The organism is uncultured Clostridium sp. (assembly GCF_963515715.1).
Lineage (GTDB): Bacteria > Bacillota > Clostridia > Clostridiales > Clostridiaceae > Clostridium_AW.
On the sequence record NZ_CAUPZS010000017.1, the window covers coordinates 1 to 57,671 of the forward strand.

52 protein-coding genes (1 of these 52 running past the window's edge) are annotated in these 57,671 nt (G+C 29.6%); 17 read left to right on the plus strand and 35 right to left on the minus strand.

The annotated features are described in order from the left end of the window. Positions 1–125 precede the first annotated feature (125 nt). From RYO54_RS12285 to RYO54_RS12315, 7 genes are all read right to left on the minus strand, one after another. On the minus strand, positions 126–857 hold the full coding sequence (locus tag RYO54_RS12285) for a succinylglutamate desuccinylase/aspartoacylase family protein (RefSeq protein ID WP_315119104.1): 732 nt from the start codon (positions 855–857) through the stop codon (positions 126–128). Positions 858–922: 65 nt separating this feature from the next. Beyond that, complete coding sequence (locus RYO54_RS12290; RefSeq protein WP_315119106.1) at positions 923–2,050, minus strand: succinylglutamate desuccinylase/aspartoacylase family protein; 1,128 nt, start codon at positions 2,048–2,050, stop codon at positions 923–925. A 17-nt stretch (positions 2,051–2,067) separates the two neighbouring features. Next, positions 2,068–2,211, minus strand: a complete 144-nt coding sequence (locus RYO54_RS12295; RefSeq protein WP_315119109.1) for a hypothetical protein — start codon at positions 2,209–2,211, stop codon at positions 2,068–2,070. 18 nt (positions 2,212–2,229) lie between these two features. Further along, a complete protein-coding gene (locus tag RYO54_RS12300) occupies positions 2,230–3,507 on the minus strand; it encodes a TRAP transporter large permease subunit (protein WP_315119112.1) in 1,278 nt (425 codons plus the stop codon). Positions 3,508–3,558: 51 nt separating this feature from the next. Beyond that, positions 3,559–4,200, minus strand: a complete 642-nt coding sequence (locus tag RYO54_RS12305; RefSeq protein ID WP_315119114.1) for a DUF6305 family protein — start codon at positions 4,198–4,200, stop codon at positions 3,559–3,561. Between the two features lie 32 nt (positions 4,201–4,232). After that, positions 4,233–5,981 (minus strand): gamma-glutamyltransferase, encoded by a 1,749-nt coding sequence (gene ggt / locus RYO54_RS12310; protein WP_315119117.1) that lies wholly within the window; start codon positions 5,979–5,981, stop codon positions 4,233–4,235. 365 nt (positions 5,982–6,346) lie between these two features. Further along, positions 6,347–7,726 (minus strand): radical SAM protein, encoded by a 1,380-nt coding sequence (locus RYO54_RS12315; protein WP_315119120.1) that lies wholly within the window; start codon positions 7,724–7,726, stop codon positions 6,347–6,349. A 244-nt stretch (positions 7,727–7,970) separates the two neighbouring features. Here RYO54_RS12315 and RYO54_RS12320 point away from each other — a divergent pair, with 244 nt between their 5' ends. Both RYO54_RS12320 and RYO54_RS12325 read left to right on the plus strand, forming a co-directional pair. Beyond that, positions 7,971–9,194 carry a M48 family metallopeptidase gene (locus tag RYO54_RS12320; RefSeq protein ID WP_315119123.1) on the plus strand — a complete coding sequence of 408 codons (1,224 nt, stop codon included), beginning with the start codon at positions 7,971–7,973 and terminating at the stop codon, positions 9,192–9,194. Between the two features lie 263 nt (positions 9,195–9,457). Beyond that, positions 9,458–10,450: a G5 domain-containing protein gene (locus RYO54_RS12325; protein ID WP_315119126.1), complete on the plus strand. Its 993-nt coding sequence runs from the start codon at positions 9,458–9,460 to the stop codon at positions 10,448–10,450. 43 nt (positions 10,451–10,493) lie between these two features. On the opposite strand, the gene RYO54_RS12330 is transcribed toward RYO54_RS12325, so the two are convergent. Together RYO54_RS12330 and RYO54_RS12335 are read right to left on the minus strand one after the other, a co-directional pair. Continuing rightward, the gene (locus RYO54_RS12330; RefSeq protein ID WP_315119127.1) at positions 10,494–11,309 is read right to left on the minus strand and encodes a GDSL-type esterase/lipase family protein; all 816 of its coding nucleotides are present in this window, start codon (positions 11,307–11,309) and stop codon (positions 10,494–10,496) included. Positions 11,310–11,568: 259 nt separating this feature from the next. Further along, positions 11,569–12,075: a VanZ family protein gene (locus RYO54_RS12335; RefSeq protein ID WP_315119130.1), complete on the minus strand. Its 507-nt coding sequence runs from the start codon at positions 12,073–12,075 to the stop codon at positions 11,569–11,571. 193 nt (positions 12,076–12,268) lie between these two features. Here RYO54_RS12335 and RYO54_RS12340 point away from each other — a divergent pair, with 193 nt between their 5' ends. Continuing rightward, positions 12,269–13,201 carry a hypothetical protein gene (locus RYO54_RS12340; RefSeq protein ID WP_315119133.1) on the plus strand — a complete coding sequence of 311 codons (933 nt, stop codon included), beginning with the start codon at positions 12,269–12,271 and terminating at the stop codon, positions 13,199–13,201. A gap of 372 nt (positions 13,202–13,573) precedes the next feature. On the opposite strand, the gene RYO54_RS12345 is transcribed toward RYO54_RS12340, so the two are convergent. Beyond that, the gene (locus tag RYO54_RS12345) at positions 13,574–16,093 is read right to left on the minus strand and encodes a PIG-L family deacetylase (protein WP_315119135.1); all 2,520 of its coding nucleotides are present in this window, start codon (positions 16,091–16,093) and stop codon (positions 13,574–13,576) included. Between the two features lie 322 nt (positions 16,094–16,415). On the opposite strand from RYO54_RS12345, the gene RYO54_RS12350 reads away from it, so the two are divergent. Together RYO54_RS12350 and RYO54_RS12355 are read left to right on the plus strand one after the other, a co-directional pair. After that, complete coding sequence (locus tag RYO54_RS12350) at positions 16,416–17,021, plus strand: TetR/AcrR family transcriptional regulator (protein WP_315119137.1); 606 nt, start codon at positions 16,416–16,418, stop codon at positions 17,019–17,021. 15 nt (positions 17,022–17,036) lie between these two features. Next, positions 17,037–17,864 (plus strand): alpha/beta hydrolase, encoded by an 828-nt coding sequence (locus RYO54_RS12355; RefSeq protein WP_315119140.1) that lies wholly within the window; start codon positions 17,037–17,039, stop codon positions 17,862–17,864. A gap of 165 nt (positions 17,865–18,029) precedes the next feature. On the opposite strand, the gene RYO54_RS12360 is transcribed toward RYO54_RS12355, so the two are convergent. The 6 genes from RYO54_RS12360 to RYO54_RS12385 all read right to left on the minus strand — a co-directional run bounded on the left by RYO54_RS12360 (position 18,030) and on the right by RYO54_RS12385 (position 23,363). Further along, on the minus strand, positions 18,030–18,500 hold the full coding sequence (locus RYO54_RS12360; RefSeq protein WP_315119143.1) for a DUF4358 domain-containing protein: 471 nt from the start codon (positions 18,498–18,500) through the stop codon (positions 18,030–18,032). Positions 18,501–18,618: 118 nt separating this feature from the next. Continuing rightward, positions 18,619–20,013 (minus strand): MATE family efflux transporter, encoded by a 1,395-nt coding sequence (locus tag RYO54_RS12365; protein WP_315119145.1) that lies wholly within the window; start codon positions 20,011–20,013, stop codon positions 18,619–18,621. Positions 20,014–20,265: 252 nt separating this feature from the next. After that, positions 20,266–21,231: an NrtA/SsuA/CpmA family ABC transporter substrate-binding protein gene (locus RYO54_RS12370; RefSeq protein ID WP_315119147.1), complete on the minus strand. Its 966-nt coding sequence runs from the start codon at positions 21,229–21,231 to the stop codon at positions 20,266–20,268. 24 nt (positions 21,232–21,255) lie between these two features. Next, the gene (locus tag RYO54_RS12375; protein WP_315119150.1) at positions 21,256–21,981 is read right to left on the minus strand and encodes an ABC transporter ATP-binding protein; all 726 of its coding nucleotides are present in this window, start codon (positions 21,979–21,981) and stop codon (positions 21,256–21,258) included. Then, complete coding sequence (locus tag RYO54_RS12380) at positions 21,968–22,735, minus strand: ABC transporter permease (protein WP_399549454.1); 768 nt, start codon at positions 22,733–22,735, stop codon at positions 21,968–21,970. The genes RYO54_RS12375 and RYO54_RS12380 overlap by 14 nt, the downstream gene beginning before the upstream one ends. Continuing rightward, positions 22,725–23,363: a hypothetical protein gene (locus RYO54_RS12385; RefSeq protein ID WP_315119153.1), complete on the minus strand. Its 639-nt coding sequence runs from the start codon at positions 23,361–23,363 to the stop codon at positions 22,725–22,727. Before RYO54_RS12385 ends, RYO54_RS12380 begins: the two co-directional genes overlap by 11 nt. Before the next feature lie 339 nt (positions 23,364–23,702). Between RYO54_RS12385 and RYO54_RS12390 the strand changes: the two genes are divergently transcribed. Beyond that, on the plus strand, positions 23,703–24,617 hold the full coding sequence (locus tag RYO54_RS12390) for a glucosaminidase domain-containing protein (RefSeq protein WP_315119155.1): 915 nt from the start codon (positions 23,703–23,705) through the stop codon (positions 24,615–24,617). Positions 24,618–24,829: 212 nt separating this feature from the next. On the opposite strand, the gene RYO54_RS12395 is transcribed toward RYO54_RS12390, so the two are convergent. Continuing rightward, on the minus strand, positions 24,830–25,690 hold the full coding sequence (locus RYO54_RS12395; RefSeq protein WP_315119157.1) for a DUF4351 domain-containing protein: 861 nt from the start codon (positions 25,688–25,690) through the stop codon (positions 24,830–24,832). A 509-nt stretch (positions 25,691–26,199) separates the two neighbouring features. Here RYO54_RS12395 and RYO54_RS12400 point away from each other — a divergent pair. Continuing rightward, positions 26,200–27,891, plus strand: coding sequence for a methyl-accepting chemotaxis protein (locus RYO54_RS12400; protein WP_315119159.1), 1,692 nt, complete (start codon positions 26,200–26,202; stop codon positions 27,889–27,891). A gap of 101 nt (positions 27,892–27,992) precedes the next feature. On the opposite strand, the gene RYO54_RS12405 is transcribed toward RYO54_RS12400, so the two are convergent. Further along, complete coding sequence (locus RYO54_RS12405; protein ID WP_315119162.1) at positions 27,993–29,693, minus strand: methyl-accepting chemotaxis protein; 1,701 nt, start codon at positions 29,691–29,693, stop codon at positions 27,993–27,995. A gap of 290 nt (positions 29,694–29,983) precedes the next feature. On the opposite strand from RYO54_RS12405, the gene RYO54_RS12410 reads away from it, so the two are divergent. After that, a complete protein-coding gene (locus RYO54_RS12410; protein ID WP_315119165.1) occupies positions 29,984–30,352 on the plus strand; it encodes a hypothetical protein in 369 nt (122 codons plus the stop codon). Positions 30,353–30,408: 56 nt separating this feature from the next. Next, on the plus strand, positions 30,409–31,299 hold the full coding sequence (locus RYO54_RS12415; protein WP_315119167.1) for a prolyl oligopeptidase family serine peptidase: 891 nt from the start codon (positions 30,409–30,411) through the stop codon (positions 31,297–31,299). Between the two features lie 74 nt (positions 31,300–31,373). On the opposite strand, the gene RYO54_RS12420 is transcribed toward RYO54_RS12415, so the two are convergent. Further along, positions 31,374–33,431, minus strand: a complete 2,058-nt coding sequence (locus tag RYO54_RS12420; RefSeq protein ID WP_315119169.1) for a methyl-accepting chemotaxis protein — start codon at positions 33,429–33,431, stop codon at positions 31,374–31,376. Positions 33,432–33,697: 266 nt separating this feature from the next. Here RYO54_RS12420 and RYO54_RS12425 point away from each other — a divergent pair, with 266 nt between their 5' ends. After that, a complete protein-coding gene (locus RYO54_RS12425; RefSeq protein ID WP_315119172.1) occupies positions 33,698–34,537 on the plus strand; it encodes a polysaccharide deacetylase family protein in 840 nt (279 codons plus the stop codon). A gap of 117 nt (positions 34,538–34,654) precedes the next feature. Here RYO54_RS12425 and RYO54_RS12430 read toward each other — a convergent pair whose 3' ends face one another. The 4 genes from RYO54_RS12430 to RYO54_RS12445 all read right to left on the minus strand — a co-directional run bounded on the left by RYO54_RS12430 (position 34,655) and on the right by RYO54_RS12445 (position 37,621). Beyond that, the gene (locus tag RYO54_RS12430; protein WP_315119175.1) at positions 34,655–35,620 is read right to left on the minus strand and encodes a DUF4367 domain-containing protein; all 966 of its coding nucleotides are present in this window, start codon (positions 35,618–35,620) and stop codon (positions 34,655–34,657) included. 2 nt (positions 35,621–35,622) lie between these two features. Beyond that, positions 35,623–36,183, minus strand: a complete 561-nt coding sequence (locus RYO54_RS12435; RefSeq protein ID WP_315119177.1) for a sigma-70 family RNA polymerase sigma factor — start codon at positions 36,181–36,183, stop codon at positions 35,623–35,625. A 479-nt stretch (positions 36,184–36,662) separates the two neighbouring features. Then, positions 36,663–37,067, minus strand: a complete 405-nt coding sequence (locus RYO54_RS12440) for a type VII toxin-antitoxin system MntA family adenylyltransferase antitoxin (protein ID WP_315119180.1) — start codon at positions 37,065–37,067, stop codon at positions 36,663–36,665. 314 nt (positions 37,068–37,381) lie between these two features. Next, positions 37,382–37,621, minus strand: coding sequence for a DUF3791 domain-containing protein (locus RYO54_RS12445; RefSeq protein WP_315119183.1), 240 nt, complete (start codon positions 37,619–37,621; stop codon positions 37,382–37,384). A 261-nt stretch (positions 37,622–37,882) separates the two neighbouring features. Between RYO54_RS12445 and RYO54_RS12450 the strand changes: the two genes are divergently transcribed. The 4 genes from RYO54_RS12450 to RYO54_RS12465 all read left to right on the plus strand — a co-directional run bounded on the left by RYO54_RS12450 (position 37,883) and on the right by RYO54_RS12465 (position 39,427). Beyond that, the gene (locus RYO54_RS12450) at positions 37,883–38,446 is read left to right on the plus strand and encodes a sigma-70 family RNA polymerase sigma factor (protein WP_315119185.1); all 564 of its coding nucleotides are present in this window, start codon (positions 37,883–37,885) and stop codon (positions 38,444–38,446) included. Next, positions 38,439–38,900 carry a helix-turn-helix domain-containing protein gene (locus RYO54_RS12455; RefSeq protein WP_315119188.1) on the plus strand — a complete coding sequence of 154 codons (462 nt, stop codon included), beginning with the start codon at positions 38,439–38,441 and terminating at the stop codon, positions 38,898–38,900. The genes RYO54_RS12450 and RYO54_RS12455 overlap by 8 nt, the downstream gene beginning before the upstream one ends. 63 nt (positions 38,901–38,963) lie before the next feature. Continuing rightward, positions 38,964–39,188 carry a DUF1659 domain-containing protein gene (locus tag RYO54_RS12460; RefSeq protein ID WP_315119191.1) on the plus strand — a complete coding sequence of 75 codons (225 nt, stop codon included), beginning with the start codon at positions 38,964–38,966 and terminating at the stop codon, positions 39,186–39,188. Positions 39,189–39,208: 20 nt separating this feature from the next. After that, positions 39,209–39,427, plus strand: a complete 219-nt coding sequence (locus tag RYO54_RS12465) for a DUF2922 domain-containing protein (RefSeq protein WP_315119194.1) — start codon at positions 39,209–39,211, stop codon at positions 39,425–39,427. A gap of 176 nt (positions 39,428–39,603) precedes the next feature. Here RYO54_RS12465 and RYO54_RS12470 read toward each other — a convergent pair whose 3' ends face one another. Then, positions 39,604–40,677: a M14 family metallopeptidase gene (locus tag RYO54_RS12470; protein WP_315119197.1), complete on the minus strand. Its 1,074-nt coding sequence runs from the start codon at positions 40,675–40,677 to the stop codon at positions 39,604–39,606. Between the two features lie 320 nt (positions 40,678–40,997). Here RYO54_RS12470 and RYO54_RS12475 point away from each other — a divergent pair, with 320 nt between their 5' ends. Beyond that, a complete protein-coding gene (locus RYO54_RS12475; protein WP_315119199.1) occupies positions 40,998–41,153 on the plus strand; it encodes a hypothetical protein in 156 nt (51 codons plus the stop codon). A gap of 84 nt (positions 41,154–41,237) precedes the next feature. Here RYO54_RS12475 and RYO54_RS12480 read toward each other — a convergent pair whose 3' ends face one another. Then, positions 41,238–43,274 carry a methyl-accepting chemotaxis protein gene (locus tag RYO54_RS12480; protein WP_315119202.1) on the minus strand — a complete coding sequence of 679 codons (2,037 nt, stop codon included), beginning with the start codon at positions 43,272–43,274 and terminating at the stop codon, positions 41,238–41,240. Between the two features lie 263 nt (positions 43,275–43,537). Here RYO54_RS12480 and RYO54_RS12485 point away from each other — a divergent pair, with 263 nt between their 5' ends. After that, on the plus strand, positions 43,538–44,161 hold the full coding sequence (locus tag RYO54_RS12485) for a sigma-70 family RNA polymerase sigma factor (protein ID WP_315119204.1): 624 nt from the start codon (positions 43,538–43,540) through the stop codon (positions 44,159–44,161). 108 nt (positions 44,162–44,269) lie between these two features. Next, entirely contained in the window at positions 44,270–45,037 is a 768-nt protein-coding gene (locus tag RYO54_RS12490; protein ID WP_315119206.1) for a polysaccharide deacetylase family protein, read from the plus strand. A 76-nt stretch (positions 45,038–45,113) separates the two neighbouring features. Here the strand turns inward: RYO54_RS12490 and galU are convergent, their stop codons facing one another. From galU to RYO54_RS12540, 10 genes are all read right to left on the minus strand, one after another. Continuing rightward, the gene (gene galU / locus RYO54_RS12495) at positions 45,114–46,031 is read right to left on the minus strand and encodes a UTP--glucose-1-phosphate uridylyltransferase GalU (protein WP_315119209.1); all 918 of its coding nucleotides are present in this window, start codon (positions 46,029–46,031) and stop codon (positions 45,114–45,116) included. A gap of 326 nt (positions 46,032–46,357) precedes the next feature. Further along, positions 46,358–47,509, minus strand: a complete 1,152-nt coding sequence (locus RYO54_RS12500) for a Coenzyme F420 hydrogenase/dehydrogenase, beta subunit C-terminal domain (protein ID WP_315119212.1) — start codon at positions 47,507–47,509, stop codon at positions 46,358–46,360. 755 nt (positions 47,510–48,264) lie between these two features. Next, positions 48,265–49,809 (minus strand): oligosaccharide flippase family protein, encoded by a 1,545-nt coding sequence (locus RYO54_RS12505; protein WP_315119214.1) that lies wholly within the window; start codon positions 49,807–49,809, stop codon positions 48,265–48,267. Positions 49,810–49,811: 2 nt separating this feature from the next. Further along, positions 49,812–50,960 carry a polysaccharide pyruvyl transferase family protein gene (locus RYO54_RS12510; RefSeq protein WP_315119217.1) on the minus strand — a complete coding sequence of 383 codons (1,149 nt, stop codon included), beginning with the start codon at positions 50,958–50,960 and terminating at the stop codon, positions 49,812–49,814. A gap of 389 nt (positions 50,961–51,349) precedes the next feature. Beyond that, the gene (locus tag RYO54_RS12515) at positions 51,350–52,441 is read right to left on the minus strand and encodes an EpsG family protein (protein WP_315119219.1); all 1,092 of its coding nucleotides are present in this window, start codon (positions 52,439–52,441) and stop codon (positions 51,350–51,352) included. A 60-nt stretch (positions 52,442–52,501) separates the two neighbouring features. Further along, complete coding sequence (locus RYO54_RS12520) at positions 52,502–53,506, minus strand: glycosyltransferase family 2 protein (RefSeq protein ID WP_315119221.1); 1,005 nt, start codon at positions 53,504–53,506, stop codon at positions 52,502–52,504. 19 nt (positions 53,507–53,525) lie between these two features. Beyond that, positions 53,526–54,743, minus strand: a complete 1,218-nt coding sequence (locus RYO54_RS12525; RefSeq protein WP_315119224.1) for a Coenzyme F420 hydrogenase/dehydrogenase, beta subunit C-terminal domain — start codon at positions 54,741–54,743, stop codon at positions 53,526–53,528. A 22-nt stretch (positions 54,744–54,765) separates the two neighbouring features. Further along, on the minus strand, positions 54,766–55,848 hold the full coding sequence (locus RYO54_RS12530) for a polysaccharide pyruvyl transferase family protein (protein ID WP_315119227.1): 1,083 nt from the start codon (positions 55,846–55,848) through the stop codon (positions 54,766–54,768). Between the two features lie 41 nt (positions 55,849–55,889). Beyond that, the gene (locus RYO54_RS12535; RefSeq protein WP_315119230.1) at positions 55,890–56,981 is read right to left on the minus strand and encodes a glycosyltransferase; all 1,092 of its coding nucleotides are present in this window, start codon (positions 56,979–56,981) and stop codon (positions 55,890–55,892) included. Positions 56,982–57,509: 528 nt separating this feature from the next. Continuing rightward, positions 57,510–57,671 carry the end of a sugar transferase gene (locus RYO54_RS12540; protein ID WP_315119232.1) on the minus strand. It continues 519 nt past the right edge of the window, so 162 of the gene's 681 nt are visible here — the last part of the coding sequence; the start codon falls outside the window, past its right edge; the stop codon is at positions 57,510–57,512.

Here is a 57,671-nt window from a genome sequence, read left to right on the forward strand (position 1 = left end):
CCCCTAGTACCATTAACATGAATAATATGTCTAAACTTTTTCCTTAGCTTTTTATTTTCATTGAATTCATATAATAAATATAAAATATACACAATGCTCAGTATGATAATTAAATAATCCATAACTTAATCACTCATTTCATAGGTTTTTAATATGAATTTTATAATATTTTTATGAAGTTCCACTCTTTCTTCCAAATTATTTTTCATATTGCTCTCAATAGTAATTACTGGTATCTCTAATCTGTCAGACACTTCCTTGTTTATGGAACCCTCTGGAGAACTGCTATAATATGTTATCCTATTATTACTGTTTAAACTATTTCCTACATGGTTGGTAATTTCGCTCACCATTTCAAATACCTTATCCATAGAATTTAATATTATGCCATTTACATGTAACCTACTATCCTCCTCAAAATCCCTTTCCCATTCATGCAAATCTATAACCATATGAGGCTTTTCTCTTTCAATTAATTTAAATATTTCATATGCCAATTTTTCAGGGTCCGTCCCCTGTTTCTTCCCTGGAAATACCCTATTTAAATCCATCATATAGTAAGGATTTCTCACTACAAGATTGCAAGCTTCTATGTTAGCTTTTGGAATTATTATTAACTGTCCCCTCTTTAAATTTATATTCCTCATTTCTTCCGCCCCTTTAACACCCCCAACTTCATTTCCATGAATCCCTCCTATAATAATTATTTTTTTACCCTTATGCTCTCCATTTACATAATATATAGGAGTTTGCAGTTCCCCTCCCTTCATTAAATATTTACTGCCCCTAGAGTTAATATTAATAATAATTAATGTTACTATAAAAAAGCATAATGCATAATAGCCTTTTTTCTTCATAAAAATCCCATCCTAACCAGCTCAACCCCGGCATAATTATAATTTACACCGGGGTTAATATATATTTATTTTAAGGGATTTAGAAAGCTTCCTATACCTTTATCAATTAATTCATTATAACTTGGTACATTTTCAATAACTATCGGTCTATCTACTTTTTCCTTTGAAAAAGCTTTAGATATTTCATTTATTCCCTCTAAATGCCTACCTACTCTTTCTTCTATTGGATGACCATTTTCATCATAAGGAACGAATAATCTTCCTAGCTTTGCTGCTTTTACATAGGACTTATCCTTTCCTGTCAACACAAGGTTTTCGTCAGTTTTTCCTCTAAGTCTTCCTTGGGCTGCATTTGCAGTTTCCATTAAAATTGCTATAGTATCAGTATAATCACCCAGCTCCCTATGAGTTAATCCGTGAAGATTAGTTGGAGATGGTTCTAATCCCATTTCTATTCCCTTTAACTGAAGATTAATTACAGCTTGGGATGCAATTGCCATTCCTCTTTCATGAGAAACGGTAGCATTGATTACAGGATATTCTGGTGAAGCCTCATGTAAATCTATGCTTACGTCAATTTTTTCTTTTTTAATCATCTCTGTAATACCATAGGCTATTTTTTCTGTTAGCGTTCCATCTGGTCTTCCTGGATATGCCCTATTTAAGTTTCTTGTTTCACTACCTGATAATTGTTGACCTGATGAAGCATGAATATATACGTCTGGATCTGGCCACTGATCGATTGGGTTGGTTGCTCTAGAACCATATCTAAACCATCTTTCACCATCAGGTGTATCTATGACAAATTTTTGTGGCGATCCCTCTTGGGGGTCATTATGAGTAAATGCACTATTGTTAGCCCTTGGTATCACATATAGGGTTCCTGCATCTAATCTTGCATTTTCAATCAATGTTACAGCAGACATAAACCCCGATGGTTCATTGGGGTGAGTTCCCCCTAATACCAGCATACTTCCACCTGGCTTTTCTCCCTTTAAAACGTATACTTTAGTGTCCCCATTAGTTCCCTTTAAACCTGGGTAATAGTCGCTTAGCATTCTTATCTCTGACACACCAGGGCCATCTACAATAGTTTCTTCCTTATTCATTGCTAAATATGATTTTCCTGCAACGAAACCACATAATAAGGAAAGGCATAAAAATATCGCTGCTGTAATTTTACTTCCCTTCATTTAATTCACTCCATTCCTTATTTAATCATTAATACTCTAAGTAACAAAGGTATTATGACCAAAGCTGCATTAGCTTGCTCTTTAATATCCTCTTCATCAAATAAATTCCATATTGTAAAAATCAATACTAAAGCAACCAGTATTCTATATAATAAAGTCATAAAGCTTCCACCTCTCTTTTAAAAAATAACAGCCCCTATTTGTTCTGCAAAGATAATAAACATCAATCCATATATTAAAATTACAGCTGCCGGTACTGCACATTTTTTAAGTACATTAATATATTTTTCTTCACCTACAACTTGAGCTGCGAATATTCCTGCCAATGCAGTTGGTGGCACTAAATCTCCTAAGCTTGCAATAAATGATAGTGCTGAAGCTGTAACTATTTGATTCTTGTTCAATAAAGCTAACAGGAATGGTACTCCAAGTACTGAAGCCGCGCCAAAGGACGATACTGCACCAAAGGCTGGTATTGCAAAGGCTATACCTAGGTACAATAATACGGATGGTAAACTTAAACAGCTGGTTACAATAAATCCTCTAACACCAGTTAAGGTCATTACCTGTATAAACATTCCCACACCCATTAAAATCCCTAAAACAGGTAATGAAGTATTTACTGCATCTTTAAATGTAGTAAGTACATTAACTTTATCTCCAGTAAATAATCCAATTAAACTTCCTAATGTAAATATAAGAGGCATACCTAAATCTGGAATAATTCCTGGCATAACTTTTGTTCCTATCATTAAAAACAATACCATTAAAATTGGAAGATATATCACTATTCCATTTGCCTTACCTTCCTTAGTTGCCGCTGTAGTGTCAATTATGCTATTATAGTCGAAATTTTTTGTATATTTCAGACCTAGGTATAATACAGTAAAAATCGCTGTTGGAATTGTAAGTAATAATAATGGTATAGTAAAACCAACATAAGGAATATCTATTCCTCCACCTATAATCATAGCGGGCACGTTTACCGGTGGTGCAATCATCCCTAATAATCCACCGATGGCAATTATTGCACCAGTTTCTATTTTAGGTATTCCCATAGTCATAAGTACTGGAGCTATTAAACTACCTGCACTTAAAACAGCTGCAGTTGAAGAACCAGTAATCATTCCTGGGAACATAACTATTAACATCAATAATATTAATAATATTGCTGGTCTTTTATGAAATTTTTTTACTATAAGAGAACTTAAAGCATTTAAAGCTCCAGATTCCTGTATTACTTTCATAAACATCATGGCTGTGGCGATTACTAAAATTGTATCTATGTATCCAAAAGTCCCCTCAACTAAATGCCTTATAGGTATTCCTTGACCGCCTATAATGGTACCTGTAATAGATGCCAGCAGCATAGCTATACTTACAGGAAGTTTTAGTAAAAAGCACCCTATCATAAATACTAAAATCATAGCCGCAAAAATTATAAATTCAATTTGCAAGTCAATCCCTCCTATTAATCAGATGAGGGAGATTGCTCTCCCAGCTCTAAACTACTTAAATGCCTTTTTAAGTGGTTCCATTACATCTGCTATGCTCTTTACAGATTCCATCGGTATATTTTTTTCTGAAGCAACATTTGTAAATAAGCCATCCTTATTTCCTGACTCTACTATTATAATGTAATCAGCATTTTCAATTGCAGGTTTTATAAATTTATCTGATAATTCACCTCTTCTATTCTCTCCGCCTACATGAGCTGCAATTACCTTCATACCTTTTTCTTTTGCAGCTTTAATTAATTCTTCAGTTCTAGCTAATTCATCTTCAGCTTTTATTCCAGCAGCACCTAAACCTTTAGAGCTTCCTCCTACAGCCAATACTAAAGTCTTTTCATCCTTTAATTCACTACCTTTAATTACTTTGTTCATTGTATATTCTAGTTGAGCATTATCCATTAAAGCCTTAACCATTTCTAAGTCAGCACTTTGTCCAACAGAGGTCAATACCGCAGGTTGCTCAGCAACAGCTTCTGATAATCCCTTTACTTCTGTCTTAGCACTTTCTTCAACCTTTTTGCTTGCATCACTAGTTGTGTCCTTAGCTTCACCACCTGATCCACAAGCCACTAAAGATATACACAATAATACTGAAACCGTAACGCTTAATAATCCTTTAATTTTTCTTTTAATCATCTAATTATCCTCCTATAAATATATAAATTTTATCAATATGCAACAGCTTGACCATCTCTTCTTGGGTCTCCCCCACCATGTAGCTCCCCTGAAGCTTCCATGATTATACCTTGAACTCCACCAAAATATGGATCTAAATCGCCTTTAACTTCAACTTTATGACCTTTCTTTTCAAGCTCTTCTATAGCCTTAGGATCAACTCTCTCTTCTACTGCCATATTTCCATTCATATCGTACATTCTTGGAGCATTTATTGCATCTTGAATGTTCATGCCATGGTCTATTACATTGCTTATAACCTGTGAAACAGTAGTTATTATTCTAGTAGCTCCTGGTGATCCTACAACCATAAATGGTTTTCCGTCTTTTAAAACAAGGGTTGGTGTCATACTGCTCAAAGGTCTCTTTCCTGGTTCAATAGAATTAGATGTTCCTGGCTTTACATTAAAATCATCCATTTCATCATTTAATATAATTCCTGTTCCAGGCACTGTAACACCTGATCCAAAGAAATAGTTTATAGTCTTTGTCACAGCGACCATGTTACCTTCCTTGTCCATAACTGAAAAGTGAGTTGTACTTCCACTTTCATATTTATTTGGATCTCCATGCATAACATTTTCCGCTGACTTTTCTTTGTCTATTTTCTTAGTTAGTTCCTTAGCATAATCCTTTGAAGCCAGACCTGCTAATGGGACCTTTACAAAATCAGTATCTGCCATATATTTTCCTCTATCAGCAAACATAAGTTTTGAAACCTCAGACCATAAATGTAAAGACTCAGCAGTATTTGCTCCTAAAGCCTTCATATCATAATTCTCCATCATGTTAAGCATTTGAATTATGTGAGTTCCCCCTGAACTTGATGGTGGTGCTGAAACTATTTCATATCCTCTATAGGTTCCCTTTACTGGTTTTCTCATTTTCACTTCATAATTAGCTAAATCTTCAAGAGTGATAATTCCATTTTGTTTTTGAACTTCATCAACTATAGCTTTAGCAATTTCTCCTTTATAGAAAGCATCTTTACCATCCTTTGCAATGGCTTTTAATGTTTTTGCTAAATCTGGATTTTTTATAATATCTCCCTCTTCATATGGTAGTCCATCTTTCAAATAAATCTTTTTAGTAGCTTCAAATTTATTTATAGTTTCGAAGTTATCGGTAATTATTCCAGCGAAATTAGGTGTAACCTTAAAGCCTTTTTCAGCTAAATCTATAGCAGGCTGCATTACATCTTCTCTCTTCATAGTTCCATACTTTTCTAATGCTGTTAACAATCCTGCTACATCTCCTGGAATTGCAATAGCCTTTCCCCCTATAACACTTTCATTATTTTCTGGTCTACCTTTATCATTTAACTTATACATATCAGGAGTTGCTTTTCCTGGAGCAGTTTCTCTAAAATCAATAAAAACTTCTTCCCCAGTCTCTGCAAATCTTACTAGCATAAAACCTCCTCCACCAATTCCAGAGGCATTTGGCTCTACCACTCCTAATGCAAAGGCAGTAGCTATAGCTGCATCAATAGCATTACCACCTTTTTTCATTATCTCTACTCCTACTTCAGAAGCTTCAGGTTTTGCTGAGGCTACAGCTCCATTTTTCCCTCTGGCATCCCTATTCATATTCACCTGTGGTTTTTCTTCATTTTTCTCTTCAACCTGTGGTTTACTATTGTCCACTTTTGTTGTGTTAGCATTTCCACAGGCTGCTAACCCCATAGTTAAAACCATTGCCGATACAAGGGATGTAAGTTTTAATATACTATTTTTATTCATACTTTGACCCCCTTAATGAATTTATAATGTTTCCATAATTTAATCATACTATCCTAATGTAAACATTTCCATTTCTTCTCTTATTTCTCTCCAAGAATATTTAGAATATATTTTGTATTATAAATATTTAAAATATTATTATTGACGTTCATTTATAATTCATTAAAAAGCACTAGTTTTCTCAGAAATTAAAGAAAAATTAGCTCACATTGCCTAAGATATGAAATAAAAATAGAGTATTTTAAATATACTCTATACTCCACTTCTCATTATTAATTTGTTTTATTATACATATTTTTTAACACAATAAAAAAGATGGATAAAACTTCTCTTTCTATCCATCTCCTTTATGTTACTAATCCACATTAGCCTTTCGACATTTTATAGTTGCCAGTTGAACCAAACTCTTCTTTCCAAGCTTTTTCTGCATAAGGTTTAAATTCTTCAGCTAGCTTATCTAAATTTTTCTTAAACTCTTCGTCATGTATCATCATCTCTGCCCCTTTATCCGTAGGCTTAGCACCAGTCTTTTCTACTACCTTTCTTATGGTTTCTGGATTATCAATCATCATACAAGGTAATAATAAATTATCGTTGTATGGTTGTATTTTTCTTAGTTCCTTAAAGAAAGGACCTTTAAACACATCTAACAAAGGCTTTCCTTTTACATTATCTGTTGCAAAGTGTGCAAATATACATGGTTCTACGTCTCCGTGAGAATTTATATGGCAATAATACTTTCCTGCGATACATCCTCCAACATAAGGAGCATCATTGAAGAAATCTATAGCAAAATAAGGTTTAGTTGTTCTAATTTTCCTTACCCTTTCTCCTAACATCAATCTTTGCTCTGGAGTTAACATAAGATCGAAGTCTGGTTTATCTCCAACGGGCATAAATATAAAATACCAACTCATTTTTGCGCCCTTTTCTATTAGCATATCGATAAACTCATCTGAAGTTACTGTATCTACATTATGTCTACCCGTGGCTGAAGAAACCCCAAATAAGACTCCTCTTTCTCTTAAAAGATCCATGCCGTGCATTACTTTTTTAAATATGCCTTTACCTCTTCTTTCATCCGTTTCTTCTTCAAATCCTTCCAATGAAAACATAGGTACAACATTTCCTAAATCCTTTATTTTATCTGCTAATTTTTCGTCAAATAAAGTCCCATTAGTAAAAGGAGTAAATATTACATCATTGTATTTTTCATATATATCTAGCATATATTCATTGAAAAATGGTTCTCCTCCAAGTATAACAAAGTAATATATTCCAATGTCCCTAGCTTCCTTAACTATTCTATCTACTTCTTCATAAGGTAAATCGTCCTCTTTACTATAACTTGCTGCATAGCATCCAGTACATCTAAGGTTACATCTCATTGAAGGGCTTAATAATATAACAAAAGGAGTTTTTATGTCCTCCTTATCTAGCAATTTAGACCTTTTAGGCATTCCATACCAAACAGCATTAGCAAAAAAATTGGTAAATAGTTTTTGTAAACAATTCTTATCTGTAGTTTTTAATATGTTTTGTATATATTCGTTCACCGAAGGCATTTCTTTATAATACTTTTCTACATTATGAACTCGCTCTAAATTTTCCTCATCTCTTACGGCCCTTTTAATAATGTCAAATACCTTATCAACATTTTTCTCCGGGTCTTTACTGAGCAATTCTGCGCCTTTTTTAACTAGCACATCCTTTACTCCCTTTTCCATGGATTGCATAACTCTCATTTATGATTCCCCCCGACATAAAAATGATTTTTAATTATTTTTCAACAATAAATGACTAATCGTCTAGTATTATTATATTCCTGATATTTTTAAAATCAACATACTAAATGTACAATTAACAAACTATTCATAATATATACATATGCAAGTTTTACTTTATAAATCACATGTGATATATTTAAAATAATTTACTTTACATATATATAATGGAAACTATGACATTTTCATTTTTAGGAGGGACAGTATGATAGATTTTTTTGAATTTCTATTTAGCTTATCATTAGTACAAGCAGTATTTATGAATATAGGAATAATATTTATAAATACTTTATTATCATTTTTTATAAAATCAGCCACAAAGAAAAAATATAAAAAAACTAATTCAGTGGAAGAAACTTTGTATTTTCAACAAATGTTAGGTAAATACCTTCAGTTTATTTTTATTCTTGTATCAGCTTTTCTTTCAACTTTATCTATAATGCCTCATTTAGAATGGATGGGCAATTTGAAACTATTAGGAGCATTGATCTTCGTATATTTTAATCTCTTTATAATATCAATTTTAAATTCACTTATAATACATGATTTAAATAAATCCTTGAGAAAAACTAATGCAACAAAATGGGAAGAGATTAAACTCCTTTTGAGAGTTTTAATATTTTCCGTAATACCTATGATAATACTGTTAGTTATAATAGATACCCAACCCCTTAAGAACTTAGGCAGCGTTAAAATGCAAAAATATATAAAAATATTAACTCCAATGGTAGTCTACCTTTTATTATCCTTTATAATGCCTCTTTTTAGTAAATACATGTTAAAAGCAAAACCTTTTGAAGAAGGGGATCTAAAAGACGACCTTACAGCCTTTGTAGAAAAATCAGGTGTGAAAAAATTTAAATTATATTTATGGGCTACAAAGGATAACAAACATGCCAATGCTTTAGTTTCTGGACTTTTAACCAAAGAAATATTCATGTCAGACTATCTTTTAGAAAATTTTTCATCAGAAGAAGCAAAAGGTATTTTAGCTCATGAAATAGGACACATAAAAAAGCATCATTTATGGATAAGGACAGCTCTTATTCTAGGTTTGTTCATTTTAGCCCCTGTATTAGGAGATTTACTGAACTTTATTGAAGATAATTTTTTTGAAATACCATTCTGGCTTGGCCTACTCATAATAGCAGTAGTCATGATTGGATATTTCGTATTCTTAAAATACTTCATAAGTAGAACTCAAGAAAAAGAAGCGGACGCCTTCGCTTTAGAAATGGAAGTTGAACCAATAGTATATATAAGCGCCCTTTACAAGCTTGCAAAACTCAATAATTCAGTAATGAAGTTTAATAAATTGGATGAAAAGCTCCAAACTCATCCCTCTATAGCTAGAAGGATAAAATATATATCAGAAAAAAACGGTTTAGATATGGATGAAGTTATGAATGAAATTAAAAGCAGAGTATAAGAATTTTATCTTATGCTCTGTCCCATGAATAGAGTTATAAATAACATATACTAAAATATATACTTAGACATATACTTAAGCAATACTAAAAATGGGCAATTGGTTATTTTAGCTTCATAGATCATTCCATTAAAATAAATATTTTACTATTAATGGAAACCTATTCCTACTTTTTGTTGACAAGAAGCAGATTTAACGCTATTATTTCCATATACGCCTATTGAAAGGGGATGAAGGTTATAATTAACTCTAAAAAACCTTTGATGGAAAACAAAATAAAAATATATGTGCCTGAACTTATTATGGTGGCAATAAGCTTTATTTTGGTCATCTTTCTATATTCAACAGGGAAAAACGTTACAGTAGTTATAGATGGTGAAGAAAGAAATTTTACCACTTATGAAAGCACTTTTGATAAAGCTTTAAAAAATGTAAATATAGAAATATATGAGAAAGATAAAATCGATAAGGATTTAAGTTCAAAAATAGCTAAAAAAGATAGGATAGATATAAAAAGGGCAGTAAACCTTAAAGTTATTGTAGATAACAAAGAGCTAAATATAAAGTCTGCTGAAAATAATATAGGCTCAATGTTAAATGCAGAGAATATAACTTTAAAACCTGAGGATAAAGTATTACCTGGAATAGAATCAGAGTTGTCTGAAGGTATGAATGTGGAAGTAGTAAGAGTTGAAACTAAAGTAGTTACATCAACAGCTCCTATTAATTTCAAAACCACTATTAAAAAAGATAATGATTTATTAAAATCTAAAACTAAAGTTTTACAAGCAGGGAAAAACGGAGAAAAAGAAATCACTACAAGTGTAGTTTATGAAAATGGTAAAGAAGTATCAAGAAAGATTGTTAAAGAGGTTGTTACTAAAAAGCCTACGGATAAAATTGTGGTACAAGGTACCTTATCACCAATGTATGCTTCTAGGGGAAGTAGCTCACAGGCCAACTCAACTTCCTTTACAGTAAAGGCTACTGCCTATTGGGCAGTTCATGGTGTAGGAACTACCTATACTGCATCTGGTAAAAAAGCAGTAAGAAACCCAGATGGTTATAGTACCATTGCCGTAGACCCAAGGGTTATTCCTTTAGGGACAAAGCTCTATGTTGAAGGTTATGGCCATGCTATAGCAGCAGATACCGGTACTGCAATAAAAGGAAATTTTATAGATGTTTTCTTTGATACCTACAACGAAGCTTGTAACTGGGGATTAAAATATGTAAATGTGCATATAGTTCAATAATAATAAACATCTGGATTTTCATATTCCAGATGTTTATCTTTTTTTACTCCACATTATCTACTAGGTAATTTAGTAGCAATGTATAAAAATTAGCTTTAAAATGTATCCCATCTGGTTCATAAAGATTTTTATTTTTATCATTTGGTATTGATGCTATATTTAAAAAATTTACATTCTCCTCTTTTGCCATGTCTATAAGTTTACTATTATATTCATTTATCTTCTCATTACTAATGCCAGATTCCTTACCCTCAGCCTTTGATAAAACCGGTAATATAGATTGTACATATATATTGGAGTTTGGAAACTTTGCTTCTAAACTATGAATCAATTCTCTATATTCATCTATAAACCACTTGGTAGATATAGCTGCCATATCATTAAGTCCATATAAAAGGTAGATATTTATTGGATCTTTTACTTCAATTTTATTTATTTCCTTCTTTATATCATTAATATGAATTCCTTTCTTTGCATAAACGTTCTCCTCTTGTAAAAAATCATAATATGGTAACGCTTCTGTAACAGAGTCTCCCATGAACACATCTTTCTTAAAAAATTCCTTATAGTTACTAGATTTTTTTAGGTTAGTCGTGTCAGTTTCGGCTAGTGTTATAGTATTATTATTTTTATCCGAATCACTAACTGCTTTATTAGTTATACTATCTTCACTATCTTTTGCTTCATCTAATTTTATTTCATTATGCTTGTCCTTATTATCACTTTCCTTATTATTACTTTCCTTTGAATTATTGCTTTCAGTCTTCTCATAACTGGCGTAAGCTATAGATGTTCCCTTGCCATTATTCTTATTAGAAGTTCTCATTCCCACCTCTACTCCAATTATAAATACTGCCAATAATACAATTGTTCTTTTAATTATTTTGTTTCTTTTTTTAATTTTTTCTATTTTTCTATTCAGCTTAGCTCATCTCCATTGCCTAAATCTAGCCTTTGTCTTTAGTTATATTATAATACTTTATAATGTTAAATTAATTACATGATAATTACAGATACTTTACAAAACTATTACAATTCTACAGCAAAACTCCCTTCAAAATAGATTTTAAAGACATTTAATTTTTTCTATCTTGAAAGGAGTCCACATTAATTCATAATTAACTTAATTTTTTTCTATAAAAAGAAACATAAGATAAAAAGGTTCCAAAAATACTTCCTGTAAAGTCAAGCAAAACATCTGCTACTGCTGAAGTCCTACCTGGAACAAAGCTTTGATAAAACTCATCTAATACTGCAGTAAATAAACAGAAAAATATTATGTAAATAAAAGCTCTTTTTCCCTTAACTTTAAACTGATAAAAGGCATTACTTATTAATATAGCTAGTACGCAATATTCAAAAGCGTGAGCCCCTCTTCTAACTAAGTAATTTTGAAATGCTTGCCTTCCCTTAGGTTTATTAGAGGCCAAATAAACTTTACTATCAATTTCTGATTTATGGTTTTTGTCTTTTTTTATAGTTTTTTTAACATTTCTATAAACATCCTTCATTATGTTTAATGTTTTATTACTTCGATAATTTGATTTTATGCCATTATTAGAGGAGTTATAAAATATAAATCCTATCCATAATACGCACAATACCACTGCTAAAAACTTCTTCACATTAATCACCTTTTATAATTCAATATATTAAATTATGACATATCTAATTTTTCCTATCAACAATAAATGTAATTTTTAAGAATATGTTCATATTTTAGAAATTGATTATAACAAATATTTCCTATTAGTTTTTATGGCAAGTTAATTTTTTAAGAATACTATATAGTGAGGAAATACTTTGGAGGGATTTTAGATGAGCTTATCTATTGATACACCTATTTATATAAATAAAAATTTAATAGTAGATCTACATTCCATATTGATAAATGGATTTATAGAAAGTAGAGCAGTAAGATTCATAGAGGACAGAGCTGATTTATTAAAACTACAAAAAGGATGCAAAAATAGCGAAGGTCTTGGAAAGAAAAAATCTAATAATGATAAAGATAAGAATGTATCAAAAGATTCATCTATAAACTATTCTGAAGATTTTGCAGCAATTTTTGATAATAGAAATGCCACTAAAAATGAAATAAGTATAAAACAAATATTTACCACATTTCAAATATTTTTTGACTTAAGAGATATCATGTTAGAAAAAAACATACTAAAATCCATAGGAAATAATAACATAATGGACTATAACATTTATCCTGGGGAATTTATAGAATTTGAAGGATGTATCTCTCCCACTTCTCCCTTATCTCAAATAAATACTATGATAGATATTTTTGAGGCTTATGATTGCAAGGATTTAGATGAATTATTAAGAAACGAGGATGTAGACGAACCTTTAAATAATTATTCTGTTATGTTAAAACAAATGAAAAACTTATCTGCATGTTTAAATAGAAATAATACAGTAAATATGCTAATGGATTGTAATTCTTTCACCTCTGTATTGAATGTAAATGCAAATAATTTTTCAGATAAAAATGCCTATATGTATGATACCGCCCATTGTCCCTGTAAAGTTTTATGTAAAGTTATTAGAGTTATAGATAAAAATGATCATATAGATTTATTGTGTAAAACTTGCATGAGTGATTACTATGTTGAACTTTTTAATCAAATGAAGCCATCTTTAGATTTATTAGCTAAAAATAATATTATATTGCCTAGAGAATTTACTACTAAAATACAAGGCCCTGCCATTCAGGTTATGCCGCTTGCTATGTATGTATAGTAGTAAACACCTATTTATTGTAATACCAAATTGTTTTCACATTTATAAGTTTCTACAAATATAAATATGTATCCAAAATGGGAACTGAGATACATAATGACGTCACTTCACAAAAAGGCGTTCCTCCCATTATATACCTCAGTTCCTTCATGTTTTACAGATCTATTTTCACAGTTGTAAATTTCTACAGAGATAGTTTGTTACACCAAATAGAGAGCTAAGCACGCAGTGAAGCCGCTCCAAAAAAAGTCGCTTTTTCACTATATACTTAGCTCTTTTATTTCTTTATATTCACATTTTGTTTATGCTTTTACTATTATTATAGAGTTTATATCTAATAAAAGCACAAGGGTATTTAAGCACAGTACGATTTTACTTATGAAGAAGATTTATTAAAATTCTATATGCACCAGGCACTAAATTAGGAATTTGACGATACCAAGCAAGGGATGAGTAAGTGTAAGTTCCCTTTCCATATTCAGTAGTAATCAATGTACCAGTGAACTCACTTTCTCCAGGGTCACCAGTTGAAATAAGCTCTACATATTTACTATCCCATTTAGATAGATTATAAGCAGCTCTATCTTGAATCCAATTCTCCCAATCTTTTTCCGTTATTTTATTAGGAGAGTTGAAGAATTTATGCTCTGGCTTTAATATTGTAACCTTTGAGTTTTCATCTGTTACACGCCAATCCATCACTGGAGTACCTATGGTGAGCGGATAAGGTGCTAGCTCAGGCTTCCAATTGTCCTCAGCTTTATTATATTGGACTACTACATTTCCACCATTTTTAACATATTCTAAAAGTCTATTGTTGCTCCTTACAAGGTCAGGTCGTGCAAGATATGCTCTAATTCCTACCATAATAGTGTCAAACTTAGATAGGTTCCCTGATTCTAAATCTTCTTTAGTTAGATTTGTTACATTTAAGCCAACACGGCGAAGAAACTCGTCAGTCTCATCAAAACCACTAGCTATATATCCTATCTTTAAATCTTTATCAAATTTAACATCAAAGGCTTGAACCTTTACTTGGGACGGTTGAACAAAATAGGTACGACCTATATGTGAATACTCTATAATTTGGATTGATTCCTCACTTACTACGGATCCTCTTAATGCCTTAGCTTTAATTTCATGTGTTCCATTTTCTACTTTAGCAGGTGGTTTTACAGTAAAATCTGCAGATTGAATTTCACCTTTTTTACCAAATTCTACTATTGCTGATTTAGGTTCCACTGACCAGCCCTTAGGTACATCAAGGTATACTGTAGCTTTATTTGAGGAAGAAGTATAATTAGTTAAAGTTACGGTAACAGGAATAGGCTTTTCTGGTTCTAGAGTATTTAGTATAGCTGCTGATGGATTAGGAGATACTGAAAACTCTGGTAGTACTGCAAAAAGCTCTTTAGGACTAGCATTTGAAACAGCTTTTGAACCGAAGCTTTCATATTCTACAGTAGCTTTCATAATATTTTCTTCATAGGGATGAAAAGTTTTTGCATTATTAGGCACAGTTACATCAAATTCAAATATGGCTGTTTCACCACTTTTTAAAGTATTTTTTATAGGAGACTTTCCATTAACCTTCCATCCAGTTGGTAAATCTAGCTTTGCATCTAACTTTTTAATATCCAAATTTCCACCGTTGTACACCTTTACAGTAGTCTTTATAGTCTGCCCTCTAGTTACTTCAGAAGTTTCTGGAATGACTCTTATCACTACAGAATTACTAGCACTGCTAGCATTATAAAGTTGGTCAACTTTTTTGTTTAATCTATGCAAAAGATCCACTTTCAATTCTTTATTTAAAGAGGACTCATTAACTTTTTTTATTGTAGATTCTACATCCCCTATCATCTTGTGTACATTCTTATTAACCTCCTCAAAATTAGGGAAGGATCTTTCTATATCTTCAGCATCCTTTTGAAGTTTTAAAAGAGATTCTACCACTTCTTTAGAGTTCTTATCCTTTTTTATTTCTTCTGCCAAATCTTTAAATGTAAAAGATATGCCATCAAAAAGCTTATCCTGTCCCTTACTTTCAGGCTTCAATAATGTGTAATATCGATAAGAAGTACCTTCTTCATAATCTCTTCCCATGCCTTGACATTTATGCATATATCGCGATTCCTCTCCCAATTGAACATAGGATGAAGCGTAGATTTTATCATATGTGCCAACAGGTACAGCTGTAGTGTGTTTATCTTTGCTTCCAGGTTCATATAATTTTTTTACCTTCCAAGGCATTAAACCTTCTTTTAGATGTTCTGGATATTTAGTAGGATCTTGTGCTAACTCATAAGCCTTCTTAGTCAAAATATTTATAGCTTGGTGATGTCCATGGGTACTTTTTTCATTTTGAAATGCAGGAAATATTACATCTGGACGTTGTGTTCTTATGCTCCTTACAAGACGCTCTAAAACCACATCTTCCCCCCATTTTTTTAAAGTTTCTTCCCAAGTTTTAGAGAAACCAAAATCCTTTAAGGGCTCATAAATATCTTTACGAAGGATTTCTAAATCTACATCCAATATTTTAGCCGCCTCTTCATACTCTCTAGTTCTTAAAACGCTTAGGGCATCCTCTAGTTCTGATCCAATTTCATTTTGCCCTCCCTGCCCTCGAGTTACGCTTACTATAGAGGTATCAACCCCTAAACCAAGAGAAGTATAAGCTAAAAGAGCACTGTGTTCATCATCAGGATGAGCACAAACATTCATAACACTAGTTACTGTAGTTAGAGGTTTTATGGCCTTATGAAGTTCTACAACCCCACGCTCTGCTCTAACCTGTTCCGCTTCAACTTTGTTAGGAACAACAATTGATCCCATAATAAAAATTAGCGTAATTATAGAAGCTAAAAGTTTGGTAAAAGATTTTGACATAACATACCCTCCTTTTTTAAATATAATAAATACAATTAGTTAATACGATTAACTAATTCTTTATTACTACTTTATATTATTCCATATATCCCAAATGATTCCTCAATATAAACAGAATTTTCAAAAAACTTTTTTTTAACAATATCTTCGATTTTATATTGTACAAATCTTGAAATTGTTCCCACAGTCACCTGCTTGCTATTTATTACAAAAATGAAAATAGGAGAAAACAACACTGATAAAATTATCTAAATGGCCTTCTCAAAAACGGTCAACGGACTTACAATTATATTAACCAGAACGGTTAATGCGAGGTGATTTTATGAATGAGAAGTTTTTTAATCTTCCTATCGATAAGCAAAATATCATTATAAATGCAGGCTATAAGGTCTTTGCCAGCTATCCATATAAAAAAGCTCCCATGTCTATGATTTCATATGAAGCTAATATTTCTAAAGGATTACTATTTCATTATTTTGAGAACAAAAAAGGGTTATATTTATTTTTATTTAATAAAGCGGTTGCCTACTCCACAGAAGAAGCAAAGAAAACAGGCGTCAATGAGGAAACAGACTTTTTTGAATTTATAAGCAAAACAATAATACTAAGAGCAAAGATGGTACAAAGATATCCATATATGTATCACTTTGTGACAAGAGCATATTACGAGCAAATTGATATAATTAAAGATGCCATTTCTACTATTAAAGGTTCTTTGCACCAGCTGAAGAAAGAAGAAACTTTAAGTCGGATAGATGTGAGCAAGTTTAGAAATCCCAGTGACTTAGATCAACTTTTTGATATTGCAATTTATTTATCAGAAGGATATGTATATCGTAATCAAGATAATATCGCAAACTCTCTTGATGATATGGTTCAAGGAGCTAACAAAATGTTTGAAATTTTGAAAAGAAACTTTTATATATAGTGAAAGGAGAGCATTATGATAGAAAAATCAATCCATTCTTCCCGTGGTGAAATTTATTACTGGATTAGGAAGCATAGTGATCCGAATGCTCGTAATATTATTTTTTCCCCTGGTTTAACAGCCGACCATAGAATGTTTGAAAAACAAGTCGAGTATTTTCAAGCAGATTATACAGTCATATCATGGGATATTCCACTTCACGGTAAATCTCGCCCTTATAACAGTTTTACATATGAAAATGCTGCCTATGAACTTAAAAGTATTTTAGACAATGAGTTCTTAAAATCTGCGATCCTTATTGGACAGTCGATGGGCGGATATGTATGTCAAGAATTTGCCATACAATATCCTGAAATGGTAGATGCGTTCATTGGTATTGGCACTACGCCTTTTGGTTTGTCCTATTATTCAAAATCAGATAGATGGTGGCTGAGACAGGTTGAGCCTATGGCAAAATGGTATCCTTACAATTTTTTAGTAAAAACCATAGCAAAGTCTGCTACTCGAACTAAATATGCTTACTCAAATATGATGCTTATGCTTTCATCCTATTCAAAGGAGGAGCTTTGTAGACTTATCGGCATTGCATATGGTGATATATTTTACCGAAAGGAAGTAGTCCATTTTAATTTTCCAGTATTACTGTTAGTTGGGGAGTTTGATAAAACTGGAAAAGTCATTCACTACAACAAGAAATGGCAGGAACGCGAGAAATATCTCTTAAAATTTATCAGCAATGCGGCACATAATGCAAACGTTGATAATTTTGAAGAAGTAAACAAAGTAATTGCAAATTTTTTAACTGGCTGTAATTTTCATATAAGTGAGCTGCCCAATGGATAATAAAAAAACGTTGTTTCAGTTGCTGGATAACTGTGCGCCTAAACAAAATTTAAAGGTATCAATAAAAAAGAAATTAAAAGTGCAAATAAATAATATAACACACATCATATTATTAAACATACTAATACGATGTGTGTTAATTTTATATTGAGAAATATCTAGTAATTATTTGAAATATCCATCGAAAATACTTTCTATCTTTTCATTATTATCTGAAATAATAAATAGTATGTATTTACCTTCATTCTTTAATGTATAGTTTTTTGCATTTTCATATTGATTTGGTAAATATGTTTCAAAGGTTTTCTGTACGCTCTCTGCACGCTTCTTTATACCTTCATTTACTTTATCAATGTCCTTTTCATCTTTTACTTTAATTATTGCTAATTCATCTGCTTTTACATTCATTAATGGAATTTCAACAACAGACTCTTCTATAATATCAGGGTTAATGAAGTATTTTTCTTCTATTTCTTCCGCCTTTAATTCTAACATAGCCGAAAATTCTACCTCATCTTTGATTTTGCCTGCTATTTCTGCAACGGACACATTTACTTCTTTAGTGGCTTTACCACATCCAAATAGTGAAAATACGCTCACAATAACAAGTAAAAATATAAGTATTTTTTTATTCACGCTATCTCCTCCTCTTGTAATTAAATATTTAGCTTGTCTCAATATTTAATACGCAAAGAAAATATAAATAGATATATATTTTTTAAAATTAATTTTTAGCAATTTTATCCAACAAAATTTAAACTGCTGCAATTTTTTTAGAATCATCTAAAGCAGCTTCCTCTAGCATTTCCTTTTTTAAGCTCTTATTTAACCAAATAGCCATTATAAGAGTTTCTATAAATGCCAGTCCATCCGCTGCAGTTTGACAGAATATTACTCCCTCTAATCCCATAAACTTCGGCAAAATATACATCAATGGGATATAAAATATTCCCTGTCTAGATATAGATAATATAAAAGCTCCCATTGCTTTACCTAAAGCTTGGAATAATACTGCGTAGGTGTTTATATATCCAAAAAGCGGGAATAACAAACTTGCTGCTCTAAAGGCCTTTACCCCTATATTTATAACCTCTCTATCCCTTGTAAATATAAGCATACATCCCTCTGCAAAAATTATAAATAAAACAGATACAAATATAGCAGAGAAAGTACTCCATTTAATAGATATTTTTATGGCTTCTTTTAATCTAGTAAAATTTTTAGCTCCATAATTATATCCTGCAACGGGTTGGAATCCTTGTCCGATTCCAAATACTATATAAAATCCTATAGACATAACTCTAAATACTATACCCATGGCAGCCACTGCTGCATCTCCGTAAGGTTTTGCTCCTAAATTCATAAAACCTAGAGCAAAGCTTGCCAATACTTGAGTTACAAAAATAGGAATACCTATCTTAAGTATTTCAAAAAACATATTAAAGGTTGGCTTTAAAAACTTAATTCCTAATTTTATATAGCTTTTCTTAGAATAATAATATCTTAAAAGAAAAATGAAGGATACTAACTGTGATATAACCGTAGCAACTGCGGCACCTTTTATACCCATACCAAATTTAAACATAAATATAGGATCTAGTATTATATTAATAACCCCTCCTATACAAGTAGCTATCATACTATATTTTGAATTTCCTTCTGCTCTAATAGTATTGCTCATTATGGCTGTTCCAATAGTAAATACTGATCCCAATACTATTGTATATCCATATTCTCTGGCATAAGGCATTATGGTTTCTGTTGCTCCATACATCAATAAAAATTCATCTAAAAATATTATAGCGATTACAGTAAAAATCAAACTAAATATACACCCAATTATTATAGTAGATGTTAGTGTTTTATCAGCTTCCTCTTTTTTCTTTTCTCCCAACAATCTTGATAGATAAGAAGCACCTCCTGCACCAAACATAACCCCTATAGCTCCAATAAACATAAATAGTGGATATACTATAGATACGGCAGCAATAGCACTAGTATTGTTTAACATACCAACAAACATAGTATCAACTATGTTGTAAATAGCATTAATTAACATAGCTATTATTGCAGGTACTGATAATTTTAAAAGCACCTTTGACATACTCTCTTTCTCCATCATTTCTGCTGTAGATATTGTGTTTTTCATATTCTTTTTTGCCTAATGAAAGCCTAGAAAAGCTTAGACATGCCTCCCTTCATAATTTAAATCTTAATTTTTTAATTTTATCATTATAGCGCTAGGCTTTGATTTTAGTTTTATAAGTTCTCATAAGAACCACTTGATAATATACCACGTTCTTTTGTTATTTACAAATGCAATCATTAGTATATCTATTTTGTATTAATATATAAAGGCAAAGAGACTCACCCTTTGCCTTTTTACATTAAATTTTATATTCTATTTTACAATTAAATCTTCAATATTAATTTCTTTTTCTTGTAATCCATTCTTTATCATAAATTCTTGTGTCTTTTTAAGTTCTTCTATGTCTTTATCGCTTATATTGCTATCAAAATCATACCAAGAATACATTTCTTTTGTTTCCTCAGGCGTTAATCCAACTTCCTTAGCTGTTATATCCATAACCTCATCAAGATTAGTATTTATGTAATCAATAGTATCTTTATGAACTTTTTTAAATCTATCAACTAACTCTAGATTTTCATTTAAAAACTTTTCACTTACAGCAGTCACTATAGTTCCTTCCACTATTCCTTCTCCGTTGGTTACAACTTTTGCCCCCGCCTTTATAGCATTTAAGGCTGCTGGTCCAGCTAAAAGTGCTGCATCTACACTCTTATTATTAAGTGCAGCTAAAGCTTCTGGTATTCCCATATTTATAAATTCTATATTTTCCTGTTTTAATCCTTCCTTTTCTAGCGCCCCAACTAAAAGCTGATGAAGCACTGTTCCTTTAGGTCCCGCTACCTTTTTACCCAAAAGATCCTTTGGCCCTTTTATATCATCATTATTTGTTAATATCATGAAAGCCTTAGGAGCCCTGCTGTATACATCGATTATTTTTAAATCTACTCCATTAGATGCAGCTAAAATAGCTGAAGTTCCTCCAAGAGCGTGTAAAAACTGTATTTCTCCAGCGGCAAGAGCTTGGGTTTGTTGTGGTCCTGAGGTTATTTCATGCCACTTTACCTCTATTTTGTCCTTTTCAAACTCTTTGTCAAAGCTTTCTTTGTTCTTTTCAATTATTGATGGTACATTTAAAGGCGCCTTTACATAAGTTATATTTATTGGTTTATTATTTTCTTCTTTAGCCTTATTTCCTGTATTAGCGCACCCAGCTAATAGGCTTCCTCCTATGACAGCTGTAAGCAGTAATGGTAATATTTTTTTACCTTTTATCATATGTATCCCTCCGATTTATTTAAATTAATATTCATCTTTTGAAAGAGTTTTTAAAATGTCTTCCTTAATATATATAAGATTATTTAAAGATAAATTTCTTGGGTAACCTTCCTTTATTCTATAATCCTTTATTACCTCTCCTTTATCTAAAATTATAATTCTATGCCCTAGTAAAATTGCCTCATCCACATTATGAGTTACAAAAACTATCCCCTTTTTAGTTTCTTCATACAAATTTATAATTTCCTTTTGAAGATTATATCTCGTAAAATAATCCAATGCTGCAAAAGGCTCGTCCATTAGCATTATATCTGGTTCATAAGCAAGGGCACGAGCTATGGAAACTCTATGAGCCATTCCTCCAGAAAGTTGACTAGGATAAGCTTCTGAAAACTTTTCTAACTTCATAAGCTTTAAAAATTTATCTTCTATCTCCCTATTCCCTTTGCTTAAATAAAAAGTTATATTTTCTCTCACTGTAAGCCAAGGCATAAGCCTACTCTCTTGAAAAACCATTCCTATTTTAGGTTTCACCACAGTTCCATCCCTATAAAATGATATATCACCAGAAGTAGACTCTTCTAATTTTACTAATAATCTTAAAAGAGTTGTTTTCCCACATCCACTTTTACCTAGTATTATAGTTATCATATTGCTTTCAATATTTAAGTTTATCCCCTGTAAAACTCTATGATTTTCCCCATTTACTACATAATCTTTGCTTAAATCTCTTATGCTATATCCCTTCATTATCATCTACCCCTATATTCCAAACACTAATCCTTTTTACTAAAAGAGAAAATAAATAATCCATGAAACTTCCTAAAATCCCTATGGATAAAATCCCTACAATCACCACATCTGATCTCGAAAGTTGTTGTCCATCTAAAATAAGATATCCTAATCCTGATGAAGCCGCTACCATTTCTGCTCCTATTATAGCCCTCCAACTATAGCCTATACCAAGCCTCATTCCAACTAATATATTAGGGAATGCAGAGGGAATTACTATTTTTAAAAATATATCTTTTTTAGAAAGATCAAAAATCTTTCCCACTTCAACTAATTTTTTATCACAACTTTCCACACCTTTTATGGTATTTAAAAATACTGGGAAAAAAGAAGCTAATATTATAATTATTATTTTAGATTTCTCTCCGATGCCGAACCATAAAATCAGCATTGGAACTAGAGCTAAGGGAGGAGTATGTCTTATAAATTCTAATGCTGGTTTAAAGTAAGCATATACTTTTTTATTTACTCCAAATAAAATTCCAAGAGGAACTGCTAAAAATAGAGTTATGAAAAACCCTATTAAAATTCTCATTAAACTATAACCTATATGTTTAAATAAAATTCCTGAAGCTAAAAGGCTCATTGCACTTTGGGCTACGGATTTTGGTGAAGGAAGTATATAAGAACTCCAATAGTTATTCACACTACCCACATACCATAGAAAAACCATGGCTATAATAAGAATATACCCTTTAATCTTATACCCCATCTCCCCTATTACATCCTCCTTCGCACAACAGCATCTCTATAAGGTCAACTTTCTCCTTTGTTTTATTTGCATTTTCTACTCCTCTTAATATTTCTTCTTCTCCGCTCACCTCTAAAACATCCAAGTTTAAATCTTTAAAGAATCCAAGTGGAATGGGAGATTCACTGCATCTATCTTCATTTTTTATATGCAAGCTTTCACATATATCATTCCAGGTCTTAAAAATAACTCTCTTCTTTCCTTCTTCTTCAAATATACGATTTCCCATGTTCTTTAAACAATCACAAGGAGTGGTTATAAAAAGCCTATTACTTTCATCATTCTTTATATGTAAATCATACAAGGCTCTAGCAGTATGAATTAATATTGGTTCTATTTTAGGTATGTAAAATTTACTATGATTTATTTTATTTTCTATGTATTCAATAGCAGCTGGACATCTCGTATCCAATATTATTTTATCTTCCTTCTCACTACATAAAGTTTTAAATTTATTTTTAACTACCTCTATTTGACTAGGAGGCTCTACCACTTCATAATCTTTTCTTTTCAGTTCTTGTAATAAATATTCAAACTTAATCCCATACATACTTTTAACAACTGGATTTATCCAAATATAATTTATCATAAATTTCACCCTTCTAATCTTCTATTTCACTTTATAAAACAAATGATTTTGCATAATTGATAATGATTATCAATAGTATTGTAAGTTAATATTACCAATTATATTACCCTAAGTCAACATATCGCTGAACTATCTTTTACTTTATTTTATGTTTTATTATTATTTTACTCTTTTTATTTTATAATTTCTCAAATTTCGCTAGCGTTTTTTGTGATTATAAATCTATAATACGATTTTTAAGAAATTATTAAGAAATTATTCCAATTCATTTAACAAAGTTTCTATAAATCTTTGATATAATTAATGAATACATAAAATTGATACGAGGTAAGTGATGCTATGAGAAAACTAAAAAGATTATTTAGAACAATATTTTTTATGATATTTATAGTGGCTATGCTTAAAGCTGTAAATAATTTTAATTTTAACAAAGATCCCCTTCCTAAGTCTGCTATGAGTATATATATCAAAGCTTCCGATGAAGTAAGTGAAAATAAACTTCAAGTAAATTGGAGATATGTAGCCGCATTAGATTCCCTTCGCATAAACAATGACTTTTCAAAGGCAAATATAGAGGATGCAAAAAAAATAGCTGATGAATTCTTAGAAATAAATACTTCAGAAAATAAATTTAAAAATTCTAATTATAAATTATTGACCTTCGACGAAGTTATAAATAAATTTTCCTACACTGATAAGGAAAAACAAAAGGTATATAAGTTTTTGGAATCCATAAATGATAAGTATTTAGTAGAAGCGGATGAGAGTAAAAAAGAATTCATAGATGAATTAACTCCTGCAGCTATATCCATATATGAAAACTATGGTATTCTTCCTTCTGTAGCAATTGGACAAGCTATTGTAGAATCTAGTTGGGGAAGTTCTACCCTTTCTGCTGAACATAATAATTTATTTGGAATAAAATCCACTAAGTCATGGAAAGGCAAAACTATAGATATGAAAACTTCTGAAAACTATGATGATACCATAGTTGCCACCTTTAGAGCATATGATTCTAAAAAAGATTCTTTAGCTGATTATGCGCAATTTCTTAAAAATAATCAGAGATATAAAGAAAATGGAGTTTTCGATGCTGTTGACTACATAAATCAAGCTAAAGCAATTGGTATAGCAGGTTATAGCACAAAAAAAGATGAAAGTGGAAAAAATATATATGCAGAGCTTGTCATACAAATTATAAAAGAATATAATTTACAACTTATAGATAGTAAGGTTCAACAAGAATCTTTTTAAGTACATATTTATTATTTAGTTTCTCAAACAGAGAGCTAAGCATGTAGTGAAGCCACTCCAATAAAAGTCGCTATTTTACTACATGCTTAGCTCTTTTATATTTTACAAATATATTTTCAGAATTAGGCTATGACAGATTAGTTTTCAACTTGTAATTTTCACAAAAAATATTTGAGTATTCAAAACGAGGATTGAAGTACATAACAATTCTCTTAAAGGTACTTTTTCAATTCATCTAAGTTATCAATATCAAATATATCCGTAGCTATAACATCAATAGTCTCTTCATCTAAAGTCTTTATCCTTTGTTTATATTCTTCAGGAATAGATTTAAATTTTTTTATAAGTTGTTTTATAAGAATTTCTGCCTTGCCTTCCTTCATGCCTTCTTTTATCCCATCTTCTCTCAACATCTTTCCTATTTCAGTCATGGACACCAACTCCTTAAATTTTATTTTTGATAATTCATCTCCAAACTTATCAAATAAAGCATATAATAAACTTAAACATTGTAATTTTTCATTACCCTCAGGCATTTTACCTGCTAATTCTATACTGTCTAAGGTTCTTTTGCTTCTACTTTCTTTTCCTCTCATCAAAGGTATAAAACTTAGTGCTACTATATCTTCAGCATTTAAAGTTTCTTCTCTTTCTATTTTATTCTTTAAATACTCTAACTTTTCATCCCCATCTAAGTTTTTCATATAAAAAGCTTCTATTTCATATTTTATAGTTCCTACATCTATATAGGTTTCAACATCTTCTATATCTGCTGAATAAATTACTATAGTTCTTATTTTTCTCTTTTCTTTATAGAAAAGTGATGCATCATAATATAAGAATCTCTTAATATCTTCTTTTTTATCCGTAGTTTGAAATTCAAAATGTAGATAGTTTCCATCTTCTGTGTAAAAAAAATAATCAGTATAGTTAGTTCTAATGTCTATGTTCTTTATTTCAGTTTCTGCTGGAGCTACTATTTTAGTGTCTATTCCAAAAAACTTCACCGCATTATCTTTAAAGAATTCCATAGCCTTTTTTAAAACTGCATCCTCTACCCTATTATAATCCATATTCATCCTCTCTTTCTACTGGTAATTAAATATTAGGCATATACCATATTATTTCCAATAAAAAAAGACTTATGCGAATATATGTTCGGAAATTTATATTGTGACAGATTAGTTTATCAAATATTAGTTCCTATGATTTATTGTGTAAAACTTAAAAATGCTATGTAATGCGGCCTATGCATTTGAGCAAAATCTAGAAATTCTTAATTTATTTTAAAAAAATATCGTTACGATGCTGTACATGTTTGACCGAAGGGAGTTTGTCAGCATTAGAGATTTTTATAAAATAAATTTTAGAAGTTCTTATTGCAGCGAATTAGCATTGCATAGCACTTTTTATTTGTTGCAACCATAAATTAGTTTCCCAATTATAAATTTCTACAAACAATAATTATCACCTAGTAAATATTTCAATTTCATATAGCATAAGTCAAAACTTTGTAGTATAATTCTGTAATAAGTAGAATATGGTGGAATTATTCTTGAAAATGTTGAAGGAGGACTATTACATGAAAGGCTCAACTAAAGGTACTATGAAAATTAAAACAAAATTATTTTTAGTATTAACTTTAGTAACAGCATTTATTTTATCAATAATTGCTACTAATTTTTATACACTCTCAAAATTAAATGGAGATGCTCCTGCTATAAATTTATCAGGAAGTGAAAGAATGAGAAGCTACAAGTTAGCTTATTTTACTGATTTATATATAAAAGAAACAGATTCTACAAAAAAATCTCAGTTAAAAGAAGATATATTAAAAGAAATAAATACCTTTGATAAAATATTAATTGGTTTAGAAAAGGGAGATAACGAGCTAAATTTAATCCCGGCAAAGGATGAGTATAGCATTGAAAAACTAAGCTCCATTAACACAAAATGGAGCAAAATGAAAGAAACATATAATTCGATTATCAATACAGAAGATATAAATTTGCAAAGAAATAATTCTCAATACATAAGTAAAAATGTTAATGATATTGTTGGAGAAATCAATGAATTAGTAAATAATCTTGATACTATTTCTGCTAAAAAAGTAACTTTCTCTAAAAGCATTAGTATTGTATTTTTCTTAATTGCAGTAGGTATTTTCCTATTTATTTTTACATTCATAATAAATACTATCATCACACCTATTGAAAATATAAAAAACAATATGAAAGATATAGCCAATGGAGAAGGAGACCTAACTAAGAGAATACTTATAAAAAGAAAAGATGAAATAGGAGAATTAGCACTATGGTTTAATTCCTTTGTGGAAAATATTCATAATATAGTTGCTAATGTAGTTATAACTACAAAAGGTACAAAGGAAACTTCAGAACAAATATCAGCCATAGCTGTTCAAAACAGTGAAGCTACTGAAACCATTTCCTTCTCTGCACAAAGTGTTTCCTCTGGAAGCAATACACAGACCAATGAGATTGAAAATTTATTTTCTAAAATAGAAGAGTTAACAACTAAAATTAAAGAAATAAATATTATAATCAAAAATGTTGTAGGTAATTCAAAACAGTCAGAGCAAGAAGCCATGAATGGAAACACTAAAATTGAAGAAACAAAAAAACAATTAGATTTAGTAAGAGAAACCATAAATGAAATGGACGAAAAAATGACGTTGTTAGATACTAACTCAAAGGAGATAAGCAAAATAATTGAATTGATAACTAACATCTCCAGCCAAACTAATTTACTTGCTCTCAATGCTTCTATAGAGGCGGCAAGAGCTGGCGAACTTGGCAAAGGCTTTGCTGTAGTAGCTGAAGAAGTAAGAAAACTTGCTGATGAAACAGAAGATGCCACAAAGCAAATAGTACCTTTTATTAAAGAAGTTCAAGGGAATGTCTATTCCATAAAAAACAATATGGGAGAACTTACAAAAGAACTAGATGAAGAATTTACTGTTTTAAATGAAACCATAAATACCCTGCATATCATACTAGAAGGAAGCGAAAACACTGTTTTAGGAGTAGATAATGCAAAAGATATAATGATGGATTTAGATAATAACCTTGAAAATATAAAAGAAATCTTTATAGGTATCATGAATATAACAAGGGAAAATTCAGCAAATATGCAAAATGTAGCTGCTGCTGTAGAAGAGCAATCTGTATCTTCAGAGGAAATATCCTCTTCCATATCCAATTTGTTTTCTATGATTTTAGATCTACATAATAAGGTATCTGGGTTTAGAGTGTAAAGAGAACTTCTTGTATAATACAAAACATTTATGATGTTGTATACTTAAAATCAATAAAATAATTGATAAATAAGGCTATCGTAGATTCGATAGCCTTATTTTTATTCCTTAATCTTAAACACATTTACTTCTTTTAATAATTCATTAGTTAATCCGCTTAAATCCGTAGCTGTCTTTGCTACCTCTCCTGATGAAAAATTCATTTCTTGTGAAGAAGCTGCTATTTGTTCTGAGGAAGCTGATATTTCCTCGGCAATGGATGAGGCTCCTTCTATATTTTCAAAAATCCTATCCTTCTCTTCGTTTATAGCTGTTGCCGACTTATTTAACACATTTATCCTAGGTACTACTTCTTCAATAGATACGATAATATTCTCAAAAGAATCCAATGAATCCTTTATTACATAAGAAGAATCTTTTAGCTCCTTATCTATATCGCTAGTAGCCTCTACAATATTTTTAGTCTCTTTTGATATTTCACTTATGAGAACACTTATATTATTTGAGGACTTTTTACTTTGGTCTGCTAACTTTCTTATCTCCTCTGCAACTACTGCAAATCCCTTGCCGGATTCCCCTGCCCTTGCAGCTTCAATTGCTGCATTTAATGAAAGTAAATTTGTTTGCTCAGATATATTATTTATAAGAATAGTTATCTCGTCTATTTTATTTATGTTATTGCCTAAGCTCTCTATTTTTTCTACAAAATTTTCAAAGGATTGTTCCACATATTCAAAAGATCCCTCTAAGTTTTTCATCTTATTGCTACTTCCATTGGCGGTAATGGCAATTTCATTTGAAACATTGTTTACTTCATTTAATCCATTAACTACTTCTTTGATGTTATTTCCAAAGCCTTCTAATATATTAGTTATGTCCACTAAACTTCCTGCTTGTTCTCCAGTGCCCTTTGCCACATCACTTATAGCAGTTGATATATTTTCAGAAGAGGAGGCCATTTCCTCCGAGATTGCGCTTAAATTCTCACAAGAACCATTTATTGAATTACTTTTCTCTTTTAAACTTTTTACAATATTTCCAAAGTTATTTATTGTACTTTGTATGTACATTTTCATTTTTTCAAATTCATTTTTGCCTTCTTCTTCAAGTTGTAAATCTAAATTTCCTAAGGACATTTCCTTTAATATACCATCTATTTCTTTTAAAAATCTATTAAAATTCTTAACGGTTATTGTAGATAATAAAGCAAAAATCATTATACAAAAGGCTATAATTACCAGAAGTATAGCTCTATTGCTAACAAATATTTCATTACTTTCTACCTTATGATTTTCTGCCAATTTAATATTGTACTCTTGAAAATCATCTAAAAATTTTTCTATTTGCATTCCCGCTTCTGTTATTTTATCCGCTTCTTCCTTTGATAAGGGATCCCCCCCTTTAGATGACATAACGGATTTCTTTGCTATATCCAAATAAGTATTATAGCTCTCTTCAAAGGTCTTTAGATATTTTAATTGTGTTTCATCAGAATTAGACTTGTACTCATCGATGCTCACCCTTATTTTTTCATCACTTTTATCTATAAGATCCATATACCTTTCATCAAAATTTAAATCCGCATTAGCACAGTTTAGTCTTATGAGCACAAAATTTTCTTTTATATTGGATATGTTAGTGATAGGAATCAACCCATCTTCATAAATAGCTGAAATATTACTATTGATTCTAGCTATGCTAGTTATGCCATATGCTCCAATAATCAAATTAGAGATTATCGCAATAATTGATAAAATTATTATGGTAGTAGATACTTTTAAATTCTTAAATAATTTTTTCAATTTACTCCCCCCTTAAAATGTTTTAACAATATACTGCAATAAATTGATTATATTACCAAAAGTATTTAAACAAATTATATCATGTTTAGCTATATTTATCATTAATTTTTCAGAATATTTTATTATTTATCTTTAATTATACTAGTTATATTTAATTTTTTCTATAATTCAGCTTTAAAACTTATTAAAATCATGATATAATATTCTAGGTTTTGTAAAAATATATAATATATATTAATTATGGAAATTAAAATTTTCAATAATTTATAATTATTTAAGGGGGAAAACTTATGAATGAACAAAAAGCACTAAGCTCTATAAAAAGTGCATGGATGTGGGCAGTCATGTCTGGCTCTTTAACGTTAATTTTATTTATATTATCTCAAGCAGGCTTTATCAACTTATACATGGATTCTCTAATCATTGTCGATATACTCATAGTATGGGGACTAGCTTTTGGAATATATAAAAAAAGTAGAGTGTGTATAATATTATTATTTATTTACTTTATATTAGATAAAATTATTATGGTGATTTCTCAAGGTACAACTCCTAATACTATATGGTTAGTTATAGCTGGAGGAATTTATATACAAGGAATAAGAGGAACATTTTATTATCATAAAAATATGAAAAACGAAGAACCTACATTAATGTAATCTTGTCTTGTTATATATACAAAAAAGAAAAATAGTTAAAAAGCAAAGGAGATTCTATGAGTAAAAAAACTTATAACATTTTTGCGATAATTTTACTGTGTTCGATGTTTTTAGCGGGTTGTTCTAGTAATGATTCCCCTAAGAATGATAACTTTTCTGGATCTTATGAGAAGGATATACAAACATTTCAATCATCTTTTGTAAAAAAAGCTCCTTCAATTGATGAATATGAAAATTCAACTCCTCCATCATATGTTTCACAAGTTGAATATGAATCTGATGGATTAAAACTAAAGGCATGGGTTTTAAATGACCCAAAGGATGGTTATAAATATCCTGCTGTGGTTTTCATGCATGGCGGCTTTTCATTTGATGAAATTGATTGGGCTGTTGCAGAGGACTATATTGATCGTGGTTATGTAGTTATGACGCCTATGGTTCGTGGCGAAAACGGCAACCCAGGTAATTTTGAATATTTTTATGGGGAAGTAAAGGATTGTATAGCTGCCGGAAAGTATTTGGCCAAGCTTCCTTATGTTGATGAGAATAATGTGTTCTTAATGGGACATAGTGCAGGAGGATCTTTAGGAGTTTTAGCATCATTAACAGATTCACCATACAAAGCCATTGCTACTAACGGTGCATCCTATGGTACTGAAATTTATTTTAAGCAAAGAAAAGAACGCATACCATTTGAATATAATAAAGACGAAATACATATACGCTCATCTCATGAATATGCAAATAGTATAAAAACACCTGTTTATTCCTTCGTAGGTAAAGATGATGTAGGAATAATGTACTTATCAGAAGAATTTGAAAAACAAACAAAAAAATTTGATGCACCATATAAACTAATAGTTATAGATGGAGATCATAACGACTCCCTATATGAAGCTATACAGTTAAGTGCAGATATATTTGATTCATATGTGGAAAAGAAATAGAGTGGCTTGCCACTCTATTTCTTTTTTGAATCTGGAAAGTTACGCTCAATAGTTTCTTTTTCCCAAAATCCATATTATATCTTAAATTTACCCGTTTCTTCATTAAGTTTTTCTGCTACTTCTTTTAAATCAAAAGAAAAACTGGATAATTCAGAAGCTCCTGCAGTCATCTCCTCTGCTGAAGCTGCGATCTCCTCTGAAGCTGCAGCATTTTTCTCAGATACTAAAGATATAGTTTTTACCTTTTCTAATACTATTTCCTTAGACTCTACAGTGTTTTTAACAGATTTATACAAATCATCTATTAAAGGAGCTATACTAACTACAGAATTTAACATATCATTTAAAGATACTTTAGTGTTTCCAGCTATACTGTTCTGATCATCCACAAGATTTTTAACACTATTAGAAGTTTCTATTACATTCTCAGTTTCATTTTTTATATTATGTACTAAACCTTGAATTTCAGCAACAGATTCCTTTGACTGCTCCGCCAAATTTCTAACTTGATCTGCTACTACAGCAAAACCTCTTCCTGCCTCACCAGCTCTAGCCGCTTCTATAGCTGCATTTAAAGCTAAAAGATTTGTTTGCTCTGATATATTATTTATAACATCAGTTATGCTACCTATTTTTAACACACTAATATTTAATCCAGCAATCTTATTGGAAACTATATCGAAAGCATCTTTTATATTTTCTATAGATTTTAATAAATTATCTATTTCTTCTTTTCCTACTCTAGCTTTATTTTCTGTTTCATTAGAATTATTTTTTATAATAACTATTTTTTCATGAATATTTTGAAGCTCTTCAGATAAATCAGACATATAATTTACAGTCTCCATCAAATCTCCTGTTTGTTCTGAAGATCCTTGTGCTATATCCTGTACTGCTAAAGCTACCTCTGAAGTAATATTAGTCATTTTATCTGCATTATCATTTAAACTTATAGATCTAATATTTACTTTATCACTTTCATTTTTTATAATACCTATAGTATGTTTTAAACTATAACACATTTCTCTAAAGCCTTTTGCTAAAACTCCTAATTCATCATCATTTTTAACATTAATTTCTACATCAAATTCGCCCTTAGATACTCTTTCTGATACCTGCACCAACTCATTAATAGGATTAATAATACTTTTAGATACAGACATCATAATTAAGGCTAATAAAATAAAACATATTATAGATATTACAGTTATAATAGTTACCATTTCTTTTATAGCATTTTGTACATTTTCCATAGAAAGCCCTACATTCAATGCCCCTATATGAATTCCAGATTTATATAAAGGAACTGAAACGTCATAAACCTCTATACTGTCTTTATATAGAAGAGTTGAAGCGTATGGTTCATTATCTACTGCTGCAGTCTTGCTACCTATATCATCCACGGTATTCCCAATTCTATCTCTTTCACTATGAGCTATAATTTTTAAATCCTTGTTTATAATTAATGCATACTCCATGCCTTCATCTTTTGCCAAGTCATCTAATAACTTTTGTACATCCATGCTATTGCTCATTTCTTCAATCTTATTGGCAAGCATGCCTATTTGTATAACCCCTCCTCCATTTTTCTTAACATATCCATATTTATAATAATCATTATCATCTACACTTTTTCTTATATCCTCCATAAATTCATCTTTCTCACCTTTTATAATAGGGAGAATCATTTCTCGATCACTATAATTAGCATTTATAACGGCAGGTATATTAGAATATACAATCTTTCCCGATGCATCTGATACATTAATTTCATCTATATCAAAGGTTGTTACTATATTTTTTAGATAGTCATTATCTACAGATGATATGTTGTTATTTATTAACTTGCCTATATTTTTAATTTTATCTTCTATAATTTTATTTAATTCAGTCAAAACTTCTTCATTTTTCCCGATATCATTAGATACCTGCTCCGCTAAATTCATACCATCCATTCTCATCTGATCCATCATTTTTCTCTTAGATACACTTATTGCTGCACTTGATAATACGGAAATTATGATTAGCATTATAACTAATGGTGTCATTAAGGTCTTAGATTTAATAGATTTCTTATTACTTTTGTTTTTTATTAGCTTTATTTTTTTCATTGTACCCTTCACCTTCCTCATATAATATTAATTTTTTCATATAATTACCCCTTTCTTTAATATTTATATTGTCGAATAAATCGCAGATGTTTTTAATAATAATTTTGTATTTTGTCATTTTATGATGTTTTTTGTTTGTATTAAAGTAAGATTGGCGGCACGCTAAGTTTTTGATTAGTGTGATTTTTATAATTGCAACTTATATATAAATTTAAATAATAAACATATGAGTGGGATAACATAATAACTGTAGTTATATATTAAATTAGAAATGAGGTGAAAAAGGCGTGAAATCTTTTAAAAAGGTTTTAATTTTTGTTCTAATTATACTAACTGTAATAATTATGACCCCATATGAATGTAAAGCTATGTATAGTGGCAGAGCATGTATTAGCAATGAAACAGAGTGCAGCGAATTTATACATAAGAATATTTTTTCAGAAGAAATACCATTGAAATACAATGACGAAGGGGTATGTGTACTTATGTACCACTCCATAGGTTATGAAAAAAATAATGGCTTGCGAATGCCAGAACAACAATTTAGAGAGCAAATGAAATATATAAAAGACAATGGATATACTACTTTAACTATGGATGAACTATACAGTTTCTTTACAGAAAATAAACCTATACCTAAAAAATCTTTAGTTATAACTTTTGACGATGGATACTTAGATAATTATAAATATGCTTATCCTATACTTAAAGAATTTGATCTTAAAGCAACAATATTTGTCATTGCAAGCAATATAGATAAAGATAATAGGTCTATGAATTCACAGCAGCTTAAGGAATTACAAGCTAATGGAATAGATATACAAAGCCATACTTTAAATCACGAAGAGTTAAATAAGCTTTCTTATGAAAAACAGCTACAAACTTTAAAAGAATCTAAAGAAATTATAGAAAAAGCCTTAGACAAGAAGGTAAATTACATAGCTTACCCCTATGGCAGATATAATGAAGATACAATAAGAGCAGTAAAAGATGCAGGATATACTATGGGATTTGCAACAGGAGGCAGAGTCTCAAGAAAAAATAACGGAATATATACTTTACGTAGGATAGGGGTAGTAGCTGGTGACGAGATGAGTGTATTCATAGGAAAATTAAAAAGCCAATAATATATTTTTCTACTTTTTACGTAAAAACCTCAGCTAAAAGGCAAGTACCCATAGCTGAGGTTTTACAATTTTATAACTTGAATATAATATTAATTTTTAACAATAAAATATAGATAATTATTTAATAGACTCTGCAATCTTTATTAGTTCATCCTTTGAAATATTTCCTCTACCTGATAGTCCATAAAGCACATTCTTATATTCCCAATCAATAGATTTATCATCAATTATCACTGCATCTACACCATTAATCTTTATTTCTTCAACTGTTCCCGCTGTTCCATCTGCGTATCCCATTTCTTCTGAAGCAAATCTTTGTTGCATATAAATAGTTTTTCCTGTTTTCTCATTAACAAACCATAAATCAGTAACTTTATCGCTTATATCTCCATTTTCTCTCTTGTAAAGTTCTGCTCTCTCAAATTTATAGCCTTCTGGCAGATAAGAAGGAAGCTTAGCTTCAAAACAAAGGTAGTCGCTCAATTCGTTAGCATCTTTTAATTCTAACATTCCTTCTTTTCTCATTTTTTTCTCTTGCTCTACAGTGATTATTTCTCCATTTGAAAGGTTAGCAATTTTTTCACCATTTGCTGCGTACATATCCTCAGCATTTTCTTTTGTAACTATTTCTATTTTATTTCCATGTTTATCAAAAATTTTGCCTTTAAATTCTTCTGGAACAGGAATATTTTCCATCTTAGAACTTTCTACTTGTACAACACTTATATGTCCTAAAGATATTGTTTTTATTATTTTATCCGCTATTTCACGTGCAAATGCTGGTTTTATTAAAGAAACACTGATTACTCCTACTGCTGCAACTGATGCTATTTTAGCTATATAAGACTTCTTATTTAACTTTTTCATATTATTATCCCCTTTATTTTCATTCATATTTTTTAGAACTCTATTGGATACAGCTTCTTTATTGCTGTCTTTACTAAAATCCTTCTCTGCTAAAGTCTTTCCCAGTTTTAAAATTTCATTGTATTCTTGGGAATTTGAGCTATTAGGATCTTCTATGCCATTAAAATAAGCATCCATGTCTATTGAAAATTTATCTTCAATGCTTTTTTTATTCACGGCTATTCCTCTCTTTCCATTTCTACTTTTAATTTTTTCATTGACCTGTAAAGTATTACTCCAACATTACTTTCACTAATATCTAATATTTGTGCTATTTCCTTATTTCTTATATTTGCCCCGAATTTAAGTGCTACAATATTTCTCTCTCTTTTATTCAAAGTATCCAAGGCCTTTGAAAGTTTAGCATTGGTTTCCGCTGTTACAACCATACTTTCTGGAGTTTTTTCTCTTGATACTAACTCCTTAATTGTGTAAAGAGAAAAGAATTGATGTTTCTTTAGACTTCTAAAATAATCATTTACTACATTTCTAGCAATAGCAAAAACCCATACTTCAAATGGCGCTTTACCCTCTGAATATGATTCAATTTTAAGCATTATTTTTTCAAAAACCTGGCTTGTTAAATCTTCTGCTGTATAATCACAATTAACTCGATAATATATATAGTTATAGACTCTTTTGTAATACTTATTAAAAATATCAGTAAGTTCTTCCTCTGCACATACTGTTTTTTTGACTTCTCTTTTATCAAGGGCATCATTCACCGCAAGCTGCTGCATATTTAAAAATTCTTCCTTTCATTAGGCATATTCAAGTGACTAATAGATTAACTCATTTGAACTATCATTTCATTTCATATGCCTTAACTTTTTTTACTTAGCTAAGTAATCTTCATATGTTAATACGCAAAACTTTCCATTCCATTACATTATAGTAAAATCAAAGACACATCCTCAATTATTTCATAACTTTGTAATAGGACATAACTGTCCCCCATAATGCTACATCCATGTCCTATACAATAGGACAAAACTGACCATAGAATAAATATAAGATAATAATTAAAACTTAATAGTATATAGTGACGTTTAGATGTTTAGATATTTAGTTTTTTAGATATTAAAAAAAATCCCTTAACAGGGATTTTCATTAAATTTACAATTATTTATAAATCATGGGCATTTCTATTTATTATGTTCACTTTGTTTATCCAATACTACTAATAAACACATTGAAATTATCTAAATGCTTTTCAATATTAACTATATATACTTCCCCTTTCTTTTATACCCTTTAAAATTATTTCTCTTTCTTCGTTTAATAAAGCATATTCTTTAAGGGTTCTCATTTCAAAATACATTCTTTTAGTTTCATCTGTACAATAAATTTTTATCCCTGTACCTACTATTTGAGCCTTAAATACAGTAGATGCTTTCTTTAAATCTATTAAATCTATATCTCTATTTAAATTGCTAGCTAACTCTTGAGCTATCATAAAAATCTCATAGTCTGAAAAGCTCTCCTCACTTAAAAAAGCTATATCAATATCACTATCTTCTCTTAAGATTCCCTTTGCTGCTGAACCAAAAACATATATTAAATAAGGATTAATTCTTTTTACCAATACTTCGTTGATATCATTGATAAAATCTTTATTCAGCACTTTCAACACCACCTGTTAAATAATATATCTAATTCTATTATATCCTAATTTATATTATATTTAAACATTGCTTCATTTTGCGTCGTAGCAAAAATTCATACTCATCTATTATCTTATCCCATGTGATATTTCCACTCTACTAATAGGACATAACTGTCCCCCATGATGTTACATCCATGTCCTATACAATAGGACAAAACTGTCCATAGAATAAATATAAGATAATAATTAAAACTTAGTAGTATATAGTTTTAGATATTAAAAAAATCCCTTAACAGGATTTTCATTAAATATATAATCTATTTATCTATAATTTATTTATCTAAAAATCTATTAATATTGTTTAATGCTCCCCTTTCTTTTAATACCTCTATTAAATCTTCTACTATATAATGTTTACTCTGAGAGTGTAATGGTTCATAGCATGGTATAATGTAATCATCCAAAATATTAGTATCCTTAATTAGTTTGTATACTTTTCTGGCTTCTATTCCTAAGCTTTCTGATAAGCTTTCAATGCAAAAAATAGTAAATTCTAACTTTCTTTCATCCATTACAGCACCTTCAAATATTTTTATTCTTGTATATATTTATACTTCTTTTCTAATTATTCTTATTACATATTATAGCATAAAATCTATCTTAATAATCGCTTTTATTAATCTAAATAAAGCATCAGAAAGCATAATTAAAAATTATTTCCTTTGAAATCAATTTATATTTAAGAAATCCAAAATGCTATGTAATGCTTTTATGTTAAAAATTGGACACCTTCCTCATCTTTTGTGTTTATACATATACGAGGTGATGAATTAATGAGGGACGTGGAAAGTTTAGTTGATAGAGCTAAAAAGGGAGATAAGTCTTCTTTAGAGGAGTTGATTAAAGCTTTAACCCCTTTAATTATGAAAGAATCATCGAAGGTATACTTAAAAGGCTATGATAGGGAAGATTTGATTCAAATTGGTAATCTATCTTTATTAAAGGCTCTGGATAAGTACGATACAAGCAAGAAAAATTTTATTGGATATGCAGCTATGGCAATTAAAAATAATTATTATTATTTGATAAGAAGGGAATGTAAGGAAAACTATGAGGCAAGCCTAAATAAAGAAATAGGAGAGGATATTTATATAGTGGATACTCTAAAGAGTACAGAAAATATAGAAGAGAATTTTATTAAAAAAGAGGAATATAAAAAGCTATATTCTGCTTTAAAAAAGCTCTCTAAAGAAGAGATCCATATAATTAACTGGATATATTTTGAGAGAAAAAAACTAACAGACTATGCCACAGAAAACAATCTTTCCTACAGTAAAGCTAGATATTTAAAGGATAAAACTATTAATAAACTTAAGGGGGATATGATGGATGGATAATTATACTCTTTTATCAAATGATTTAATACATATGGACATGAGCATAGGAGCATTTAAGCTATACAGCATTTTATCCACCTATTGTTATGGGAGAAAAGATAGTTGTTTCCCCTCTCAGAAAACCCTAGCTAATGATATGGGAAAATCCACTAGAACCATCAGAAGATATTTAAGTGAGCTAGAGGATAATGATTTAATTAGAATAAAAAGAAGAGGTTCAAATTCAAGTATTTATACCTTGGTTGAGAAGACTGAGAGATTTTACATAGATAAATATAAAGTCATCATAGACAACATAAAAACCACATCAAGTAAAAAAGAAAGCAGATCATATAAATCTAAATTAGATAAATTTAGTGACTACCCTCAAAGAAAATACAATTTTAAATTGCTAGAAGAAGCTTTATTGAAAAGAGATGGAGAAATTAAATATAATGAAGTTTCAGCAATATAAAATAAGAAAAACTTCCTCACTTTTTTAAATAGTGCATATGTAATAGTGAAGGGAGTTGATATCATGGCTGCTACAGCAGACAAGTTCAAAACCAGTTTAATTTTGGAGTACAGCATTGGTCAAAACGAAGATGGAAAGGATATAATCAGAAGACAAAAATTTTCTTCCATTAAAATTGATGCTTTAGATGATGATCTTTTCCAAATAGCTAATGCATTCTCTCCACTATTGGAACATGAAGTTATAAGTCTTAAAAAGCAAGATGACAGCGTAATACTTGATTATTAAAATTAAAGGAGGGGTTTTAATTGGCTAGGAGTTTAGTTATGACCTTTGTAAACATAGGTGGTAAAAAATCAAACATCACACTTAATAACGTTAAAGAAGATTTAACCGCTGAAGAAGTGAATAAAGCAATGGATGTAGTCATAGACAAAAATGTATTTCAAAGTAAGGATGGAGATTTAGTATCTAAGGACTCAGCTAAAATAGTTGATAGAACAACTAGGGAAATTGATTTAGCGTAATAAAAACATTTACTCTAATAAGAGCATTTTACTCTAAAGGCAAAGGGCAAATCACTCTTTGCCTTTATGCTTTTATAAACAACAAAAGAGATAACTCTAGATAAAATTTAAGTTAGAGTTATCCCCTATAATCATATTTTGAGTAAGGTCTGCCTCCACACCTAAGTGGAACTAGCTTATTTCTTTACAGAAGGTCCTGTCTTTGGAATATTTTCTGCTATACTTATATCAGCTTCATATAAAGAACCATCAGCAGTTGAAGAAATTAAGGACATCATAACTTCCACAAAGGTTCTTTTTAAATATCCTGAAGATTTTTGTCCAAGAGATTGCATATTTCCTCTCATTTCAACTAAAACACTTCCTGAACCTGCGATACCGTATGAATTTCTAGCTATACCTTCATAAGCTCCACCATCGTATAAACTTACCTCTGAAAATCCATAGTGTTCTAAATCAGTATAAATAACAGAACACATCTTTTTAGATAATTCTACAGCTTCTGGCTTAGCTTTTGGATCTGTAGGCCAAAGTATTGAAGTTTTTATCATATTACCATTTTCCTCATTAATGTAAGTTCCTTGATGATGTAAGTCTATTACCCATTCTGGCTTAATTTCTTTATATGCATTTAATACAGCTACAGCTTCTGGAACTGGATTTGTTGGGTAAGTTTTTCCTCCATCCTTTTTATAGAGAGGACTATCCTCCCAATTCTGCCAATGCCATCTGTTCATGTCATAACCAACACCTTCTACTGCATAGTTAACCTTAGGAGCTGTTGGGTCTACATTATATCTATGATGCAATTCTGTTCCATCTACATTTACCCTAGGCACAATATAAACAGTTACTTCTTTTAATATGTCCTGAACATTTTTATTTCCTGTAGATAAGAATTTTAGCACTTCTAATGCAGCTTCTGTTCCAAGGGGCTCATTTCCATGCTGTTGAGTTATTACCATAACACTCTTAGGCCCATTTCCAACTTTAGCTAGGTATATGTCTCTTCCTTGATTTGACTTACCAGCTACAGTTAACTCCATAGCTCCCTTTGATGATTTTTCAATTTGTTTTAATATTTTTGTTAACTCCTCGTAGTTATGTAGGCTGCTTAAATTTACATTTTGAGTTTCAGTTATCCAAGGTCCATTTGGCTTTAATGGTTTCTCCCCTGCATAAATAGTAGCAGAAGTAGTGAGCACCATTGTTAAGCCTAGGGCAGTAATCATTGATATTTCCTTTTTCATAATATTCCTCCTTTTTTAATTATTACACCTTTATTATAAGTCATAATCAAGTATTATTTTGTCAAATCACAGGAATAATTTCCAATTATTTTTCGATAATTTTCTTTCTATTTAATATATTATTAAAAAACATTGTATTGACATTTTGCTCTTAAAGGCAAAGGGCAAATTACTCTTTGCTTTTATATTTTTATCCCATTGTTACTACCCATTTTACGGAAATTATGTGTTTATATGCTATATGTAAAAGTATAACGTATGAAGGGATGGGATCATATTGACAATTGAAACTATGGGGGTTAAGACATTTTTAAAGAAGGTTGAAAGAGACAGGATACAAAATGGCCTTCACTACAAAAAGAGGATTTGCAAATATAAGTAATGGTTTATATGAATTAAAAAGAGTTTTCATAAGTGGCCATACCGGAATAGAAAAGTTTGAAAAAAGATTAATGAATGGATTTGAGGAAATGTAAATACTTCTTTTAAAATAACAAAAAACCACGCTAAGTTTCTACTTAACGTGGTTTTTAAGTTGAGTTTTCATATTTTCTTATTTTTTATATTTTAAATTTATTAGTTTCCTTATTAAGTTTTTCTGATACCTCTTTTAAATCTAAAGAAACAATAGACAATTCAGAAGCTCCTGCGCTCATTTCTTCCGATGAGGCTGCAATTTCCTCTGAAGCTGCAGAGGTCTTCTCTGATACCAAAGATATAGTTTTTACTTTTTCTAATACTATTTCTTTAGACTCTATAGTATTTTCAGCAGATTTATACAAATCATCTATTAAAGGTGATATGCCCACTATAGAATCTAACATATCATTTAAAGAAGTCTTAGTACTTTCCGCTATGTTAGTCTGGTCATCTACAAGATTTTTAACGCCATTAGATGTTTCCAATACATTCTCAGTCTCAATTTTTATATTATGAACTAAATCTTGAATTTCACTAATGGAATCCTGTGACCTCTCAGCTAAACTTCTAACCTGCTCCGCTACTACGGCAAATCCTCTACCAGCCTCACCAGCTCTAGCTGCTTCTATAGCTGCATTCAAAGCTAAAAGATTGGTTTGCTCTGATATACTATTAATCACATCAGTTATGCTTCCTATTTTTAATACACTTACATTTAATCCATTAATTTTATTTGAAACCATATCAAAAGCACTTTTTATATCTTCTATGGATTTTAATAAATTATCTATCTCTTCTTTTCCAATTCTAGCTTTATTTTCTGTTTCATTAGAACTATTTTTTATAATAGATACTTTTTCATTTATATTTTGAAGTTCTTCAGATAGCTTGGACATATAATTTACAGCTTCCATCAAATCCCCTGTCTGCTCTGAAGATCCTTGTGCTATATCTTGTACTGCTAAAGCCACTTCTGACGTAATATCAGTCATTTTATCTGCATTATCATTTAAATTTCTAGATTTATCATTTATTTTATCACTTTCACTTTTTATGATGCTTATAGTATTTTTTAAACTATCGCACATTGCCTTGAAACCTTTAGCTAAAGCTCCTAGCTCATCATTGTTTTTAACATCAATTTCTATATCAAATTCACCATTGGATATTTTTTCAGATACTCTCACCAAATTCTTAACAGGATTAATAATACTTTTAGATATAGCCATCATAATTAATGCCACTAAAATAAAACATATTATAGATATTACAACTATAATAACTATCATTTCTCTTATAGCATTCTGTACATTTTTCATGGAAAGTCCTACGTTCAACGCCCCTACATGAACTCCAGATTTATATAATGGTACTAAAACATCGTAAACCTCTATAGTATCTTTATATAAAAGAGTTGAAGAGTGTATTCCATTGTCTACTGCTGCAGTCCTGCTCCCTATATCATCTACAGTGCTTCCAATTCTATCCTTATCACTATGAGCTGTAACTTTTAAACTTTTATCTATAATTAGTGCATATTCCATGCCTTCATCTTTTGCCAAGTCGTCCAACAACTTTTGCAAATCCATGCTATTGCTCATTTCTTCAATTCTATTAGCAAGTATGCCAATTTGTATAACTCCTCCGCCATTTTTTCTAATATATCCATACTTATAATAATTATCTTCGACTATACTTTTTCTTACATCTTCCATAAGCTCTTCCTTCTCACCTTTTATAACAGGGAGAACTATTTTTTTCTCATCATAATTTTCATTTACAACAGCAGGTATATTTGAATATATAATTTTACCCGATGGATCTGACACATTGATTTCATCTACATTAAAAGTTTGTGCCATAATTTTTAAATAATCATTATTTACAGATGACATATTATTATTTATAAACTTACCCATATTCCTGATTTGGTTTTCTATAATTTCATTAAATTCGGTTAAAATCTCCTGATTTTTACCGATTTCACTGGATACTTGTTTCGCTAAATTAACACCATCCGTTCTCATTTGGGCTATTATTTTTCTTTCAGCTACATTTATTGCTGCTGCTGATAATATAGAATTTATAATTAGAATTATAACTAATGGTGTTATTAAAATTTTAGACTTTATAGATTTTTTACCCTTTTCACCTTTTCTTAGCTTTATTTTTTTCATCCTATCTTTCACCTTCCCTATACGAAATCAATTTTCACATAATAACTACATTCATTAATATTTATATTATCGAATATAAATGTAATAATTTCAGTAATAATTTTATATTTTTACATTTTATGTAACCTTTTGTCAATTTTCAGGTGGGGTCTGACTCCTTTGCGAGACGTAGCCGAGCTTGTTAGGAGTGTTACCCATTTTACGGGAATTATGTGTTTATATGTTATATATGAAAGTATAACGTATGAAGGGATGGGATCATATTGACAATTGAAACTATGGGGGTTAAGACATTTTTAAAGAAGGTTGAAGAGAGTGAGAATATATGTGGAAAAATTTTAATCAACACCTTTGAACCTTATATTAAAAGTAAGTATTATAAAAAATACCATTCTGGTGAGATAAAAAATATTGAGTTTGAAGATGCATTGCAAAATGTTTATACCTACCTTTGGAGGAGTATCCCAAAATTTCAAGGTGATAACTTAAAATGCTTTTATAAATTTTGTTATATAACTATAGATAATTCTTTCAGACATATGGCTACAAAAACCTCAAGAAAATATAAAGATGACATAGTCACTTTTAGTATCAATGATGAGATATATGAAGGTGTTGAATTGATAAATGTAATAGCAGATAAAACTAGCGATGATCATTACGATAAAATAATATTTCAGCAAACTATCGTAAACCATCTAGCAGACAAGCTCCCTGAAAAATTAAGAGATTACTTATTGGAATTATTAATGAATGAAGATTTTTGCATTAAGGAATTTGCAGCTAAAAATAACATATCCTATGAAACCGCTAGAAAATTAAAATATAGATTAAGAAAAAAATTAGTTTTTGTGGAGGGGGAATGGGGAATTAGGGTGGATGGATGAAAGAATTTATATATATCTCCATGGAAATTATAGCATATATTTATAATAGTCATATAATGAATTAAATAACATAAGACATCATATTATTACATTAAGGAAGTGAGACTTTTGAAAAAAAGACATAAGATTTTAATAGCTATATTAATAGTCCTATTTGTTTTACCTGTATTTTTGAATCGTTCCTATTCGAAAGATCAAGGAAAACTTTCAATTCCAGTATTGATGTATCATTCTATATCCAATGATGAAAAGGGATTGTTTTCAGTAAAAAAAGATACCTTTTATGAACATATGAAATACCTTAAGGATAATAATTATGAAACATTGACCTTAGAGGAATTATATAATCACTTAACAAATGAAATACCTTTTTCGGACAAGTCTGTGGTCATAACCTTTGACGATGGATATGCTGATAATTATGTAAATGCTTATCCTATATTAAAAGAATTTGGACTTAAAGCTACCATATTCCAAATAACAAATTATATAGACAGTGGTTCAAGTTTTTTAAACTCAGACCAATTAAAAGAGCTATCCTCAAATGGAATAGATATAGAAAGTCACACCACCGATCATTCAAAGTTAGCCAAGCTATCAAAGGATGATAGATTAAAAAAATTAAAGGAATCCAAAGATCTTCTTGAAAAATTGTTAGATAAAAAAGTTGATTATATAGCATATCCCTTTGGGAAATACAATAAAGAGGTAATAGAAGATGTGAAAGAAGCAGGATATAAAATGGTCTTTACTACAAGGATGGGATTTTCAAACATAAACAATGGATTATATGAATTAAAAAGAGTTTTTATAAGCGGATATACTGGAATAGAAAGATTTGAAAAAAGAATAAGGAATGAATTTGAGGAAATGTAAATGAGTCAATAGCTATAGATTATTAGCAAGTTCAGCTGCTACCTTAGCAAGAGCAGCTGAACTTGCTAATAGTTTCTCAAATAGTCGCTGCTGCTTCCTTGTCAGCATTGGTAGAAACTTTACTTTCTTCTGCTCTAATTATATTTATTAGATATTCCATAAAAGAGTCTCTTAAATCTTCTCTTTTTAAAGCCATTTCAACTGTTGCTTGAAGATAACCTAGTTTATCTCCAACATCATGTCTTCTTCCCTCAAATTCATAAGCATAAATAGCTTGCTCTGAAAGAAGTATTTTCAATGCATCTGTCAACTGAATTTCTCCACCCTTACCTGGCTTTGTGTTTTCTAATATGTCAAATATCTCTGGCATAAGTATGTATCTTCCTAGAATTGCTATATTTGATGGAGCTTCTTCTATGCTTGGCTTTTCTATTAAATCCTTAACCTTACAAACTCTATCCTCTATTTTTAATTCTTTAACAACTCCATATTTAGAAACTTCACTTTGAGCTACACGTTGTACACCAAGAACTGAAGTTTTATATTCACTAAAGCAATCTATAAGCTGCTTTAAACAAGGTGTACTGCTATCAACTACATCATCTCCAAGCATTACAGCAAATGGCTCATTACCTACAAAGCTCTTAGCGCAGCTTATAGCATGTCCAAGCCCTTTAGGTTCCTTTTGTCTAATAAAATAAATATTTACTAAGTTACTTATATTTTGAACGAGCTTGAGTAACTCTGTTTTATTTTTTTGTTCAAGTTCTAGTTCTAGCTCCACAGATTTATCAAAGTGATCTTCTATACTTCTTTTATTTCTACCTGTAATTATAAGTATTTCCTCAATTCCAGACTCTACTGCTTCCTCTATTATGTATTGAATAGTAGGTTTATCTATTATTGGAAGCATCTCCTTTGGCTGAGCTTTTGTTGCAGGTAGAAATCTAGTACCTAGACCTGCAGCTGGAATAACGGCTTTTCTTATTTTCATATTTACTCCTCCTATAAACTTACATAAATCCTCTTATTCATTAATACAAATAATTTATAATATTAAACAATATCACAAATTCAAATAGTGATTTAAAGTAATTACTTACTTTTAATACTTTAGCTTTATTTTCAACAATCTATTATTTAAATCTTCTTATAGTTTGCTTAGAATTTTAATAAAGTGCAGCAAAATGATATTTATAATTGAGTTAAATACTATATTTTATGGTACTATGAACTCTATAAAATTAATGTTTATTAAAATAAAAGCAAAGTAAATCACTCTACTTTAGTTTCAGTAATTTCTGAGAATTACTAATAAGTCTATTTCTTTAGCACATTGTATATAATTGATTTTAATTTTCTTTTTATTCCCGTTAAAATGCTGTCCTTACAGTATTTTCTTACTAACTCTTCAAAAGAAAGCCGCTCTAATTCTTCAAAAAAATTTTCACGTTTTAAATTATGTTCAACAGATTTTATGGCTGATGGATTATACAATACGGCCCGGTTTATATCAACTTCTTTATATAAAATTCTATCTTTTATATCTTCTAGCATGTATTGCCCAGAAGCACTATTCACAAATATAAGTGATGTACCTTTATCATCATCCATCTTTGGCAATACATTCTGTACTCCCCAAAAATCTGCAAGGGTTATATCACTTTGCCTATGTAATGTTTTAAAGCTACAATCGTAACAAGAAGGCCTTAAACAAATATTTTTTAAAAAAGCCTTCATATATAAATCTTTTTTATGACTCTCTAGATACTCCATATCATTATTAAATGATAATGATATGGAGTATCGCTTCCAGCCTTCATTCTTACATCTGAAAGCGATTCTCCGTGTTGATGATTCGGCGTTATTTTCCTGATAAGAAATATATTTTTGCCAAGCTTTTGGTGATGGTACTCCATGGCATATAATATCTATACAAAATAAATTGTCATAGTCTTTATGCAAATAAGACTTAAGTCCACCAATCTGGCAAGGCGTTCCTGTAAATAGAACATTTCTTCCTTGGTCTAGGAATTCTTTAGCTTGTTTGTATGTATTCCCTATTTTACTCTGAACATATTTAGATCCACGAAACTTTTCTAGCTCTTCTTTTGTTTCTATGTAACTGTGAAATACTGAAAATTTTCCATCAAAACCTGCTCCAAAAACAACACCGCCATTATCAATTACTACTTCTGAAACTAATGTAAATATGCCACCAGAAGAACTTTCCTGACGTACGAATTCATCTTTATTAATACAAGCATAAGCCTTTGGTTCGTTTTTAACTGTTACTTTATTTATAATTGGGCAAAATTTAACGCATAGCCTGCATTTTATACACTTTTGATGATCAACTTTCGGGTACCAAAAACCTTCACTATCACTTTCCATAGAAATGCAAATTTTTGGGCATATATTCGAGCACGCATGACATCCCATACAATCTTTTTTATTATTAATTGTTATCATAAAAAATTCACCTTCTATATTAAAATCCTAATAACTTACTAGATAATCTTTTTCCAATTATTTTCTCTTAACTAAAATACTAATACAAATAAAAACTATTACACATACAAGTTACACTAATTGATAAAGTGGTAACATATCAGTAATAATAGGTATATTCTTCAAAAGTTTGTTGCTAATTATAATCCAGATCATATGAACATAATATATACCATAGGAATAATCGCCTATAGCATTTAAACAAGCAATTTTTTATCAAAGTATGATTTTATAACTATCAGTAGATTAATCCATGCAAAAGTATAAATAAAAGATGATATTTTAATCTGACTACTTATAACTCTCAACAAAAGTCTATTTTTGCTAATACATATACCTCAATGATGATAATTAATAATATTAAAAGATAATATAAAATTGATTTCCTAAAGGTGTACTTCTTAAATGGAGGTATAAATCATTGACCATATTAAGTAAAGTGTTAGGAGTCTGCTCCGTTTTAAAATATATGTATGATTGCCTCTTGTGCTTTTTTTATACTAGTAAAATATCCTTCCTGAAAAATAAATATTGCTACAGGCAAGTTAAGTAATTGCATCATTACAAACCAGCAATTAAAATGCCAAGTAGCATTTTAATATATCTTTATATTTAATACCACTCTTACAATGCATCAATATCACATAAATAATACATATTCCCTTGAGCGCTACCAATAAGTATCTTTGTTTTTCTCAACTATAGTTTTATTATCATTAAACATAACTTTTTCTCCTAAATAACCCTAATTTCTTTAATGCTTTTATTATTGGCTTACCAACTAAATCTTTTTCATATTGGTTCATTCCTAAAAACCACATTGAAATACAAAATATTAATATATAAATAGTTCCACAAATTAAAAAGGTTAAAATATTATATAGATTTAAAAATGTATTTACAAAAATTCCAAATATGATTGGTATTAATAGAGATGGTACAAACTTTAATATCTGACCCCAAAAAAACTTCATATCAAGACCAACCTTATAGTGATAATACCAATTCATAATTAGACCATTTCCTATTAATAGAGAGATTGCTGTGCCCAATGCAGCTCCTACTCCTCCATACATTTTTGTAAGTGGAATACTTAAAAACATATTAGCAATAGCTATACAAAAATACACCCATGAACGAAATTGATGCATATTCTTAGCTCTTTGAATTTCAATCCCCAGATTTTGAATTAATGGAATTGTAACAGGAATAATGAGCAACAATGCAATTGGATAAGCTTCACTATAATTGATTCCAGCCCACATATTTATAAAAGATTGTCCAAAAAATATGAGTCCTGAACAAATCAAAGAAAGTAAAATAAACTGAATTCTTCCTACTCGTGTAAATAAAGCTGTCAATTTCTTATTATCATTATTAATTGCTACCATTCTATTGACTCTTGGTATGAAAACACCTGAAATAGCTGTTGAGAGTGACAAATAATATGTATTTAATTGAGCTGCTAGTCCATATACAGCCACAGCTATAGTCCCTCGAAATCTACCCAATATAAATTTATCTATACTCCAATTAATCTGATCAATGATCATATTTAAAAAAATATAGAATGAGAAAACTGCCATTTCTTTCATTAAAGAAAAATCAAATTGATAAAATAGAAATTTAATTTTCAACTTTGTAAAACAGAATACTACATTACTTATCTCTACTATAATAGTAAGAAGCGTTGTAATAACTACCATACCTATGGATTTATAACCCATTAATAAAACCGGCAACATAATTAATGGATTTACTATGGTTTTAATCATTTGCAGTAACTTTTGAAAAATATATTCTTCATTTGCAATAATGTGTGAGTTAAATACGCTAGCTGGAAATGATAATGCAATATTAAATACCATTATTGCCATTAAAGTTTTAGCTGTAGCAAGTTCGCTCATAGTGAGGTTTGCACCAAATATTAAATCTATATTAAAAACAAGTACTGTCCCTGCTAAAATAGCAATAAATCCAATAACTGAAAAAATAATTAGAAACATCCCGTTTAGCTTAGCAATGTTCTCTTGCTCATTTTTGACTTTATAACGAGAGTAATATCTCATATAAGCACTACCAAATCCAAAACTAAGCAAGCCTAAATAACTAACTACTGACGCTACTAAATTATATAAACCATATTCACTTTGTCCTAACAAACGGAGCATAATAGGAGTATATACTATTGATATAATATATCCAAGCCCCATTGAAACATACGATAAGGCTGCTCCTATTTTTAATTGATTAATTTTCATAATTACCTCTCATCCTTAATATCTAATGCACCTCTTAAATATTTAATAGTTTTATTTCTTTCAAATTCTAAAATAGGTGGGATATGTGAAAAATTAATATTAAAAATATCATCATTATTTTTTATATTTTCCCACCTTCTAGATTCTAGCTTAAATTTAGATAATAATGTTTCTATTCTTGAATTCATAGATGGTATTTTACCTTCTCTATTAAAAACAACAAATGGTTTCTCTAGCAAAATTGAAAATACTGTACCGTGAAATGAATCCGTAAAAAAAACAGAAGCTGAATTTATATAATCAATAAATTCACTAGGATCTGCTTTGTATGTTTCTCTATCGCTTATATCCGCTAAATTTAATATTTGCAACTTATTTTTATCTGCAATTTCTTTCATTTTGCCTTGATTCTCTTTAGATATTTTCCCAAGAAAATATGTTAATAAATATTTATTTTTAGGTTTATTTGATGCCTTCTTGGAAATAGACATCCATTTTTCTTTTGTAAGCATCAAGGTAGGATCTACTAAAACGACAGCATCCCTTCCAGTTAATTCTTTGATAATTTTAGCACCTGCGTCTTCCCTAACTGATAAGCTTGCCATCTCCGATAACCATAATTTATAATTTTCCTTATAATTAGACGGTATTTGTGATATTCCAAAGCTCGGAGCATATGCTATTCTTTTATTTTTAGGAGCAAAGGTTAAAAAATCGACAGAGCATCCATATCTAAAAGTTGGATTCCAAACCTGATCACTACCAGTAATGAAATAATCAAATCTCTCTAATAAATCATTGGGAATATTATGCTCTGATATACAATAATCCGTTTCTAATATATTATCCAACGTAAATTTTTTAAATGCTAACGTTTTTTTTATATTACATTCTTTTACTATCCCCTTATGAGCGTATTCCCAAATCTTTAGGTTTAATTTTCGGTATATTTCTGAAATCGTCATTTTATTTAATCTATGAATTTTACCAATCAATTTGCCTATTACACCATTTCCACTGGTATTAGTAGTATTCCTAATAGTTTCTACTGAAAAACCTAATGACTTTAATACCTCCTGTGCTGCATAATTTTGCAACCTATTTCCATAGTTTTGATAATCATTTATAGTTAAAATGGCAACTTTTTTCATTGGTATCCCCCTATTAATAATATTATATATTGTCCTTATCTCTAATTTTCCATTATAACTTATCTTATTGGGTTATTTTTATCATATAACCACTTGTAACTGCTTCACTATATATAGGCATATTTGTTCATTGATTTATCGATATTATTTTCTAATTTCAATATATATTAGTTCCAATCTAATAAACTTTGGTAATAGATTAAATCTTCTTATAAACTTTTATCTGTATAAATTACTATGACACCGCAACTATAAAACAAGATTATTTTTATGATTTAATTGTGTCCAATTACTTAAATTTTTTACAAATAAAAATTTATATTCTAATCCTTAGGGCATAAAATAGCTAAACAATAATTATATAAATAACTGTGCTTATAAAATTATTTTTACCATTGAAAAAATACTCCGTAGGGTACAATTCCACCTATATTATCGTTAAGCTGTATATAGGTAGGTATTAACATTACACATATGGATACAAAATATAATAAGTATTTATATTTTTTAAATTCTTCTATTACAAACGGAATAAGTATAATTGCGAAAATTGAATAATATAGTTCAATTCTACTTATTAAAATTGATTTCATAGATAGAATTCCACATATAATCGCTATTAGCATTATTACTATTAGAATAGCGAGCTCTCTTTCTTTCTCTTTATGATAGTTTTGAAGTTTTGATAGTCTTGCCATAATAATTAATGAAATAATAACTACCATCAAATATATTAAGGTTATTATTATTTTTCTACCTTGCCCAGTCTCATAAAAAGATGTATTCCCTCCAAAATATATAGAATACCTAGGAAAAATATATAGAAATGCTGCAATTAACTTTTCATAAAAGATAATCATTACACCAGAAACTGCAGAAAATATTATTGTTTTTTTAAAATTAAGTTCTAATAAACTTAAAATTCCCATAGGCATAAAAACAATCGAAGTATTGTGAAATAGGGTAGCTATTAAATTTAGAGTCATAAATCCTTTTAAATTTTTATTTTTTATAAAATAAAATGAATTTGCTGTTAATACTATTGCTATATATTGTCTAGAAATATTAAATGATTGGAAATAATGATAAAATAATAAAAAATATAGCATAGACATAGCCATATTTCGAGAATTATTATATATAAAAAATCCAATACCTACAATAATTATTAAACTATTAAAAATAATTATCCATTGGCTATAATTTCCTAAAACTAAGCTTATTATTTTATTATATAGAGCATATAGCCATGATGCCTGTGCTACAGTAAATATATTATCGCTTGCACTTATCCTCTCAAATATTTTACAGTATAATTCTGTATCCGTACCAACGCTTATATTTCTTGCCCCCATTACACTAAACATTGTAATGCAACTTAGTATAATAAAAATCTTCTCTCTTCTTTTTGTAGCACCTTTCAAAAAAATTAAGACTGCGTAAACACACACCAAAAAAATAACAAATAAATATATTTCCATTTTACACCACCTAAAGTATACATCCATTTTTTACTTTGACTTTTCCAAGTTAACTTTATATTAAGATATTTTTTTAATAAGATACAGTATATAAGATATTAGTAATATTAAATTTTTATTGTTTAATTTAATAGTCATCTTCATTATCAAAGTACTAATATCTTTACTTGTAGAATTCCTAACTACTCTATTTATATCTTCATTACTAGTAAAAGATTCAATCATATTTATTCTATCTTTATAACTTTTCTTAGTATTATTACTAAATGAATATACAATACTTGCAAATAAAGCTTTTAAATATTGTTTATCTAAATAATCCGATTTAACATCATACTTATCATATAACTTCTTGTAATAATTTAAATTAGAAATCCTTCGTGAAAACTCATTTTCACGGTATTTAAAAGTAAGTCCCTCTTCTCCAACTATATAAGAATATAATACTTTATTTAATATATATATACTCCTTATGTTCTGAGTGTAATCTACATTAAATCTATAATCTTCTCCCATATCAAGTTCTTTATCCATCATAATATTATATTTTTTTATAATATCTACACGATATATTTTATTCCATATCTGATTATATAAATAATGATCTTTTAATTTTTCTATTACATTAATCATATAATTTGTATCATTAACAAACTGCTCTTCTAAAGAAAACTCTTCTTCGCTTTTTCGCTTTTTTTTAAATATTTTTCTATAACCACAGCAAACCATGTCCACTCCTGGCTTACTAATATATTTAATCATACTTTCTATCATTGTAGGATCATAGGTATCGTCAGAATCAATAAACATTAGATATTCACCAGAAATATACTCTATTCCCTTATTTCTAGCCTCACTTACCCCTTTATTCAAAGTATGAAAACAAATTATCCTATTATCCAAATTAGAGAATTCATCACATATTTGTTTCGTTTCATCTGTAGAACCATCATTAATAATAATTAATTCATAATCTGTATATGTTTGTTTTAATACTGAATTTATAGTAGCTTCTAGTGTACTTTCACAATTATATGCAGGAAGAACTATTGAAACTTTAGGCATACCTTCCCTCCTTTAATTTTTACTTTTTTCCATACCATTTTCTTAAATTTGAACGCCATCTATCCGGTAAGTACGAGGTAGACTCCTTTAAAAATATTTTTATACGTTTTTTAGTCTCAAATTCTTTGCGGTAACTTTTTATAGTATATGAAAGACTTTTTCCTGACTTTAAGTTTGAAAAAGCGTCTTTTTGTAGTGAAATATTTTTATAAGGATGTATACTTTGTCTTTCAGTACATTCTTCTATTGAAATTTCTTTATCTATTATTTTTACTTTTTCCAATTTAATTAACTCATCTAATACCGTTTGCCCTACATCGGACAAAACTACAACAGCTGAAACTCCATCTTGCCTATCTTGATATCTCCATCCCCAAAAATCTCCCAATCTGATATCAGCTAGAGATTTTTCTCTTCTGGTAATACAATTGAAACAAGAAGTATTTAACAAAATATTATCAAAAAAACTTTTGAAAAATAAATCATATTCACTAGGGTAATAATAGTCTTCTCCATGGCTACAAATCTCCATAGTAAAGTCGTGCCATCCAATATATTTGCTTCTAAAATTAATTTTAGAAATACTCTTTATCTCATGTTTATTTTCAAGCCATTTTAGGTATTCCTGCCATACTAAGTAAGATGGAACTCCATGACAAAATAAGTCTATAGTAATTAATTCGTTTGAAATACTATTTACTTCAAAAGCTTTTTTTATTCCAAAAATCTGACAGGGAGTTCCAAATATAATAAACTTACATTCCCTATCTTTTCTCGATAAACTAATAACTTCTCTAAAGGCTTCTTCAGTATTACTTTGTAAATACTTTGACCCCTTTATTCTTTCTAGTTCTTCAAGATTATCTATAACAACCGTCTTGGCGATATTGTCATTATAATCATAAATTACTCCAACAATTTTATATCCATTTTCTATTCCATGTTTTGAAATTTCATATGCAATTCCGCCTGATGTACATGTCGAAACAACTTCTTGATTAGTACTTTGTGCAGAATACACAACTCCTTCTCTTAATTTTCGTCCTTCTCTTTCTTCAACTAAAAATTTTACGCATACTTCTTTACATTTCTCACAATGTATACATAAATTGTTCTTTATAAATGCTTCAAAAAATCCATTTTCATTTAGATTATAATCAATAGCATTAGTGGGACAAACACATGTACATGCTCCACAGCCTGTACAAGGATTAATTGAATCTAGAATATTATTCATCAGTTATTCTCCTAAAAATTCATTATTTTAATGCTTTCCGCAAGAAACTGATTGCATCATCTCTCAGTCTTTTCAATTGAGATTCTATTAAGTTAAAATCTACATTATCTTTAAACACACGTTCCAATTCCTCTAAAGAAACTTGATTAATTCTTCTATCTGATGTTCCTGTACGATCTAGTAAATCTGTTAGCTTATTGGTATTTATATCTCTTACTACTACTGCCATTGGGGTATGAGAAATGATAGAAACTATTGCTCCATGAAATGTATCCGTAACAACTACCTCTGCACCTCTAAAATACTCTATCCATTCCAGGCAATTACAAGAAATATTTTTATCACACCATTTATGGTAAGTACCAGCTGACACAGTAATTAAATTATTTTTCTTTGCGTATTCTTTAATAGCTTTAACTTCATTTTCGCTTGTCATATTCTTTTCATATGCATAAACTAATAAATATTTCTTATTCGGAAGCTTCACCTCTGTTTTTGTATTGGAAAAATCATATAATAGAACCGGATCACAAACTATATCTGCTTCATTTCCTGTTAAAGTTTTTACAATATTGTATGTATTTTTATCACGTGCAGATATATTTTTAAACTTTGAAAGTCCCGAAGAAATCAATTCCTTACAGTGATATTTCTCCATTAACTCTATACTAGTTTGTCCAAATGAAGGAGCATATGAGATCATATTATCTGTATTAACACAATGTCCATACATCATCATATTAACTCCCATTGGAATACTAAAAACTTCATCACTCCCGACTACAGCACATTCAATGTCTGCAGTGGTATAATTTTCATGATGAAAATTACTCAATCTAAATTTTTTATTTTTCGTATACTTTTTTACATTAAATAATGTTGATCCTATACCCTTCTTCAACAAATAATGTTTTATAAAGTATGGAATAGATTTTATTGTAACTTGATTTCTTACTTTTTCTATTTGTTGAAAATCATAATTTTTTACATATGTTAATACCTTGGGGCTATGACCCATCTTCTTAAATTGATTATATAAAGCATACATTTGTAATTGTGCACCTTGATTATTTACATCATAATGTGTTAAAATTCCAACTTTCATAAGTCTACTCCTCTTATACATATATTAATTCCTTAATAATTTTAAAATTCACCTAGATATAAATTTTTATAATTACAAATCATATCTTTTAGTAAATGATTTTCTAAAATATATTTTTTAGAATTGCTACTAATTTCATTAATTAAATTAGTATCGTTAATTAATTTATCAATAGAATTCACAAAGTCATTTAAGTTGTTACATAAAAATCCATTATAATCATTAAACACCACATTATTATTACCTATAACATTATTAGCGACTATAGGTTTTTTTAAATACATAGCTTCAAGCAAAGCAATTGGCAAACCCTCCCACAGCGATGTCATAATAAAAATATCGAAGTTTAATACTTCTCTGATTACTTCTTTCCTATCCATCCATCCAGTAATTTTAATGTTTTCTGATGTCAATTCTCCTTTTAATTCACCATCACCAATCCAAATAAAATTACATTGAGGAAATTTTTTAGCAACTTCATTAAATAATAAAGGATTTTTTTGATAACACATTCTTCCTACTGTGCCTATAGTTATTTTAATATTACTTTTATAAACATCTCTATTTAAATTGTTGTCAACTAGCATTTGATCAATTTTTTCAGTATCAATTGCATTGTTAATATTCACACAACGTTTAGATATTTTTAGTGCTTCTTTATATTCTCCTTTAGAACATCCCACTATACATCCACCGAATTTAGATGCTAGTTGTTCTAAATTTAAATAAATATTTCTTTTAAATTTATTTTCATTCTGTTGTAAAAACGAAAACCCATGAGGGTTATAAAACACCTTATTCATATTAAATCCATTCCAATAACTAACAATTCTACCTAAAAAGCCAGCTTTAGAAGAATGTAAGTGTATTAAATCTGGCTTTTCTTTTTTTAAGATACTTTTAAGTTGAAATAATGATTTAATATTTTTATAAGGATTTAATCCTCTGCACATATCTACCTTTATAAATTTAATATTATCATTAAAATCTTTTTTAAAATATTTAGGAGTCTCTTTTCTCTCAGAATATACAACTACTACTTCATATTCTTTTGATAGCTCATTACATAGTTCAGTTAAAAAAGAATATATTCCTCCTCCAAAGGCTTCGACTACATGGACTATTTTCTTCATTTTTATATCCTCCAAACACTAAATCAATATTTCTAGCTTTTACTTCATTTTCAGCTACAAATTATCTACATAAAATTACTGGAATATTTGATTTTCCTTCAGCTATTTCTATCCTTACTTAATTCCATTTAATTCAAGGTGCTCTGATACTAATTTTGCTTATATGTACATAATCTTTTTTAGAAGAGCTCTATTTAGTTTAATATCCTCCGCAAATATCATTATTTTATCTCTTTTATTAGTGCCAATTAAAGCATTATTGTAATTAAATAAGTTTAGGGATTATACTCTTTCCTAATTAGAACTATTTCTGATTCACAACAGATTACTAATGATTATGAAAAAACTAAGTATCTAACTTTATATTTATAACTTTTAGCAAGTTCAAAGTGAATCCACATTATTTTCAAAATACTTTATTAAGCTTTCTACTCTTTATTTTACTGAAAAATCTATATCAAAATCTATTACTAGTTATATTCTATTTTCTGAGAAAACTTTATTTAGTATATTATTATCACTTAAACTTCAACTAGCATTCTCATCACCAAGCAATACAAAAAATGTCTTAAATATAAGCTTTATATCTACCCAGGTGTTTCTTTCTTCTATGTACTTAATATCTAATTCCATCCATCCCTCAAAGTCTATGTTATTTCTTCCCATAACCTGCCAATAACATGTTATTCC

Excerpts from the sequence above, each read along its gene's own strand:
- RYO54_RS12470 (WP_315119197.1), bottom strand. The coding sequence starts at position 40,677 with ATGAAAAAGGAAATATCAATGATTACTGCCCTAGGCTTAACAATGGTG.
- RYO54_RS12415 (WP_315119167.1), top strand. The coding sequence starts at position 30,409 with ATGAGTAAAAAAACTTATAACATTTTTGCGATAATTTTACTGTGTTCG.
- RYO54_RS12455 (WP_315119188.1), top strand. The coding sequence starts at position 38,439 with ATGGATAATTATACTCTTTTATCAAATGATTTAATACATATGGACATG.
- RYO54_RS12460 (WP_315119191.1), top strand. The coding sequence starts at position 38,964 with ATGGCTGCTACAGCAGACAAGTTCAAAACCAGTTTAATTTTGGAGTAC.
- RYO54_RS12350 (WP_315119137.1), top strand. The coding sequence starts at position 16,416 with ATGAATGAGAAGTTTTTTAATCTTCCTATCGATAAGCAAAATATCATT.
- RYO54_RS12535 (WP_315119230.1), bottom strand. The coding sequence starts at position 56,981 with ATGAAGAAAATAGTCCATGTAGTCGAAGCCTTTGGAGGAGGAATATAT.
- RYO54_RS12325 (WP_315119126.1), top strand. The coding sequence starts at position 9,458 with ATGGAAAACAAAATAAAAATATATGTGCCTGAACTTATTATGGTGGCA.
- RYO54_RS12525 (WP_315119224.1), bottom strand. The coding sequence starts at position 54,743 with ATGAATAATATTCTAGATTCAATTAATCCTTGTACAGGCTGTGGAGCA.
- RYO54_RS12500 (WP_315119212.1), bottom strand. The coding sequence starts at position 47,509 with ATGATAACAATTAATAATAAAAAAGATTGTATGGGATGTCATGCGTGC.
- RYO54_RS12290 (WP_315119106.1), bottom strand. The coding sequence starts at position 2,050 with ATGAAGGGAAGTAAAATTACAGCAGCGATATTTTTATGCCTTTCCTTA.
- RYO54_RS12390 (WP_315119155.1), top strand. The coding sequence starts at position 23,703 with ATGAGAAAACTAAAAAGATTATTTAGAACAATATTTTTTATGATATTT.
- RYO54_RS12285 (WP_315119104.1), bottom strand. The coding sequence starts at position 857 with ATGAAGAAAAAAGGCTATTATGCATTATGCTTTTTTATAGTAACATTA.
- RYO54_RS12445 (WP_315119183.1), bottom strand. The coding sequence starts at position 37,621 with ATGGATGAAAGAAAGTTAGAATTTACTATTTTTTGCATTGAAAGCTTA.
- RYO54_RS12530 (WP_315119227.1), bottom strand. The coding sequence starts at position 55,848 with ATGAAAGTTGGAATTTTAACACATTATGATGTAAATAATCAAGGTGCA.
- RYO54_RS12435 (WP_315119177.1), bottom strand. The coding sequence starts at position 36,183 with ATGCAGCAGCTTGCGGTGAATGATGCCCTTGATAAAAGAGAAGTCAAA.
- RYO54_RS12510 (WP_315119217.1), bottom strand. The coding sequence starts at position 50,960 with ATGAAAAAAGTTGCCATTTTAACTATAAATGATTATCAAAACTATGGA.
- RYO54_RS12395 (WP_315119157.1), bottom strand. The coding sequence starts at position 25,690 with ATGGATTATAATAGGGTAGAGGATGCAGTTTTAAAAAAGGCTATGGAA.
- RYO54_RS12410 (WP_315119165.1), top strand. The coding sequence starts at position 29,984 with ATGAATGAACAAAAAGCACTAAGCTCTATAAAAAGTGCATGGATGTGG.
- RYO54_RS12480 (WP_315119202.1), bottom strand. The coding sequence starts at position 43,274 with ATGAAAAAAATAAAGCTAAGAAAAGGTGAAAAGGGTAAAAAATCTATA.
- RYO54_RS12380 (WP_399549454.1), bottom strand. The coding sequence starts at position 22,735 with ATGGGGTATAAGATTAAAGGGTATATTCTTATTATAGCCATGGTTTTT.
- RYO54_RS12400 (WP_315119159.1), top strand. The coding sequence starts at position 26,200 with ATGAAAGGCTCAACTAAAGGTACTATGAAAATTAAAACAAAATTATTT.
- RYO54_RS12305 (WP_315119114.1), bottom strand. The coding sequence starts at position 4,200 with ATGATTAAAAGAAAAATTAAAGGATTATTAAGCGTTACGGTTTCAGTA.
- RYO54_RS12505 (WP_315119214.1), bottom strand. The coding sequence starts at position 49,809 with ATGAAAATTAATCAATTAAAAATAGGAGCAGCCTTATCGTATGTTTCA.
- RYO54_RS12515 (WP_315119219.1), bottom strand. The coding sequence starts at position 52,441 with ATGGAAATATATTTATTTGTTATTTTTTTGGTGTGTGTTTACGCAGTC.
- RYO54_RS12315 (WP_315119120.1), bottom strand. The coding sequence starts at position 7,726 with ATGAGAGTTATGCAATCCATGGAAAAGGGAGTAAAGGATGTGCTAGTT.
- RYO54_RS12520 (WP_315119221.1), bottom strand. The coding sequence starts at position 53,506 with ATGCCTAAAGTTTCAATAGTTCTTCCTGCATATAATTGTGAAAGTACA.
- RYO54_RS12450 (WP_315119185.1), top strand. The coding sequence starts at position 37,883 with ATGAGGGACGTGGAAAGTTTAGTTGATAGAGCTAAAAAGGGAGATAAG.
- RYO54_RS12385 (WP_315119153.1), bottom strand. The coding sequence starts at position 23,363 with ATGATAAATTATATTTGGATAAATCCAGTTGTTAAAAGTATGTATGGG.
- RYO54_RS12295 (WP_315119109.1), bottom strand. The coding sequence starts at position 2,211 with ATGACTTTATTATATAGAATACTGGTTGCTTTAGTATTGATTTTTACA.
- RYO54_RS12355 (WP_315119140.1), top strand. The coding sequence starts at position 17,037 with ATGATAGAAAAATCAATCCATTCTTCCCGTGGTGAAATTTATTACTGG.
- RYO54_RS12365 (WP_315119145.1), bottom strand. The coding sequence starts at position 20,013 with ATGAAAAACACAATATCTACAGCAGAAATGATGGAGAAAGAGAGTATG.
- RYO54_RS12370 (WP_315119147.1), bottom strand. The coding sequence starts at position 21,231 with ATGATAAAAGGTAAAAAAATATTACCATTACTGCTTACAGCTGTCATA.
- RYO54_RS12320 (WP_315119123.1), top strand. The coding sequence starts at position 7,971 with ATGATAGATTTTTTTGAATTTCTATTTAGCTTATCATTAGTACAAGCA.
- RYO54_RS12420 (WP_315119169.1), bottom strand. The coding sequence starts at position 33,431 with ATGAGGAAGGTGAAGGGTACAATGAAAAAAATAAAGCTAATAAAAAAC.
- ggt (WP_315119117.1), bottom strand. The coding sequence starts at position 5,981 with ATGAATAAAAATAGTATATTAAAACTTACATCCCTTGTATCGGCAATG.
- RYO54_RS12340 (WP_315119133.1), top strand. The coding sequence starts at position 12,269 with ATGAGCTTATCTATTGATACACCTATTTATATAAATAAAAATTTAATA.
- galU (WP_315119209.1), bottom strand. The coding sequence starts at position 46,031 with ATGAAAATAAGAAAAGCCGTTATTCCAGCTGCAGGTCTAGGTACTAGA.
- RYO54_RS12375 (WP_315119150.1), bottom strand. The coding sequence starts at position 21,981 with ATGAAGGGATATAGCATAAGAGATTTAAGCAAAGATTATGTAGTAAAT.
- RYO54_RS12345 (WP_315119135.1), bottom strand. The coding sequence starts at position 16,093 with ATGTCAAAATCTTTTACCAAACTTTTAGCTTCTATAATTACGCTAATT.